43 protein-coding genes and 3 tRNA genes (2 of these 46 only partly in view) are annotated in these 57671 nt (G+C 71.6%); 26 read left to right on the top strand and 20 right to left on the bottom strand.

The window, feature by feature from the left end; translation table 11 throughout:
• Positions 1-511, top strand: the 3' portion of a protein-coding gene (locus tag OG788_RS16370; protein ID WP_351557408.1) for a dihydrofolate reductase family protein. 89 nt of this gene lie to the left of the window's left edge; 511 of the gene's 600 nt are visible here — the last part of the coding sequence; its start codon lies beyond the left edge, outside the window; the stop codon is at positions 509-511.
• A 125-nt stretch (positions 512-636) separates the two neighbouring features.
• Here OG788_RS16370 and OG788_RS16365 read toward each other — a convergent pair whose 3' ends face one another.
• Positions 637-2280 (bottom strand): M4 family metallopeptidase, encoded by a 1644-nt coding sequence (locus OG788_RS16365; protein WP_406371620.1) that lies wholly within the window; start codon positions 2278-2280, stop codon positions 637-639.
• Between the two features lie 173 nt (positions 2281-2453).
• Between OG788_RS16365 and cutA the strand changes: the two genes are divergently transcribed.
• The 3 genes from cutA to OG788_RS16350 all read left to right on the top strand — a co-directional run bounded on the left by cutA (position 2454) and on the right by OG788_RS16350 (position 3884).
• Positions 2454-2780, top strand: a complete 327-nt coding sequence (gene cutA, locus OG788_RS16360; RefSeq protein ID WP_351539073.1) for a divalent-cation tolerance protein CutA — start codon at positions 2454-2456, stop codon at positions 2778-2780.
• A gap of 110 nt (positions 2781-2890) precedes the next feature.
• Positions 2891-3322 carry a gamma-glutamylcyclotransferase family protein gene (locus tag OG788_RS16355; RefSeq protein WP_406376768.1) on the top strand — a complete coding sequence of 144 codons (432 nt, stop codon included), beginning with the start codon at positions 2891-2893 and terminating at the stop codon, positions 3320-3322.
• A gap of 355 nt (positions 3323-3677) precedes the next feature.
• Positions 3678-3884, top strand: coding sequence for a twin-arginine translocation signal domain-containing protein (locus tag OG788_RS16350; RefSeq protein ID WP_406371618.1), 207 nt, complete (start codon positions 3678-3680; stop codon positions 3882-3884).
• 105 nt (positions 3885-3989) lie between these two features.
• Here OG788_RS16350 and OG788_RS16345 read toward each other — a convergent pair whose 3' ends face one another.
• Both OG788_RS16345 and OG788_RS16340 read right to left on the bottom strand, forming a co-directional pair.
• Positions 3990-6170: a molybdopterin oxidoreductase family protein gene (locus OG788_RS16345; RefSeq protein WP_406371617.1), complete on the bottom strand. Its 2181-nt coding sequence runs from the start codon at positions 6168-6170 to the stop codon at positions 3990-3992.
• Positions 6171-6375: 205 nt separating this feature from the next.
• The gene (locus OG788_RS16340) at positions 6376-7089 is read right to left on the bottom strand and encodes a vancomycin high temperature exclusion protein (protein ID WP_406371615.1); all 714 of its coding nucleotides are present in this window, start codon (positions 7087-7089) and stop codon (positions 6376-6378) included.
• 330 nt (positions 7090-7419) lie between these two features.
• On the opposite strand from OG788_RS16340, the gene OG788_RS16335 reads away from it, so the two are divergent.
• The 5 genes from OG788_RS16335 to OG788_RS16315 all read left to right on the top strand — a co-directional run bounded on the left by OG788_RS16335 (position 7420) and on the right by OG788_RS16315 (position 14804).
• A complete protein-coding gene (locus tag OG788_RS16335) occupies positions 7420-8340 on the top strand; it encodes a sirohydrochlorin chelatase (protein ID WP_406371613.1) in 921 nt (306 codons plus the stop codon).
• An 82-nt stretch (positions 8341-8422) separates the two neighbouring features.
• On the top strand, positions 8423-9841 hold the full coding sequence (locus OG788_RS16330; protein ID WP_406371611.1) for a deoxyguanosinetriphosphate triphosphohydrolase: 1419 nt from the start codon (positions 8423-8425) through the stop codon (positions 9839-9841).
• A gap of 93 nt (positions 9842-9934) precedes the next feature.
• Positions 9935-11200, top strand: coding sequence for an FAD-dependent oxidoreductase (locus OG788_RS16325; protein WP_351539056.1), 1266 nt, complete (start codon positions 9935-9937; stop codon positions 11198-11200).
• A gap of 124 nt (positions 11201-11324) precedes the next feature.
• The gene (gene dnaG / locus OG788_RS16320; RefSeq protein ID WP_406371609.1) at positions 11325-13229 is read left to right on the top strand and encodes a DNA primase; all 1905 of its coding nucleotides are present in this window, start codon (positions 11325-11327) and stop codon (positions 13227-13229) included.
• Positions 13230-13511: 282 nt separating this feature from the next.
• Complete coding sequence (locus OG788_RS16315) at positions 13512-14804, top strand: RNA polymerase sigma factor (RefSeq protein ID WP_406371607.1); 1293 nt, start codon at positions 13512-13514, stop codon at positions 14802-14804.
• Positions 14805-14960: 156 nt separating this feature from the next.
• Here the strand turns inward: OG788_RS16315 and OG788_RS16310 are convergent, their stop codons facing one another.
• From OG788_RS16310 to OG788_RS16295, 4 genes are all read right to left on the bottom strand, one after another.
• Positions 14961-16889, bottom strand: coding sequence for an ABC transporter ATP-binding protein (locus tag OG788_RS16310; protein ID WP_406371605.1), 1929 nt, complete (start codon positions 16887-16889; stop codon positions 14961-14963).
• A complete protein-coding gene (locus tag OG788_RS16305) occupies positions 16889-18622 on the bottom strand; it encodes an ABC transporter ATP-binding protein (RefSeq protein ID WP_406371603.1) in 1734 nt (577 codons plus the stop codon). The genes OG788_RS16310 and OG788_RS16305 overlap by 1 nt, the downstream gene beginning before the upstream one ends.
• A gap of 165 nt (positions 18623-18787) precedes the next feature.
• On the bottom strand, positions 18788-20242 hold the full coding sequence (locus tag OG788_RS16300; RefSeq protein ID WP_356758716.1) for an FGGY family carbohydrate kinase: 1455 nt from the start codon (positions 20240-20242) through the stop codon (positions 18788-18790).
• A 74-nt stretch (positions 20243-20316) separates the two neighbouring features.
• On the bottom strand, positions 20317-20622 hold the full coding sequence (locus tag OG788_RS16295) for a YtxH domain-containing protein (protein ID WP_351539040.1): 306 nt from the start codon (positions 20620-20622) through the stop codon (positions 20317-20319).
• A 144-nt stretch (positions 20623-20766) separates the two neighbouring features.
• Between OG788_RS16295 and OG788_RS16290 the strand changes: the two genes are divergently transcribed.
• The 3 genes from OG788_RS16290 (at position 20767) to OG788_RS16280 (ending at position 21157) form a co-directional block, all read left to right on the top strand.
• Positions 20767-20839: transfer RNA gene (locus tag OG788_RS16290), tRNA-Asn, on the top strand.
• A 5-nt stretch (positions 20840-20844) separates the two neighbouring features.
• A tRNA-Asn gene (locus OG788_RS16285) sits at positions 20845-20917 on the top strand.
• Between the two features lie 166 nt (positions 20918-21083).
• Positions 21084-21157 (top strand) — tRNA-Ile (locus OG788_RS16280).
• Positions 21158-21993: 836 nt separating this feature from the next.
• Here the strand turns inward: OG788_RS16280 and OG788_RS16275 are convergent.
• Positions 21994-23007, bottom strand: coding sequence for a carbohydrate kinase (locus OG788_RS16275; RefSeq protein WP_406371601.1), 1014 nt, complete (start codon positions 23005-23007; stop codon positions 21994-21996).
• A 227-nt stretch (positions 23008-23234) separates the two neighbouring features.
• On the opposite strand from OG788_RS16275, the gene OG788_RS16270 reads away from it, so the two are divergent.
• The 11 genes from OG788_RS16270 (at position 23235) to OG788_RS16220 (ending at position 37807) form a co-directional block, all read left to right on the top strand.
• Positions 23235-24227 (top strand): LacI family DNA-binding transcriptional regulator, encoded by a 993-nt coding sequence (locus OG788_RS16270; protein ID WP_406376767.1) that lies wholly within the window; start codon positions 23235-23237, stop codon positions 24225-24227.
• Between the two features lie 74 nt (positions 24228-24301).
• Complete coding sequence (locus tag OG788_RS16265; RefSeq protein ID WP_406371599.1) at positions 24302-25984, top strand: ABC transporter substrate-binding protein; 1683 nt, start codon at positions 24302-24304, stop codon at positions 25982-25984.
• A 95-nt stretch (positions 25985-26079) separates the two neighbouring features.
• Positions 26080-27057 (top strand): ABC transporter permease, encoded by a 978-nt coding sequence (locus tag OG788_RS16260; RefSeq protein ID WP_406371597.1) that lies wholly within the window; start codon positions 26080-26082, stop codon positions 27055-27057.
• A gap of 13 nt (positions 27058-27070) precedes the next feature.
• Positions 27071-27991, top strand: a complete 921-nt coding sequence (locus OG788_RS16255; protein WP_406371595.1) for an ABC transporter permease — start codon at positions 27071-27073, stop codon at positions 27989-27991.
• 3 nt (positions 27992-27994) lie between these two features.
• On the top strand, positions 27995-28948 hold the full coding sequence (locus OG788_RS16250; RefSeq protein WP_406371593.1) for an ABC transporter ATP-binding protein: 954 nt from the start codon (positions 27995-27997) through the stop codon (positions 28946-28948).
• Positions 28945-29988 carry an ATP-binding cassette domain-containing protein gene (locus OG788_RS16245; protein ID WP_406371591.1) on the top strand — a complete coding sequence of 348 codons (1044 nt, stop codon included), beginning with the start codon at positions 28945-28947 and terminating at the stop codon, positions 29986-29988. Before OG788_RS16250 ends, OG788_RS16245 begins: the two co-directional genes overlap by 4 nt.
• On the top strand, positions 29985-31517 hold the full coding sequence (locus tag OG788_RS16240) for a glycoside hydrolase family 32 protein (RefSeq protein WP_406371590.1): 1533 nt from the start codon (positions 29985-29987) through the stop codon (positions 31515-31517). The genes OG788_RS16245 and OG788_RS16240 overlap by 4 nt, the downstream gene beginning before the upstream one ends.
• An 84-nt stretch (positions 31518-31601) precedes the next feature.
• Positions 31602-35174 (top strand): GH32 C-terminal domain-containing protein, encoded by a 3573-nt coding sequence (locus OG788_RS16235; protein WP_406371588.1) that lies wholly within the window; start codon positions 31602-31604, stop codon positions 35172-35174.
• A 531-nt stretch (positions 35175-35705) separates the two neighbouring features.
• On the top strand, positions 35706-35858 hold the full coding sequence (locus tag OG788_RS16230; protein ID WP_406371587.1) for a hypothetical protein: 153 nt from the start codon (positions 35706-35708) through the stop codon (positions 35856-35858).
• A gap of 396 nt (positions 35859-36254) precedes the next feature.
• Positions 36255-36575 carry a hypothetical protein gene (locus tag OG788_RS16225; RefSeq protein ID WP_406371586.1) on the top strand — a complete coding sequence of 107 codons (321 nt, stop codon included), beginning with the start codon at positions 36255-36257 and terminating at the stop codon, positions 36573-36575.
• A 230-nt stretch (positions 36576-36805) separates the two neighbouring features.
• Positions 36806-37807, top strand: a complete 1002-nt coding sequence (locus OG788_RS16220) for an SPFH domain-containing protein (RefSeq protein WP_406371584.1) — start codon at positions 36806-36808, stop codon at positions 37805-37807.
• A gap of 144 nt (positions 37808-37951) precedes the next feature.
• Here OG788_RS16220 and OG788_RS16215 read toward each other — a convergent pair whose 3' ends face one another.
• Positions 37952-38389: a hypothetical protein gene (locus OG788_RS16215; protein ID WP_406371582.1), complete on the bottom strand. Its 438-nt coding sequence runs from the start codon at positions 38387-38389 to the stop codon at positions 37952-37954.
• 499 nt (positions 38390-38888) lie between these two features.
• Entirely contained in the window at positions 38889-39101 is a 213-nt protein-coding gene (locus tag OG788_RS16210) for a hypothetical protein (RefSeq protein WP_406371580.1), read from the bottom strand.
• Between the two features lie 390 nt (positions 39102-39491).
• Here OG788_RS16210 and OG788_RS16205 point away from each other — a divergent pair, with 390 nt between their 5' ends.
• A complete protein-coding gene (locus tag OG788_RS16205) occupies positions 39492-39770 on the top strand; it encodes a hypothetical protein (RefSeq protein ID WP_351539026.1) in 279 nt (92 codons plus the stop codon).
• A 108-nt stretch (positions 39771-39878) separates the two neighbouring features.
• Positions 39879-40697 (top strand): SigB/SigF/SigG family RNA polymerase sigma factor, encoded by an 819-nt coding sequence (locus OG788_RS16200; protein WP_406371578.1) that lies wholly within the window; start codon positions 39879-39881, stop codon positions 40695-40697.
• 47 nt (positions 40698-40744) lie between these two features.
• Here the strand turns inward: OG788_RS16200 and OG788_RS16195 are convergent, their stop codons facing one another.
• From OG788_RS16195 to OG788_RS16155, 9 genes are all read right to left on the bottom strand, one after another.
• Positions 40745-42334, bottom strand: a complete 1590-nt coding sequence (locus OG788_RS16195; protein WP_406371576.1) for a GMC family oxidoreductase — start codon at positions 42332-42334, stop codon at positions 40745-40747.
• Positions 42331-42489: a hypothetical protein gene (locus OG788_RS16190; protein ID WP_406371575.1), complete on the bottom strand. Its 159-nt coding sequence runs from the start codon at positions 42487-42489 to the stop codon at positions 42331-42333. Before OG788_RS16190 ends, OG788_RS16195 begins: the two co-directional genes overlap by 4 nt.
• Before the next feature lie 182 nt (positions 42490-42671).
• Positions 42672-44234, bottom strand: a complete 1563-nt coding sequence (locus tag OG788_RS16185; protein ID WP_406371573.1) for a long-chain-fatty-acid--CoA ligase — start codon at positions 44232-44234, stop codon at positions 42672-42674.
• A gap of 40 nt (positions 44235-44274) precedes the next feature.
• Positions 44275-45987 (bottom strand): aldehyde dehydrogenase family protein, encoded by a 1713-nt coding sequence (locus tag OG788_RS16180; protein WP_406371571.1) that lies wholly within the window; start codon positions 45985-45987, stop codon positions 44275-44277.
• 66 nt (positions 45988-46053) lie between these two features.
• Complete coding sequence (locus tag OG788_RS16175; protein WP_406371569.1) at positions 46054-47568, bottom strand: MFS transporter; 1515 nt, start codon at positions 47566-47568, stop codon at positions 46054-46056.
• 333 nt (positions 47569-47901) lie between these two features.
• Positions 47902-48825, bottom strand: a complete 924-nt coding sequence (locus OG788_RS16170; protein WP_406371567.1) for a TauD/TfdA dioxygenase family protein — start codon at positions 48823-48825, stop codon at positions 47902-47904.
• 169 nt (positions 48826-48994) lie between these two features.
• Positions 48995-49597, bottom strand: a complete 603-nt coding sequence (locus tag OG788_RS16165) for a TetR/AcrR family transcriptional regulator (RefSeq protein WP_406371565.1) — start codon at positions 49595-49597, stop codon at positions 48995-48997.
• A 372-nt stretch (positions 49598-49969) separates the two neighbouring features.
• On the bottom strand, positions 49970-51529 hold the full coding sequence (locus tag OG788_RS16160; RefSeq protein ID WP_406371563.1) for a serine/threonine-protein kinase: 1560 nt from the start codon (positions 51527-51529) through the stop codon (positions 49970-49972).
• 48 nt (positions 51530-51577) lie between these two features.
• Positions 51578-52327 carry an SDR family NAD(P)-dependent oxidoreductase gene (locus OG788_RS16155; RefSeq protein ID WP_406371561.1) on the bottom strand — a complete coding sequence of 250 codons (750 nt, stop codon included), beginning with the start codon at positions 52325-52327 and terminating at the stop codon, positions 51578-51580.
• Between the two features lie 211 nt (positions 52328-52538).
• Between OG788_RS16155 and OG788_RS16150 the strand changes: the two genes are divergently transcribed.
• Positions 52539-53510, top strand: coding sequence for an alpha/beta fold hydrolase (locus tag OG788_RS16150; protein WP_406371559.1), 972 nt, complete (start codon positions 52539-52541; stop codon positions 53508-53510).
• A 308-nt stretch (positions 53511-53818) separates the two neighbouring features.
• Here OG788_RS16150 and fxsT read toward each other — a convergent pair whose 3' ends face one another.
• Positions 53819-57671, bottom strand: the 3' portion of a protein-coding gene (gene fxsT, locus OG788_RS16145) for an FxSxx-COOH system tetratricopeptide repeat protein (protein ID WP_406371557.1). Its footprint extends 89 nt past the window's final position; only the last 3853 of its 3942 coding nucleotides appear in the window; its start codon lies off the right edge, out of view; the stop codon is at positions 53819-53821.

Raw genomic sequence — 57671 nt, 5'->3', positions numbered from 1 at the left:
CCACGGCGGCTGGTCCCACCCCTACTTCGACCCGGAGGTCGTGGGCGGCGCGTTCGCGGCGGGGCTCTCCCGGGCCGAGGCACTGCTGTTCGGGCGCCGCACCTGGCAGACGATGGCCGGGGCGTGGCCCGAGCGGGCGGGCGATCCGTTCGCGGACCGGATGAACTCCCTTCCCAAGTACGTGGTCTCCAGCACCCTCGGCGAGGCGGAGCTGTCGGCCTGGGACAACACCACGCTCATCCCCGGGGACGAGAGTGTCGCCCGCATCCGCGAGCTGCGCGCGACCGGTGACGGCGACCTCGCGATGATGGGCAGTCCCACCCTCGTGCGCACGCTGCTGGCCGAGGGCCTGGTCGACGAGCTCCAGCTGATCCGTATGCCGGTGATGCTCGGAGGCGGCAAGACGATCTTCCCCGAGGACGGCATGAAGCGCCCGCTCGTACACGTCTCCACGGTCACCGCGAAGACCGGAGTGGACGTGAGCGTGTACCGGCCGGCGGACGAGGGCTAGGCGGGGCCCGTGCGGAGGGGCCAGGACCGAGTCGTGGGCAGGCGTCCTCGCGACGCCTGCCCACGGGACCCCCGAGAGCGTCCGGTTGCCGGTCGGCCCGGGGGCCGGAGGGTGTCCGGTGCCGGTCAGGCCACGGAGACCGCCGACCAGGCCGCCGCCACGGCGTTGTACTCGGTGCTGCCCGCGCCGTACAGGTCCTTGGCCGCGTTCAGCGTGGCGGTGCGCGCGCCCGCGTACTTCGTCGACGAGGTCATGTAGACCGTCAGCGCGCGGTACCAGATCCTGCCCACCTTGTCGTGCCCGATGCCGGACACCGTGGAGCCGTTGCAGGTGGGGGAGTCGTAGCTGACGCCGTTGACGGTCTTCGCCCCGCTGCCCTCCGAGAGGAGGTAGGCGAAGTGGTTGGCGACGCCGGAGGAGTAGTGGACGTCCAGGTTGCCGACCGAACTGCTCCAGCAGTCGGCCGAGTTGCCGTCCTTGGAGGGCTTGTCCATGAAGCGGAGGGCGGGCTTGCCGAAGCCGGAGCGGACGATCTTCTCGCCGATCAGGTAGTCACCGGCGTCCGAGGAGTTGTTCGCGTACCACTCCACCATGGTGCCGAAGATGTCGGACGTCGCCTCGTTCAGGCCGCCGGACTCGCCCGAGTACGTCAGCGCGGCCGTCTTCGAGGTGACGCCGTGCGACATCTCGTGCCCGGCGACGTCCAGCGCGACGAGCGGCCCGAACGTCGAGCCGTCCCCGTCCCCGTACGTCATGCAGAAGCAACTGTCGTCCCAGAAGGCGTTGTTGTAGTTGTTGCCGTAGTGCACGCGGTTGTACGAGCCCTTGCCGTCACCCGCGATGCCGTTCCGCCCGTGGACGTTCTTGTAGTAGTCCCAGGTCTCGTTCGTGCCGTACTGCGCGTCCACCGCCGCGGACGAGCGGTCCGAAGTGGCGCCCGTGCCCCAGTGGTTGTCCGTGTCGGTGAACAGCGTCGCGGGCGCCCGGCTGATGCAGATCCCGAAGATGCACAGGTCCGTCTTGTTCGCCGCGTCGCCCGTGTACGTGTTCCCGCGCGTCGGGTCCTTCAGCTGGTACGTCGATCCGGACAGCGTCGTCTCCAGCGGAACCGTGCCGCTGTACAGCGAGGTTCCGTCGCCCGTCGCCGTCTCGATGTTGTCCCACGCGTCGATCCGCGCGCCGCTGAGGGCGTCGGTCAGGAGCGTGCGGGCGACCGGGTTGCCGAGCGAGTCCTGGGCCACCGCGTCCGTGCGCCAGGCGAGCCTCGGCGTTCCGTGCAGGGCGTCCACGACCAGTCGCGGCTTGGCCGTCAGCTTCTTCAGTGCCTCGCCCGGATGGGCGGCCCGCAGCGCGGTCACGGCCAGTCCGGCCGCCTTCGGGGCTGACAGCGCGGGGGTGACGCCGGGCAGCGAGATGGCCTTGGCCGTCGCGCGGTTCGCGCTGCGGTACGTGCCGTTCGGGGCCAGGTGGACCACGAAGTCACCGCCGAGCACCGGGAGTTGCCGGTACGTCCGGTCGTAGCGCACATGCTGGGTGCCGTCCTTGTCGACGACGACGTCGCGGACGGAGGTGTTCTGCGCGGAGGTGAGGCCCAGGTTCGTGGCGTGGGCCACCAGGGCCGAGGCCGCGTTCTCGAGCGCGGTGGCCCGGGTCGGCCTGCTGTCGGCGTTCGCGGCGGGGGCGAGCGCGGCGGCCAGCAGGGTGGCCGTGGTCACGGCCGCGCCGGCGGCGACGAGAGAGGAACCTCGGATGTGCCGTATTCGACTCATCGGTCTCCTTGGAAGGGCGCCTTGGGGAGGGCGCGTGGGGGAGAGCGCATGGAGGGGGCGCTGAAAGCTGACTTAGATTTAAAGGTCCATGACATGTCATGTCCATAGCGCCTACAGGGTGCGCGCGGGATGCGGCGAGAATCGTTTCCGTACCCTCACGAATGGAGACGATCATGGAATCGCCGGCCTGCCTGGCCGTCCTGACCACGACGGATGCCGTCGAGAAGGCCACAGCGCTGGCCCGTGGCGCGGTGGCGGCGCGGGTCGCGGCCTGTGCGCAGATCTCGGGCCCCGTCACCTCCGTCTACCGCTGGGAGGGCGCCGTACGGACCGCCTCCGAGTGGCAGATCCAGTTCAAGACGACCGCGGCGCGCTACCCGGCGCTGGAGGCGTATCTCCTGGACGCCCACGACTACGACACACCCGAGATCATCGCGACCCCGGTCGTCGCGGGAAGCCCCGACTACCTGCGCTGGCTGGAAGAGGAAACGGCCCCTTGAACACGCCGCACCCCTCGGAACCGCTGGACACCCCGGACCCGTCGACCCCCTCGGCTCCCGCGGACCCTCCGGCCTCGTCGGCTCCGCCGAGCGCCTCGGACGAAGCGGGACTGCCCTTCTTCGTCTACGGCACCCTGCGCCCCGGCGAGCACAACCACGACCTCTTCCTGCGCGCCCGGACCCGGTCCGAGGAACCGGGGCGGATGCGGGGGCTGGTGCTGTACGAGGGGCCCGGATACCCGTACGCGGTCGAAGAACCCGGTGGCGCGGTGAGCGGCGACATCGTGACCGCGTTGCCCGAGACGTACCGGGAACTCCTCGCGGCGCTCGACGAGTTGGAGGAGTACGCGCCGGGTGATCCGCGCAACCTGTACGAGCGGGTCGCGCGTGACGCCGTGCGGGCGGACGGCGCCACGGTCGTACGGGCCTGGGTGTACGTCGCCGCACCCGCGGTGGCGGCCCGCCTGCGGGCCGAGGGCAGACCGATCGAGGACGGGGACTGGCGCGGCCCCGGGGACAGCCGGACTCATCGACGCGGCTGAATCGCCCGGCGTATCTCGGGTGCCCGCGTGCGCGGGTCTGGACTCGGCCGGGACGGCGGACATACGCCCGCGGCCGGGCGCCGGGCGCAAGGCGCGCCCGGTGCCGGGGCAGAGGTCGCGTCCGCGTGCCCGGGGTTGCCTGCGGGCCTGCGTGGCCTGGCGGGGAGCCGCCCGGGACGGCGGGTCGACGCACGACCGGGGCCGGGCGGGGGCGCGGCCCGACTCGGGGTAGGGGCCGGGCGCGTGCCGATGGGGCCGGCGGATGCGAAGGCGGTCCGCCGTGTCCGTCACCCGTGCGGGTGGCCGTCCCGTGCGCCCCCGGTGGCGCGGGCCTCCTCGCCCCTAGGGTCCGGCCATGACCGACCGCACCCTGACCAGACGACGAGTTCTCGCGCTCAGCGGGGCGGCCGTCGGCGCCGCCCTGGGGATCGGGCTCAGCTCGTGCTCCGCCGACCCGGAGCCGGGCGGACCCTCCCGCTCCGGATCCGGCTCACGACCCGGCTCGGGGGAGACTCCCAAGTCCGTAGAGGGGTCCGGGGTCGACGTCCCGAGCGGGGCCTGACCTCTTTCCTCGCGGCATGCGCGTCCTCGCACCCGGGCACGGCGTCCGGCAGCGCGCCGGCCCGAGGGCGGACGACAGCGCGCCGGCCCGAGGGCGGCGCCGCCGTCACCCCTCGCGCACCGCCTCCACCCGCACCGCGCAGGCCTTGAACTCCGGCATCCGGGAGATCGGGTCGAGGGCGGGGTTGGTGAGTGTGTTGGCGCGGCCCTCGCCCGGCCAGTGGAAGGGCATGAACACGGTGTCCGGGCGGATGGCGGTGGTGATCCGGGCCGGTGCGACGGCCCGGCCGCGCCGCGACACCACCGTCACGGCGTCCCCGTCCGCCGCGCCGAGCCGTTCGGCCAGCCGCGGGTGCATCTCCACGAACGGGCCGGGCGCCGCGGCGTTCAGCTCGTCGACGCGCCGCGTCTGCGCCCCCGACTGGTACTGAGCGACCACACGACCGGTGGTCAGCAGCACCGGGTACTCGTCGTCCGGCTCCTCGGCGACGGGCCGGTGCGACACGGGCACGAACCGGGCCCGGCCGTCCTCGGTGGCGAACCGGTCGAGGAAGAGACGGGGCGTGCCCGGGTGGTGTGCCTCGTCGGTCCCGGCCGGCACCGGCGTGTCCGGGACCACGGCGGGGAGGACGTCCTCGGTACCGGTGTCCGGCGCCGGGGCGCTGCCCGCCCCCGGGGCCCGGGGTGCCGGGCAGGGCCAGAACACCCCGTTCTCCTCCGCCAGCCGGCGATAGGTGATCCCCGAGTAGTCCGCGGGCCCGCCCGCGCTCGCCCGGCGCAGTTCCTCGAAGACCTCCTCCGGGTCGCTGGGAAACCCCTTCTCCACGCCGAGGCGGGCGGCGAGTTCGTGCAGGACCTCGAGGTCGCTGCGGATCCCCTCGGGAGCGCTGAGGGCCCGCCGGCGCAGCAGCACGCGGCCTTCCAGGTTCGTCGTCGTGCCCGTCTCCTCGGCCCACTGGGTGACCGGCAGCACGACGTCCGCGAGGGCGGCGGTCTCGGAGAGGACGACATCGGCGACCGCGAGGAAGTCCAGCGACTTCAGGCGCTCCTCGATGTGCGCGGCGCGGGGCGCGGACACCACCGGGTTCGACCCCATCAGCAGCAGCGAGCGGATGTCCGTCCCCATCGCGTCGAGGAGTTCGTACGCGCTGCGCCCCGGACCGGGCAGCGTGTCGGGGTCGACGCCCCACACCTCGGCCACATGCCGTCGCGCCGCCGGGTCGGTGAGCTTGCGATAGCCGGGCAACTGGTCGGCCTTCTGGCCGTGTTCGCGCCCGCCCTGCCCGTTGCCCTGCCCGGTGAGACAGCCGTAGCCGGACCGGGGCCGGCCCGAACGCCCGGTGGCCAGGCACAGGTTGATCCAAGCGCCCACGGTGTCGGTGCCCTTGGCCTGCTGCTCGGGTCCGCGCGCGGTGAGGACCATCGCGTCCTCGGGCTCGCAGAACATCCGCACGGCTTGGCGGAGTTCGGGAACGGACACCCCCGTGATCCGTTCCACGTACTCCGGCCAGTGCGCCATCGCCGCGGCCCGGGCCTCTTCCCAGCCGCTCGTACGGGCCCGGATGAACTCCTCGTCCGTACGCCCCTCGGCGACCACCAGATGGAGCATCCCCAGCGCGAGCGCCAGATCGGTCCCCGGGCGCGGCGCGAGATGCAGGTCCGCCTGTTCGGCCGTGCGGGTGCGGCGCGGGTCGATGACGACGAGCGTGCCGCCGTTCTCCTTCAGCTCGGTGACGAAGCGCAGCGCGGGCGGCATCGTCTCGGCGAGGTTGGAGCCGACGAGGATCACACAGCCGGTCCGCGGGATGTCCTCCAGAGGAAAGGGCAGCCCCCGGTCGAGACCGAAGGCCCTGACGCCGGCCGCCGCCGCGGACGACATGCAGAAGCGGCCGTTGTAGTCGATCTGCGAGGTGCGCAGGACGACGCGGGCGAACTTCCCCAGGGCGTACGCCTTCTCGTTCGTCAGTCCGCCGCCGCCGAACACCCCGCACGCGTCCGGGCCGTGCTCCGTACGGGTGCTGGCCAGCCCCCCGGCGATCCTGGCCAGCGCCTCGTCCCAGCTCGCGGGCTCCAGGACGCCCGCGTTGCGGACGAGCGGCGAGGTGAGCCGTACCCGGGACGACAGCAGCGCCGGCGCCGTGCGCCCCTTGCCGCACAGAGCGCCCCGGTTCACCGGGAAGTCCGCGCGCTCGGTCACCTCGACGCCTCCGCCGGGCGAGGGCGTCAGGTTCATCCCGCACTGCAGGGCGCAGTACGGGCAGTGGGTGGGCGTCACGGAGGCGTTCATGGCGCCCAGCGTGCGGTGGGCGTGTTACGCGCCGGGGAGGCACGCGTTACGCGGCAGAGGCGGAGACCTCCCGGCCGGGCCGGACCCGCGGTGAGGTCGCCCCGCGCCGCGCGGACGCCCCTGACGTGGTGGATCACCTCGTGGGCGCGGCCGGGGCCCGGATTCCGGACGGTGGTGCCCCGGCCGCGCGTCTCTCGCCTCGTCCCTAGCGGGTCGCCGCCAGAGCGCGGGTCACGCCCGGCTCCTTCGGCCCGAGGAAACGCGGATCCGGCTCGAACAGCGCGTCCAGCGCGGCCTTGCCCGCCGCGAAGATCTCCCGCGTGCCGCCGTAGTACCAGGTGGCGTCGTGCTTGGCGTCGACGCCGATGCCGTACGAGCGGACACCGGCGGCCTGGCACAGGGCCAGGGCACGGCGGATGTGAAAGCCCTGGCTGATCAGAACGGCCTCGTGGACACCGAAGATCTTGCGGGCGCGGACACAGGAGTCCCAGGTGTCGAAGCCGGCGTAGTCGCTGACGATCCGCCGGCCGGGCACCCCGCGCGCGGTGAGATAGGCACGCATCGCGTCGGGTTCGTCGTAGTCCTCGCGGCTGTTGTCACCGGTGACGAGGACGACCTCGATCCGGCCGGCACGGTACAGCTTCGCGGCCGCGTCCAGGCGGTGGGCGAGATACGGGGACGGCTCGCCGTCCCACAGACCCGCGCCGAAGACGATCGCGACCTCGGTGCGGGGGGCGTCCGCCGTCGTCCGCAGCCGGTCGCCCGTCACCGCGTACATCCACGTCGCCGGGAGCAGCGCCAGCACGCACAGGAGCATCAGCGCCTGCACGGCCCGTCGTTGCCCCTTGCGCGTACGCGGCAGGCGGAGCAGACGCGGTCTGCGAAAGCTCGGGCGCTTCGGGCGCGGCAGGCGCGGCATGATCGATGTCCCCCAGGTGTGGTCACTCGCGGCGGTGCGCGACCGGTGCGGGCGTCGGCGATCCCGCCGTTCCCGTGCGGGCCCCGGCAGCGTATTCCGCTGCGGCTCCCGCTTCCGTTCTCGGGCCGGACTTCGCGTTCCCCTTCGACAGATGAGGACGCGTCGTCAGGCCGTTCGGTTCACCCGGGGGCGCCGATCCGGATCGCCCGGCGGGAGAGAGCCGCAGGTGGGAGACGCTCACAGGGCGCGGCTGCCGTGCGGTGAACCGCCGGAAAACACCCGTCATACCGGCGCAACGGCCCGGCAACCTCCTGCCGTCAGGATCGCCCCATGACGGCGTCGAACCCCGCTCGCGACGAGTCCTCCCACCGCCCCGGCGGCCCGCCGCCGCGCGGCGCCCGCCTCGAAGACCCCCTCGACAGTACGGCGCAACTCATGAACCGGATCACCAGCCAGCTCGGCAGCCAGCTCAGCCTCGTCTCGCTCAACGGCACCCGCCGTCCGGCGCCACCCGCGCTGGTCCTGGTCGCCCACGGCAGCCGTGACCCGCGCGCGCTCGCCACCGTGCGCACCCTGATCGAACGCGTCCGCGAACTGCGTCCCCAGCTGCCCGTGCGCCTCGGCCACATCGAGCTGAACGAGCCCCTGCTCCGCGACACGCTCACCTCCCTGGAGGGCCGGCAGGACGCCGTCCTCGTACCGCTGCTGCTCGGCCGCGGCTACCACGTCCGGCGCGACATCCCCGAGACCGCGGCCGCCGTCCCCGGCGTGCGCACCCGCGTCGCCGCCCCGCTCGGCCCGCACCCGCTGCTCGTGGAAACCCTCTACGCGCGCCTCGTCGAGGCCGGCTGGCGGACCAGGATGAGCGACTCGGCCCGCCGCGCGAGCGCGGTCGTGCTCGCGTCAGCCGGTTCCCGGTCCCCGGACTCGGCCGCCGACACCCGCCGCACGGCCCAGCTGCTCGCCGAGCGCCTCGGCGTGCCGGTCGTCCCCGCGTACGCCTCCGCCGATACGCCCACCGTTCCCGCCGCCGTGCGTGCCCTCGCCGCCCGCGGCCGCCACCGGGTCGCCGTCGCCTCGTACTTCACCGCTCCCGGCCGCTTCGCCACGCAGTGCGCCGAGGAAGCTCCCTGGATCTGTGCCGAACCGCTGGGCGACCACCCGGCGATGGCCCGCCTGCTCCTGCACCGCTACGACCAGGCCGTCGCGGCCCCCGAGCCCGCCCCGGAGCGCACCCTGATCCCGGCCTGAGCCCGGCGGTCGCCCCCTCGCCCGGCACCGCACCGTCGGCGACCGTGTCCCGATTGTCACTGCCTGCGTCTACTGTCGGTGCATGGAAGGCATGGCACCGAAGACCGAAGACACCGCACCGCAGACCCACGAGAACCACACGGCTCACGACGAGTACGACGTGTCGGCCGTCGAGCGCTGGGCCGTCGAGCCCGACAAACGCCCCGGCCGCACCGCCTTCCAGCGCGACCGCGCGCGCGTGCTGCACTCCGCCGCCCTGCGCCGCCTCGCGGGCAAGACCCAGGTCGTCACGCCCGGCACCCTTCCCCAGGTGCTCGGCGCCGCCGGATCGGGCGGGGCACCCATCCAGGTGTGGGACGCCAGTCCGCGGACGCGGCTGACCCACTCCCTGGAGTGCGCCCAGGTGGGCCGAGAGCTCGGCGCCGCCCTCGGCTGCGACCCGGACCTGGTCGAGGCGGCCTGTCTCTCGCACGACCTGGGCCACCCGCCCTTCGGGCACAACGGCGAACAGGCGCTCAACGAATTCGCCGAGGACTGCGGCGGATTCGAGGGCAACGCCCAGTCGCTGCGCCTGCTCACCCGGATCGAGCCCAAGCGCTTCGTGCGCAGCCACGTGGTGACACCGGCCTCCGCCGCGGCGGGCGACGACCTCGTCAGCGTCGGCCTCAACCTCACCCGCGCCGCCCTCGACGCCGCCACCAAGTACCCCTGGCCGAGAGGCGCCCGTCCCAACGATCCGAAGTCGCCGAAGTTCGGGGTCTACGAAGACGACCGGCCGGTCTTCGACTGGGTCCGCAAGGGCGCCCCCGGCACCCGGACGTGCTTCGAGGCCCAGGTCATGGACTGGTCCGACGACGTCGCCTACTCGGTGCACGACGTCGAGGACGGCCTGCACGCCGGCCACCTCGACCCCGGCCTGCTGCACGCCGAACCGGAACGCCGGGAGATCTTCGCCGTCGCCATCGGGCGGTACGTGCCCGACGACACCGATCCGGCCGAGCTCTCCGAGGCCCTCGACCGGCTCCTCGACCAGGAATGGTGGCCGCACGGGTACGACGGAACGGCCGTCGCGCAGGCCCGCCTGAAGGACGCCACCAGCCAGCTCATCGGCCGCTTCTGTCTGGCCGCGGAGGGCGCCACCCGCGCGAGGTACGGCACCGGGCGCCTCACCCGGTACGCGGCGGAGCTGGTCGTCCCGCGAGCCGCCCGGCACGAGTGCGCCGTCCTCAAGGCGGTCGCCGACCGGTACGTCATGCAGCGCGCCGAGCAGGAGCGGCTCCGTGCCGACCAGCGGATCATCGTCGCCGAGCTCGCCCAAGCGCTCACCGCCCGCGCCCCCGAGGTACTCGATCCGCAGTTCCGGGCGCTGTTCGACCACGCGGCCGACGACCGCGCCCGCAAACGCGTGATCGTCGACCAGATCGCATCCCTCACGGATGCCTCGGCGCGTTCCCTGCACCTCAGGCTCACCACGCGTTCCCATGGGAGCGGAGAAGTGTGACCCTGCGTGGCCTGATCGGGCCACTCCCCCTTCCCGCATCACGCTCCGTGCGGGACGCTCGCATATGGCGACATCCTTACGAGGAGGCATCAAGTGGTCGACGCGGATCAGACATTCGTCATCGTCGGAGGAGGCCTGGCAGGCGCCAAGGCGGCCGAGACGCTCCGAGCGGAGGGCTTCACCGGCCGCGTGATACTGATCTGCGACGAGCGCGACCACCCCTATGAACGCCCTCCGCTGTCCAAGGGCTACCTCCTCGGCAAGGAGGAGCGCGACAGCGTCTTCGTGCACGAACCCGCGTGGTACGCGCAGAACGACATCGAGCTGCACCTCGGCCAGACCGTCGACGCGATCGACCGCACGGCCAAGACGGTCCGCTTCGGCGACGACGGCACCCTCGTCCACTACGACAAGCTGCTCATCGTGACCGGAGCCGAGCCGCGCCGCCTCGACATCCCGGGCACCGGCCTCGCCGGAGTCCACCACCTGCGCCGCCTCGCCCACGCCGAGCGCCTCAAAGGCGTCCTCGCCGCGCTCGGCCGGGACAACGGCCACATCGTGATCGCCGGCGCCGGCTGGATCGGCCTCGAGGTCGCCGCCGCGGCCCGCGAGTACGGCGCCGAGGTCACCGTCGTCGAACCGGAGCCGACCCCGCTGCACAGCGTGCTCGGCCCCGAGCTGGGCGAGCTCTTCGCCGAGCTGCACCGCGAGCACGGCGTCCGCTTCCACTTCGGCGCCCGGCTCACCGAGATCGTCGGCCAGGACGGCATGGTGCTGGCCGCCCGCACCGACGACGGCGAGGAGCACCCCGCCCACGACGTGCTCGCGGCCATCGGAGCCGCCCCACGCACCGGCCTCGCCGAGGCCGCCGGCCTGACGCTGGCCGACCGCGCGCACGGCGGCGGCATCGCGGTCGACGACCGGCTGCGCACCTCCGACCCGGACGTGTACGCCGCCGGTGACGTCGCTTCCTTCCACCACAGCCTCTTCGACACGCGGCTGCGCGTCGAGCACTGGGCCAACGCCCTGAACGGCGGACCGGCCGCCGCCCGCTCGATGCTGGACCGCGGGACGACGTACGACCGCGTGCCCTACTTCTTCTCCGACCAGTACGACGTGGGTCTCGAGTACTCGGGCTGGGCGCCCCCGGGGACGTACGACCAGGTGGTGATCCGCGGCGACGCGGGCAAGCGGGAGTTCATCGCCTTCTGGGTGAAGGAGGGCAGGCTGCTGGCCGGGATGAACGTGAATGTGTGGGACGTCACGGAGCCGATCCAGCAGCTGATCCGGTCCCGGGCCCGGGTGGACACCGACGCGCTCGCCGACCCGCACGTTCCGCTGGAGAGCCTGGTCCCGTGACCGACGGCGGCACCCTCTCCCGCACCGTCCCCCGTGCCGGGATTCCCGGGGTCCGCCCCCGGACCCCGGCCGGGGGTCGTTCACCTGCCCCAGGAGTGTCGGTGCGGCCCCGTAGACTCACCTCGTGGCAGGCAGGATCAATGACGAGGACGTGAAGGCTGTTCGGGACGCGGTCCCGATCGACGCCGTGGTGTCCGAGTACCTCCAGCTGCGCAACGCGGGCGGCGGAAACCTCAAGGGTCTCTGCCCCTTCCACGACGAGAAGTCACCGTCCTTCCAGGTCAGTCCCAGCAAGGGGCTCTTCCACTGCTTCGGTTGCCAGGAAGGCGGCGACACCATCACGTTCGTGATGAAGGTCGACCACCTCACGTTCTCCGAGTCGGTCGAGCGCCTCGCCGCCCAGGCCGGCATCACCCTGCGCTACGAGGAGGGCGGGTACAACCCCGCCCACCAGCGTGGCGAGCGCATCCGCCTGGTCGAGGCGCACAAGGCCGCCGCCCAGTTCTACATCGATCAGCTCGGCACCAGTCCCGAGGCCGACGCCGGCCGCGGGTTCCTCGCCGAGCGCGGCTTCGACCAGGCCGCCGCCGCCCACTTCGGTGTCGGCTACAGCCCCCAGGGCTGGGACCACCTCACCCGCCATCTGCGCGGCAAGGGCTTCACGGACAAGGAACTCGTCCTCTCCGGCCTCTCCCAGGAGGGCCGCCGCGGTCCCATCGACCGCTTCCGCGGCCGCCTCATGTGGCCGATCCGCGACATCGGCGGCGAGGTCGTCGGCTTCGGCGCCCGCAAGCTGTACGAGTCCGACAACGGACCGAAGTACCTGAACACGCCCGACACCGCGATCTACAAGAAGTCCCAGGTCCTGTACGGCATCGACCTCGCCAAGAAGGACATCGCCAAGAGCAGCCGGGCGGTCGTCGTCGAGGGCTACACCGACGTCATGGCCTGCCATCTGGCCGGCATCACCACCGCCATCGCGACCTGCGGCACGGCGTTCGGCGGCGACCACATCAAGATCCTCCGTCGGCTGCTCATGGACAACGGCTCGGCACGGGTGATCTTCACCTTCGACGGCGACGCGGCAGGCCAGAAGGCCGCCCTGCGTGCCTTCGAGGACGACCAGAAGTTCGCGGCCGAGACGTACATCGCCATCGCGCCCGACGGCATGGACCCCTGCGAGCTGCGTCTCGCCAAGGGCGACGACGCGGTCGCCGACCTGGTCGAACCCCGCACCCCCCTCTTCGAGTTCGCCCTGCGCCAGATCGTCCTGCGCTACGACCTGGAGACCCCGGCGGGGCGTGCGGCCGCCCTCGACGAGGCCGCCCCGGTCGTCGCCCGCATCAAGAACAGCGGCGCGCAGCACGAGGTCGCCGTACAGCTCGCCGGCATGCTCGGCATCCTCGACACCCAGTTCGTCGTCAAGAGGGTGGCCCAGCTGGCCCGTTGGGCCCGCGACCGAGGCGGCATGGGGCCCGCCCCGGCCGGCGGCCGCCCCCAGCAGGCCTACTCCGCGGTCCAGGCGCCCACCGGCGGCGGCCCGGCCCTCACCCTGCGCAACCCCGTCTTCGCCACCGAGCGCGAGCTGCTCAAACTCGCCCTCCAGCGGCCGGAGTTGGTCGCCCCGGCGTTCGACGCCTACGGCATGGACGAGTTCACCGCCCCGCCCTATGCCGCCGTGCGCCAAGCGGTCCTGGACGCCGGCGGCACCGAGTACGGCGTCCAGGACCCCCAGGAGTTTCTGATCCGGGTCCGTGACGCCGCCCCGGACGACACGGTGCGCGCGATGGTCACCGAGCTGGCCGTCGAGGCGATCCTGCGCAAGACCGTCGACGAGACCTACGCGGGCGACCAGCTCGTCATGGTCCGCCGCCGCGCCGTCGATCGCCGCATCCGGGACGTCCAGGGCTCCCTGTCCCGCCTCAGCGCGGGGGGCGACCCGGCCCAGCTGGCCGCCGTACAGAACGAGTTGTGGGTACTCCAGCAGTACGGTCAGGCACTCCGCGAGCGGGGCGCCGAAGCCCTCTGAAGCCGGACCGGCGGGGGCCGCACCGGTGTACCGGGGGCGGCCGGTCGGGCGCCGCGGGGGTGTTCCCGGGGTGGACCGGCGGGACGGCCGGTGCGCGACGGGCGTCGGGAGCGGCCGGCACGGCCCGGTGCACATGCCAATCCCGTACGCGCTTCTCCAGGTTTCGTCTTCGCTGAGCTGCGCACTCGTCCACGACGGTAACCACGCGGTCACGGACCGGACGCAAAAAGTCACCGCACGCCCCTCGTGGCGGCGATGTGTCGTACTCCACACTGGGTTCCGGTGCCTGAGTCCTCGGAGCGCGGTCGACCCGCACGCGACGGGTTCCCGATCCCCGCGGTTCCGCAAAACGACTACGGGATGGACAGCGGCGAGGCCGTCGACCCCATCCCCGACGTACCGCTGCCGCACGCCTCAGCAGCGACATTCCTGGAGGTCGCCCCCGTGCAGACCCAGACCCTCGCCCAGACCGACAACACCATCGACACGGACGCGGATACCGACGTCGTCGCGGGGGTCCCCCCGCAGCGCCGCGCCGCGCACCACCCCGAGGCCGAGCAGACGGGCCCGCCCGAGGCTCCCGGGGCAGAGGTGGAAGTGGAGACCGAGGCCGAGGCCCCCGAACCCGTCGAACCGCCCCGAGGCCGCGCGGCCGACACCGGTGGCCCCTCGTCCGACCTGTTCCGCCAGTACCTGCGGGAGATCGGGCGGATTCCGCTGCTCACGGCGGCGGAGGAGGTCGATCTCGCCCGCCGTGTCGAGGCCGGGCTGTTCGCCGAGGAGAAGCTCCGGCTCGCCCCCGACCTGGACTGCCAGCTCGCCCTGGACCTGGACAAGATCGTCGTCATGGGACGGATGGCCAAGCGCCGGCTCATCGAGGCGAACCTGCGGCTCGTCGTCTCCGTGGCCAAGCGCTACGTGGGCCGCGGGCTGACCATGCTCGACCTGGTCCAGGAGGGCAACCTCGGCCTGATCAGGGCCGTCGAGAAGTTCGACTACGCCCGCGGCTACAAGTTCTCCACGTACGCCACCTGGTGGATCCGGCAGGCCATGTCGCGCGCCCTCGCCGACCAGGCGCGCACCATTCGCGTCCCCGTGCACGTGGTCGAGCTGATCAACCGGGTGGTCCGCGTGCAGCGGCGGATGCTCCAGGAGCGCGGCTACGAACCCAGTCCCGAAGAGGTCGCCGCCCATCTCGACCTGACCGGCGAGCGGGTGAGCGAGGTCCTGCGGCTGGCCCAGGAGCCGGTCTCCCTCCACGCCCCCGTGGGGGAGGAGGACGACGTGGCCCTCGGGGACCTCATCGAGGACGGCGACGCCACGTCTCCCGTGGAGTCCGCGGCGTTCCTGCTGCTCAGGCAGCATCTGGAGGCGGTGCTGTCCACGCTCGGCGAGCGGGAGCGCAAGGTCGTCCAGCTGCGGTACGGGCTGGCGGACGGGCGTCCGCGCACCCTGGAGGAGATCGGCCGCATCTTCGGCGTCACGCGTGAGCGCATCCGCCAGATCGAGTCCAAGACCCTGAACAAGCTCAGGGATCACGCTTTTGCCGACCAGCTCCGGGGTTATCTGGACTGAGGGGGCTCGCCCGGGCAACGGCTTTCCTCGCCCCCTCCGGTCCCGTATCCGGGGGCGCTGCCCCCGGACCCCCGCTCCTCAAGCGCCGGAGGGGCTGGATCTCCGGCGATCTCGGTGGGGGTCCAGGAGGCGGCTGCCTCAGCGGGATGCGGTGGTTCAGTCGACCTCGGCCACCGCCTGGGCGAACTGGGCCTGGTACAGGCGGGCGTAGGCCCCGCCGGACGCCAGCAGCTCCGCGTGCGCGCCCTGCTCCACGATGGACCCGTCCTCCATCACGAGGATGGTGTCCGCGTCCCGGATCGTCGACAGACGGTGGGCGATCACGAACGAGGTCCGGCCGTGCGCCAGCTTCGCCATCGCCTTCTGGATCAGCACCTCGGTCCGGGTGTCCACGGAGCTGGTCGCCTCGTCGAGCACCAGGATCACCGGATCCGACAGGAACGCCCGGGCGATCGTGATCAGCTGCTTCTCGCCCGCGCTGACCCCCGATCCCTCGTCGTCGATCACCGTGTCGTAGCCGTCGGGCAGCGTACGGATGAAGCGGTCGGCGTGCGCCGCGCGCGCCGCCTCCTCGATCTCCCCGCGGGTGACGTCCCGCGAGGCCCCGTACGCGATGTTGTCGGCGATCGTGCCCCCGAACAGCCAGGTGTCCTGCAGCACCATCCCTATCCCGGCCCTCAGCTCGTCCCGGGACATGGACGCCACATCGACCCCGTCGAGGGTGATCCGGCCGCCCGTGACGTCGTAGAACCGCATGAGCAGGTTCACCAGGGTCGTCTTGCCGGCGCCGGTCGGGCCGACGATGGCCACCGTGTGGCCCGGCTCCACCTTCAGCGAGAGATCCTCGATGAGCGGCTTCTCAGGGTCGTACCGGAAGGACACGTGCTCCAGCGCCACGCGCCCGCGCAGCTCGCCGGGATGGGCCGACACCTTCGGGTCCGCCTCCTGCTCGTCCGCGTCGAGGACCTCGAAGACCCGCTCCGCCGACGCGACACCCGACTGCACCAGGTTCGCCATCGACGCGACCTGCGTCAGCGGCATCGAGAACTGGCGGGAGTACTGGATGAACGCCTGAACATCACCGATCGACAGCGAGCCGGAGGCCACGCGCAGACCGCCGACCACCGCCACGAGCACGTAGTTCAGGTTCGACACGAACATCATCAGCGGCTGCATGACACCGCTGTTGAACTGCGCCTTGAACCCGGCCTCGTACAGCTTCTCGTTCTGCTCGGCGAACTGCGCCGCCGATTCGTCCGCCCGCCCGAACACCTTCACCAGGTTGTGGCCGGTGTACATCTCCTCGATGTGGGCGTTGAGCTTGCCGGTGGTGCGCCACTGCTGCACGAAGTGCGGCTGCGAGCGCTTGCCGATCCGGGTGGCCACGACGAACGACAGCGGCACCGTGACCAGCGCGACGAGCGCGAGCAGCGGCGACACCCAGAACATCATCGCGAGCACACCCACGATGGTCAGCAGCGAGTTGACGAGCTGGCCCATCGACTGCTGGAGGGTCTGCTGGATGTTGTCCATGTCGTTCGTGGCGCGGCTGAGGACCTCACCGCGCTGCCGCTTGTCGAAGTACGACAGCGGCAGCCGTGACAGCTTCGCCTGAAGGTCCTCGCGCATGCGGTACACGGTCTTGTTGACGGCCCGGTTCACCAGGCGTGTCGCCACCGCCATCAGAAGTCCGGCCAGCAGGAACGTGCCGAGCGCGAGCAGCAGGACGTTCCCGACGGCGTTGAAGTCGATGCCCTCGCCGGGGGTGAAGTCCGTCCCCGAGAGCATGTCGGCGACGCCGCCCTGGCCGTGCTCGCGCAGCGAGTCCAGGGCCTCGGCCTTGGTGTCGCCGGCCGGCATCTGGCGTCCGACGATCCCCGCGAAGACCAGGTCCGTGGCCCTGCCCAGGATCTTCGGGCCGACCACCGAGAGCCCCACGCTCAGGACGACGGCGACCAGCATCACGTACAGCGTGGCGCGCTCGGGCTTGAACTGGGTGAGCAGTCGTCTGCCCGACCCCTTGAAATCCATCGAGCGCTGATCGGGGCCGCCCCCGGCCATCATCCGCCCCATCGGCCCGGCCATCAGGCGGCCTCCGCTTCCGTCAGCTGGGAGAGCACGATCTCCCGGTAGGTCTCGTTGTCCGCCATCAGTTCGTGGTGCCGTCCGCTGCCCACGACCCGGCCCTCGTCGAGGACCACGATCCGGTCGGCCTCCCGGATGGTCGACACGCGCTGGGCCACGATCACCACGGTCGCCTCGGAGGTCTCCGTGGACAGCGCAGCGCGCAGCGCCGCGTCCGTCGCGTAGTCGAGGGCCGAGAAGGAGTCGTCGAAGAGATAGATCTCGGGGCGCTGCACGAGGGTGCGGGCGATGGCCAGACGCTGCCGCTGGCCGCCGGACACATTCGTCCCGCCCTGCGCGATCGGCGAGTCCAGACCGTTCTCCAGCTGCTCCACGAACCCCTTGGCCTGCGCCACCTCCAGCGCGTGCCACAGCTCCTCGTCGGTCGCCTCCGGGTTGCCGTACCGCAGGTTCGTGGCGACCGTCCCCGCGAACAGATACGGCTTCTGCGGGACCAGCCCGACCGTCCTGGCCAGCAGCTTCGGCTCGATGGTCGCCACATCCACGCCGTCGACCAGCACCTGGCCGTCGGTGGCGTCGAACAGGCGGGGGATCATGCCGAGCAGCGTCGACTTGCCGCTGCCCGTCGACCCGATGACCGCGGTCACCTCGCCGGGACTCGCCACGAGGTCGACGGACTTCAGGACCGGCTCCTCGGCGCCCGGGTAGCGGAAGCCGGCCGCGCGGATCTCCAGGTGGCCGTGACGGCGCAGCTCCAGGACGGGCGCGACCGGCGGGACCACACTGCTCTCGGTGGCCAGGACCTCCTGGATGCGCTCGGCGCAGACCTCCGCGCGCGGCACCATCATGAACATGAAGGTGGCCATCATGACGGACATGACGATCTGCATCAGGTAGGCGAGGAACGCGGTCAGATCGCCGATCTGCATCTGGCCGCTGTCGATGCGATGGGCGCCGAACCAGACGACCGCGATGGACGACAGGTTCACCACCGTCATGACGATCGGGAACATCAGGGCCAGCATCCGGCCCGTGGCCAGCGACGTCTCGGTGAGGTCGGTGTTGGCGCCCTTGAAGCGCTCCTTCTCGTAGCCGTCGCGCACGAAAGCGCGGATCACGCGGTTGCCGGTGATCTGCTCGCGCAGCACCCGGTTCACGGTGTCCAGGCGCACCTGCATGGTGCGGAACAGCGGGCGCAGCCTGCGCACGATGAGGGTCACGCAGATGCCGAGGGTCGGCACCACGGCGACGAGCACCGCGGACAGCGGCACGTCCAGGCCGAGGGCCAGGACGATGCCGCCCACGCACATGATCGGCGCCGACACCAGCAGGGTGAACGTCATCAGGGCGAGCATCTGCACCTGCTGGACGTCATTGGTGGTGCGGGTGATCAGCGACGGAGCGCCGAAGTGGCCCATCTCACGTGCCGAGAAGGACTGGACGCGGTCGAAGACGGCCGCCCGGATGTCCCGGCCGACCGCGGAGGCCGTGCGGGCGCCGTAGAAGACGGCGCCGATGTTGCAGACGACCTGGGCCAGCGAGATGCCGATCATCACAGCGCCGAAGGACAGGATGTAACCCGTGTCCCCCTTTACGACACCGTTGTCGATGATGTGCGCGTTCAGCGTGGGCAGGTAGAGCGTGGCGCAGGTCTGCAGGAACTGCAGCAGCACCAGCAGGGCGATGGGTTTCTTGTACGGACTGAGGTGGGTCCGCAGGAGTCGTATGAGCACGCGGGGTCTCTCGGAGTTGTCGGCGGTGGGGTGATCGGCGGGCGATGCATGGGTGCACCACCCCCTATCGTCGGACACTCCACCTGCGTTACCTCAACCGATTAACCCAAGTGCGGTCCAAAAACGGACCATGCCTCCGTCTTCGGACGTACGCCGGTGGAGGGACTACGCCCGGAACGCCCCGGGATGCGTCTGTTCCCGTACCGACACGTACTGCTGTCGTACGGCCTGCCCCACGGCGAGCTCCTCACCGGGCTCCAGCACCTGGGCGACCGGCCCCTGCCAGGCGGGCGGTGTCCGCGGGTCGAGGGTGCCCTGCGACACGCCGAGGGCCCAGGCGGCCTGACGGGCCGCGCCGAGCGCCGCGTAGTCCGCGGGCTGCGGCACGACGACCTGCGCGCCGAACAGCGCGGGCGCCACGGCCTGGACGGCGGGCAGCTCGGCGGCCTGGCCGAGCAGGAAGATCCGGCGTACGTCGACACCCCGGCCGCGCAGCACGTCCAGCGCGTCCGCGAGTCCGCACAGCATGCCCTCGAAGGCCGCCCGTGCCAGATGCTCGGGCCGCATCGACTCCCGGCGCAGTCCGGCCAGCGTTCCCGCCGTGTGCGGCAGGTTCGGGGTGCGCTCGCCCTCCAGATACGGCAGCAGGACGAGGCCGTGGGAGCCCGGCGTCGACTTCATCGCCAGGTCGGACAGCCCCTCCAGGTCGGACACGCCGACGAGTTCGGCGGCCCCGCGCAGGGCCCGTACGGCATTGAGCGTGGTGACGACCGGAAGATGCATGCCGGTCGCGTCCGCCAGGGAGGTGATCATGCCGGTGGAGTCCACCAGCGCCTCGGGATGGACGGCCATCACGGAACCGGAGGCGCCCAGCGACACCACCGCGTCGCCGAGCCCGATGCCGAGCCCGAACGCCGCCGCCATGGTCTCGCCGGTCCCGGCGGATATCAGCAGCCCCTCGGGCGTGGTCCCCGCGGCGTCGGACGGACCGAGCACCTCCGGCAGCCCGGCCTGGTGGCCGAGCGCGAGCTCGATGAGATCCGGCCGGTAGCCGCCGGTCGCCGCCGACCAGTACCCGGTCCCCGAGGCGCCGCCCCGGTCCGTGGTCCGGCGCACGGGCCGCCCGAGAAGCTGCCACACCAGCCAGTCGTGGGCCTGCAGCAGCATGCTGGTGCGTCTCGCGGCCTCCGGCTCGGTCTTGCTCAGCCAGCGCAGCTTGGTGACGGGCTGGGCGGCCTGCGGGACACTGCCCACCGCCTGCGCCCATGCCTCGCGCCCGCCGAGCGCGTCGATCAGATCGGCCGCCGCGACCTGCGCCCGCTTGTCACCGCCGACCATCGCCGGGCGCACGGTGTTGCCCTGCGCGTCCAGCGGCACGAGCCCGTTCTGCTGCGCGGACACGCCGATGGCCTGTACGCCTTCGAGCAGCCCGCCACCGGCGGCCTCGCCCAGGGACAGCAGCCAGGCCTGCGGATCCACGTCGGAAGGACGGCCGCCACCCTCGGCGCTGTCGACCGGATGTGGCGCATACCCCTGCCTCAGCACGGCACCCGTGTCCGAGTCACAGACAACGATTCGAGTGAAATCGGGCGAACTGTCCAACCCGGCGACTATCCCCATGGCGGAAATTCTGCCGTACGACGAGGGGTCGCGGCGCCGGGCGGGCACACAGGACCCGGCGCCGCCATGCATCCCTAGGTATTACTGGTGCCCCAGTCGTCCTCGCCGGTGCCGCTCGCGTTCCGCTCCCGCAGCGAGCGCACCCGGTCGGTGACCGAGTCGGGGACGCGGTCACCCACCTTCTCGCTCACGGTGTGCAGCGCCTTGCCGGCGATCTCGCGGCCCTGCTGGGCGGCGGTCTCCGCGGTGTTGCGCACCGCGGGGTTCTGCGTGACCTGACGAGCGGACTTCTTCAGCTGTTCGTAGCGCTCGCGCCCGGCCCGCGTGCCGAGCACGTAACCCAGGGCCAGTCCGGCGACGAACGTGAGCCGGTAGCGCATGACGGCCACCCTTCCCTTGCGTCGGCATCGGTGCGGAGGGAACCGATTGGCGGAGCACCCCCCTGCTTGCGCTAATGTATGTGTCGCAGCGGGCGCACGCTTCCTGGCGAATACCCAGGTAGGTACGTTCGATGCAAAGATCAATCCTCCGTAGCTCAATTGGCAGAGCAGCCGGCTGTTAACCGGCAGGTTACTGGTTCGAGTCCAGTCGGGGGAGCTCGATCTCCTGTAGCTCAATTGGCAGAGCAGCCGGCTGTTAACCGGCAGGTTACTGGTTCGAGTCCAGTCGGGAGAGCAACGGAAGAGGACCCCTCAGGGGTCCTTTTTCATGTCCGCAGGAACCGCCCGGGGCATGCCGAAGTCCCCGTGGTCGGGTGATGCCGACCATCCGAAGCAGGAGATCGTATGAGCGGCTATGCTGCGGCAGACGGCGCGCACAAATGTGCGCGGCGCGCCGTAACGGGGCGGTAGCTCAGCCGGTTAGAGCAGCGGACTCATAATCCGTCGGCCGTGGGTTCGAGTCCCACCCGCCCCACCTGAGCAGGTCTCTGACCTGTGGAAACGTTCATTCCTAGGTGTCGGATCGTCAACTTTGCCTGAACGGACTGAATCCGCTGCTCGTGGGTTTGGGGTCCGGCGGCCGGGCGAGGCCGAGCCCCTCTGACCTGCGGCGGAGTGGTGTTCGAAGTTGTCGCTCGTGGTCCGGGTGGCTGCTCTGAGGGCCGATGCCAAGACCCAGGGGCCGTGCAGGGGCCGGGGCGGCACGGTCGTGTTCAGGCGACGGTGTCTACGGGGTGAATCGGTGTCCCATTTGCCGGTTGCGCGGCATGGGCTGCCATCGCGATGTGGAGACACTGTCGCCCTCGCGTCGCTCGATCTGTGATGACGTCCAGAGGGTGGGGAAACTGCCCCAAGAGGAAACCGCCCGGATGGGTTACTCGCCCCTCTTACGCAGAGCCCTGCGGTTCGACTGGTCAGGCCGGTGGGACGGTCACCAACAGGCCCTGTCCAGCTGTGGATTGTTGCGAACGGGTGTGCGCCGGCTGCGCGGTAGCGCCCGCGCCTTCGAGCGCCCCGGGCCAGAGCATGGCCTCCTTCAGTGTGGGTGGTAGACCGTGCTGGCACGATCGGCGCCGGCGTCGGCGAGCACGTCCAAGGGGGGAGCACGTGGGTTCCCGCGATCCTGGAGGTTCCGGCGGGTGAACCCGTATACGGACGGCTCCTGGCTGTCCGTCCAGGCGGGGGTTCGGGTGGTTTGGCGATGGGTCTTGACCTTCGAGTTGTGTCGAGGCTTTACCGTCGGTGGTGCGACGACCTACCGCATATCGCAGCTGGCCGAGCGCCTCGGCATCCGGCCGCAACGCTGCGCTTCTACGAGACCACTGGACTACTGCTGCCGAGCGGACGGCGTCCGGAGATCGCGGGAACGGAGATCGCGGAGGTTTCTGCCCAGGGCGGGTTCGCGCCGGGGACTGAGCAGGTCAGGGCAGCGACGCGGGCGGCGAAGGAACAGGCGTCGGTGAAGTCTTCGAGGTTCAGCCGGTCGAGTCGGCCGCCGAGGTGTCCCAGGGCGGCGAGGCGGTGGAGCAGACCCGCGGTGAAGGAGTCCCCGGCGCCGACGGTGTCGACGACGTCCACGGCCGGGGCCGGGACGGTGACGCGGAGGCCGTCGAGGGAGGCGAGGGCGCCCCGTCCGCCCAAGGTGATGATGACGAGGCGCGCGCCGGCGGCGTGCCAGGTGTCGCACGCCTCTTCGGGGCTGACGCCGGGCAGGAGCAGCGCGAGGTCGTCCTCGCTGAGGCGGAGGATGTCGGCGAGGGTGCACCAGTGGGGGAGCCGTTCGCGGTAGGCGGTGGGCGGTACGAGCAGGGGGCGGACGTTGGGGTCGATGGACACGGTGAGGTGCTCGCGGGCCTTGGCGAGGTGGTCCTCGATGCGGGTGCCGCCGGGTTGGCGTATGAGTGCGAGGGAGCCGGTGTGCAGGCAGGCCGCGCTCTCCCACCCGGTGGCGGCGAGTTCTTCGTCGGTCCACTGCCAGTCGGCCGCGCTGTCGGCGTAGAAGGTGTAGGTGGCCTGGCCGGTCTCGTCGAGGTCGGCGACGGCGAGGGCGCTGGGCTCGGGGGCGGTCAGGCTGCCGGTCAGGTCGACGCCGGAGGCGCTGAGGCGGGCACGGAAGAGGGTGCCGAAGACATCCGTGGAGAAGCGCCCGAGGAAGCGGGTGGGGGTGCCGAGCCGGGCGAGAGCGACGGCGGTGTTGGCGGGGCCGCCGCCGGGCAGGGCGCGCAGCGCGAGCTCGTCGGAGCTGGACCGGGTGGGGTCGGTGAAGGCGTCGGCGACGCACTCGCCGAGGACGGTGACGCTGACGGGGGCCTGGGGTCGGGCCATGGTGACTGTCTGCCTCTCTCAGAAGAGTGCGGGTCGCGAAGGGCACCGGGACCGGTGGCCTGATGCAGCCCTTGCACAGGTATTGACATGCCGCTCAAGACGGACGTAACTTCCCTGCCACAAGGAAGTAACGCGCGTTATTAAAGCGCGAAACTGGAGGCGTTGTCTCGTCTCTGACTCGCCGAAAGGGACTGGAAGTGGCCACGAACAGGACGCAGCGCGTGACCATGAGCGACGTGGCGCGCCATGCGGGTGTCTCGCGGACCACCGTCTCCTTCGTCCTCAACGACAAGCCCGGCGCCGCCATCCCCGAGGAGACCCGTCGGCGGATCCTGGCGGCGATCGCCGAGCTCGGCTACCGGCCCAACGCCGGGGCGCGGGCGCTGGCCGCGAACCGCAGCGGGTGGTTCGGGCTGATCACCGAGATCGTGACTGGCCCGTTCGCGGGGGAGATGATCACGGGCGCGCAGAGCCGCGCCTGGGGTGACCGGAGGTTCCTGCTGATCGCCGCGAGCGAGGGCGACCCCGCCCAGGAGGCCGCCGCGCTCGACCAGATGCTGGAGCACCGGGTGGAAGGGCTGCTGTACGCCACCACCTGGCACCGCGCCGTCACGCTCCCCAAGGCCGTCCGGGAGGTGCCGACGGTGCTCGTCAACTGCTACGACGCGGCCGGTGAGCTGCCGTGCATCCTGCCCGACGAGGTGTCGGGCGGATACAAGGCGACCCGCCGGCTCCTGGACGCCGGTCACACCCGCATCGGGTTCATCAACCTCGACCCGGCGATCCCGGCCGCCATCGGCAGGCGTGAAGGGTACGAACGTGCCCTGCGCGAGGCCGGGATCACCCTCGACCCCTCCCTCGTCGTCCCCGGCTGGGCAACCGCCGACAGCGCCTACACCGCCGCCGGCGAACTGCTGGACCGCCCGGCCGGCGCCCGGCCGACCGCACTGTTCTGCGGAAACGACCGGATGGCGATGGGCGCGTACGACGCGATCAAGGAACGTGGGCTGCGCATCCCGCACGACGTGGCCGTGGTGGGGTTCGACAACCAGGAACTCATCGCCGCCTATCTGCGGCCGAAGCTGACGACGCTCGCCCTGCCCTTCGAGGCCATGGGCACCAAGGGCATCGACATGCTCGCCGCCCTCGCAGCAGGGCAGCCGCTCGACACCCACCGGGTGACGATCGACTGCCCGCTGCTCGAACGCTCGTCGGTCTGACCACTAATCAGCCCGCCGAGGAATCCCATCCCGTCTTCGCCCTGTGTGTTGAAGAGAGGAAAAGAGTCTCCATTATGGCACCCTCCCGCATACCTTCACGGCGGCCACGAGCCGTCCTGAGAGCGGTCACCGCGACCGCCGCCGCGGCCCTGGTCCTGTCCGCCTGTACGGGTGGCTCGGGCGCCGCCGGCGCCGGTGATACTTCTGGCAACCAGCTGCTCACCATCCCGCGCGAGGATCTGGCGACGTTCACGCGCAACTTCAACCCACTCTCCCCGCAGGCCGCCCCCATGACCCTCCAGTCGGTCTACGAGCCTCTGGCGGTGCACAGCATGGCCGACGCCAAGGACACGCCGTGGCTGGCCACCAAGTGGGAGCAGGCCAAGGACGGCAAGTCCCTCACCTTCACGCTGCGCGACGGCGTCAAGTGGTCGGACGGCAAGCCGCTCACCGCCGACGACGTCGTCTACACCTTCGAGCTCCAGAAGAAGGTGCTCGGCGGCTTCGACTACCTCGACAAGGTCACCGCGGTCGACGCCCACACGGTGAAGTTCTCCTTCGACAAGGCGTTCTCGACCGCCTTCTACGAGATCAGCGGCCACTACATCCTGCCGAAGCACATCTGGTCGAAGGTGAAGGACCCGGCGAAGTTCACCAACCCGGACCCGGTCGGCACCGGCCCGTACACCAAGATCGAGAAGTTCCAGAGCCAGTCGTACGAGCTGCGCAAGAACCCCGACTACTGGCAGCCCGCGAAGCAGCAGATCGCCGGCATCCAGATGCTCGCCTTCTCCGGCAACGACAGCGCCAACATCGCCTTCACCAACGGCGAGGTGGACTGGACGCAGTCGTTCATCCCGGACATCGAGAAGTCCTTCGTCGCCAAGGACAAGAAGCACAACCACTACTGGTTCCCGGCCACCGGCGCCATGATCAACTGGCAGCTGAACACCACCAAGGCGCCGTTCAACGATCCGGCCGTGCGCAAGGCGCTCAGCATGGCCGTCGACCGTGACCAGATCACCAAGGTCGCGATGAACGGCTACGCCGAACCCACCGACTGCACGGGCCTGGCCCGCACCTACGACAAGTGGCGTGACACGTCGCTGGCCGCCTCCTGCACCTGGACGAAGTACGACAGCACCGAGGCGGCCAAGGCCCTCGACGCGGCCGGTTACAAGGAGAGCGGCGGCAAGCGGAAGCTGAAGAACGGCAAGAACTTCACCCTCGACATCTCCGTCGGCTCCGCCTCCTCCGACTGGATCTCGGTCGCCAACATCATCAAGCAGGACCTGGCGAAGGTCGGCATCACCGCCACCGTGAAGACGCCCGACTGGTCGGCGGTCTCGTCCTCGTACAACACCGGCATCTTCGACACCGGCATCGTGTGGAGCAACAACGGCGCCACCCCCTACGAGTACTTCCGCGGCGTGATGTCGACCAAGATGGTGCAGCCGGTCGGCAAGCAGGCCACGGAGAACTACCACCGCTTCGGCGACAAGAAGGCCGACAAGCTCATCGACGCCTTCGCCGCCGCCACGGACGAGAAGACGCAAGCCGAGCAGATGAACGGCCTGCAGGAGCTGTACAACAAGGACGCGCCCGTCGTCCCGCTGTTCACCGGCCCCGAGTGGGGCGCGTACACGGACGCCCGCTTCACCGGCTGGCCCACCGAGAAGAACCCGTACGCCACCCTCGGCAACCGCAACGGCAGCACGGTCCTCGTGCTCACCTCGTTGAAGCCCGTCAAGGGCTGACGCCGCCCGCGGACCGGCGGCCGCCCTCCTCCCCGGACGGCCGCCCCCGCGCACCGAGCCACACGTTCACCCCCCACCGACAGGGAGCACGACCCGTGCGTCTGATCCTGCGCAACCTGGGGTTCTATCTGCTCGCCTTCTGGGCCTCCATCACCCTGAACTTCGTTCTCCCGCGCTTCATGCCGGGCGACCCGGTCTCCCGGATGTTCGCGCAGGCCCAGGGCACCATGCAGCCCGACCAGATAGCCCAGCTGCGGAAACTCTTCGGCCTCGACAACCGCCCCCTCTGGGAGCAGTACGTCTCCTACGTCAAGAGCGTCTTCACCGGCGACCTCGGCATCTCCATCTCCCGCTTCCCGACCCCGGTCTCCGACGTGATCGGCTCGCAGATCGGCTGGACCCTGCTCCTCGGTGGCGTCGCGCTCGTCATCGCCGCCGTGCTCGGCAACCTGCTCGGCATCGTCGCCGCCTGGCGGCGCGGCGGCGTCCTCGACTCCGCCTTCCCGCCTCTGCTGATCTTCGTCGGCTCGTTCCCGTACTTCTGGCTGGCGATGGGCGCGCTGTACCTGTTCGGGGTGAGCCTGGGCTGGTTCCCCATGCGGCACGCCTACGACGTCGGACTGACCCCCGGCTTCAGCGCCGAGTTCGTCTCCAACGTCGCCACCCACCTGGTGCTGCCCGCGCTGACCATCGTGCTGGTCTCCATCGGCGGCTGGATGCTCGGCATGCGCAACACCATGATCGCCACAACGGCCGAGGACTACATCACCATGGCCGAGGCCAAGGGGCTCAGCCCCTCACGGATCATGTTCCGCTACGCCGCTCGCAACGCGATGCTGCCCTCCGTCACCAACTTCGGCATGGCCCTCGGCTTCGTCGTCGGCGGCGCCCTGCTCACCGAGGTCGTCTTCGCCTACCCCGGCATCGGCTACCAGCTGCTGATGGCCGTCCAGGGCCTGGACTACCCACTGATGCAGGGCATCTTCCTGACGATCACGGCGGCGGTACTGATCGCGAACTTCCTCGTCGACCTCGTCTACGTCCGCCTCGACCCGCGCGTCCGCGTCCGCTGAGGAGGCTGCCGACATGACCGCCATCGAAATCGCCACGGCCACCACGCCGACGGCCCCCGCGCGTGCTTCCCGTCGGCGCGGGCTGCTGCGCCAGCTCATCGACAGCAAGAAGGCACTGACCGGGCTGATCCTGCTCGCTCTCTTCGCCCTGCTCGCCCTGCTCGCACCCGTCCTGGCACCCGGCGACCCGTCGCTCATCAACTCCACGGGCAGCCAGGCCCCCTCGGCCGCGCACTGGTTCGGTACGACCGCCAAGGGACAGGACGTGCTCGCCCTCACCCTCTGGGGTGCGCGCAGTTCCCTCTTCGTCGGGTTCACCGTGGGGCTCGTGGCGACCGCGGTCGCCATCGTCGTCGGCCTCGCATCCGCGTACTTCGACCGCGTCGTCGACGACGCGCTGACCCTGGTCACCAACATCTTCCTGCTGCTGCCCGGCCTCCCGCTGCTCATCATCCTGGCCGCGTTCCTGCCGCCCGGGACCTCCACCGTGATCCTGGTCCTCGTCGTCACCGGCTGGGCGGGCTCGGCCCGGGTCCTGCGCGCGCAGGCCAAGTCGATCCGCGGCAAGGACTTCGTGGCCGCCGCCGTCGTCACCGGAGAACGCCCCCTGCGGATCATGTTCCGCGAGATCCTGCCCAACATGGCGTCCGTGGTGATGACCACGCTGCTCGGCTGCGTGATCTTCGGCATCGGCGCCCAGGCCGGCCTGGAGTTCCTCGGCCTCGGCGACAGCAGCGTCGTCAGCTGGGGCACCAACCTGTACTGGGCCAGCAACGACGGCGCGCTGATGACCGGCGCATGGTGGGCCTTCGTCCCCTCCGGGCTGTGCATCGCCCTCGTCGCCTTCGCCATCGCGCTGGTCAACTACGCGGTCGACGAGATCACCAACCCCAGGCTGCGCAACCGCCGTGCCCGCCGTGAGAGGAGGGGCTGAGCCATGGAACCCGTACTTGAGGTGAACGGGCTGCGCGTCGAATACCGCGGTGACGGACGCACCGTCGTGGGCGCCGACGACGTCTCCTTCTCCATCGGCGCCGGAGAGATCTTCGGCCTCGCCGGAGAATCCGGCTGCGGCAAGTCGACCATCGCCAACGCGGTGATGCGACTGCTCAAGCCTCCGGCGGAGATCACCGCGGGCAGCATCCGCTTCCAGGGTCGCGACGTCCTCGCCCTGGACGCACGGGAGCTGCGCGCCTTCCGGTGGCGGGAGATCGCCATGGTCTTCCAGTCGGCGATGAACTCGCTCAACCCCGTCCTGACCATCGGCGAGCAGATCGTCGACATCTTCACCACCCATGAGCGGATGAAGAAGCGGGCCGCGCGGGAGCGGGCCGGCGAGCTGCTGGAGCTGGTCGGCATCGACCCGGGAAGGCTGAAGGCGTACCCGCACCAGCTGTCCGGCGGCATGCGCCAGCGCGTGGTCATCGCCATGGCCGTCGCCCTGAAGCCAAGGCTGTTGATCATGGACGAGCCGACCACCGCGCTCGACGTAGTCGTGCAGCAGGAGATCATGGCGCAGATCCGCGACCTCCAGCGGGAGCTGGGCTTCTCCATCCTCTTCATCACTCACGACATGTCCCTGATGATCGAGCTGTCGGATCGCATGGGCGTGATGTACGGCGGACGGATCGTCGAACTCGCCGACGCCAAGGACCTGTTCGCGGGACCGCTCCACCCCTACACCGAGGCGCTGATGAACGCCTTCCCGCCGCTGACCGGCCCGCGCCAAGAGCTCACCGGCCTCTTCGACGCCCCGCGCACCGCCGACAGCTGCGGCTTCCACGTCCGCTGTCCCGAGGACCGCTCGGACTGCTCCATGAACATCCCCGACCTGCGCGAGATCGCGCCCGGCCGCTGGGTGGCCCGCAGCCTCGAAGGAGCCCCCCGATGACCGAACCCCTGCTGTCCGTACGCGGTCTGACCAAGGACTTCCAGGTCGGCACCGTCTTCTCCCGGCGCCGTGTCCGAGCCGTCAACGACGTCTCCTTCGATCTCCCGGCCGGCCGGATCACCGCCCTGGTCGGCGAGTCCGGCAGCGGCAAGTCCACCATCGCCCGCTGTCTCGCCCGCCTCGAACAGCCCTCCGCCGGACAGGTGCTGCTCGACGGCGAGGATGTCCTGCGCACCGAACGGCGCCGGGCGTCACGGGCGTACCGCCGCCAGGTCCAGATGGTCTTCCAGGACCCCTTCGGCTCACTCAACCCCGTCCACCGCATCGAGCACTTCCTCACCCGGGCCCTCGTCCTGCACGGCCACTCCGCCACACCGGAGGCGCTGCGCGAGCTGATCAAAACGGTCGGCCTGACCAAGGACATGCTCCAGTCCTACCCGCACGAACTCTCCGGCGGCCAGCGTCAGCGCGTCTCCATCGCTCGCGCGTTGGCGGTGGAACCGCGCCTCATCCTGGCCGACGAACCGACGTCGATGCTGGACGTCTCCGTACGCGTCGGCGTGCTGAACCTGATGCGGCGCCTGCGCGACGAGCGGAACATCGCGATGCTCTACATCACGCACGACCTGGGCTCCGCCCGTTACCTCGCGGACACCACGATGGTCATGTTCGCCGGCGAACTCGTCGAGGGCGGCGACGCGTTGGCGGTGATGGACGCCCCCGCCCACCCGTACACCCGCCTGCTGCTGTCCGCCGTACCCGACCCCGAACGGGCCGGCAGCTACGACCCCGTCGAGCGCGCCAGGCTCCGCGAGGCGATCCTCAACCCCACGTCCTGCCCCTACGGCGACGACGGCGCGTGCAGCCGCACCGACCCCGTCCGCCACATCGTCGGCGAAGACGACGGCCAGCCTCACTGGGTGCGCTGCCATCTGCGCGCACCCGCCTCCGACATCGCCCGCCGTGTCCTGAAGGCCACGGACCGGCCGGACGGCGAGGCCACCGACGACACCGAGAAAGCGGAGATACCCGCCGCATGACCCACGACCTCACCCTCCCCTCCGGCACTCCCACCGCCGAGGGGCTGGCCGAACGCGCCCTGCGCGACCCCCACCGCCCCCGCTTCCACTTCACCTCGCCCGGCGGCTGGCTCAACGACCCCAACGGGCTGAGTCACTGGAACGGCGTCTACCACCTCTTCTACCAGTACAACCCGCTCGCCGCCGCCCACCACCGCATCCACTGGGGCCACGCCACCAGCACCGACCTCGTGCACTGGACCGACGAACCGGTCGCCCTCGTCCCCGGCACCACCGGCCCCGACCGCGACGGCTGCTGGTCCGGCGTCCTCGTCGACGACGGCGGAGTGCCCACGCTCGTCTACTCGGGCAGGCACGGTGAGCACGAACTCCCGTGCGTGGCCAGGGGATCGGCGGATCTGAGGTACTGGACCAAGGACCCTGCCAACCCGGTCATCACCGCCCCGCCCGAGGGCACCGACATCACGGCCTTCCGCGACCACTGCGTGTGGCGGGAGGGCGAGGTGTGGCGGCAGCTGGTGGGCTCGGGAATCCGGGGCGTCGGCGGAACGGCTTTCCTGTACGAATCCGACGACCTGCGCAGCTGGCGCTACGTCGGCCCCCTGCTGACGGGTGACGCCTCGCAGAACCGGGGCGAGCTCGACTGGACGGGCACGATGTGGGAGTGCGTCGACCTCTACCGGCTCGGCGAGGACGAGGAGGCCGGCAGCACTGACGCGCTGGTCTTCTCCGCCTGGGACGAGGGCAACACCCACCACCCCCTGTACTGGACCGGCCGCTACCAGGGCGACACCTTCACCCCGACGGCCCTCCACCGGCTCGACTACGGCGGCCGCTACTTCTACGCCCCCCAGTCCACCCGCGACGAGCACGGCCGCCGCATCATGTTCGGCTGGCTCCAGGAGGGCCGGACGGACGAGGCGAACGCGCAGGCCGGCTGGTGCGGTGTGATGTCCCTGCCGAGGGCCGTCACGCTCGCCACCGACGGCGGCCTGCACCAGACCCCGGTGCCGGAGCTGACCGAGCTGCGGCGGGAGCGCGTAGAGGTGTCTCCGGGCCGGCTGGCCGACCCGTACACCCGGCTGCACGCCGTGCGCGGGGACCAGCTGGACATCGAGACAACCCTGCGTCTCGCTCCCGGAGCGACCGCCCGGCTCGTGCTCCGCGAGACACAGGACGGCGCGGAACGTACGGTCGTGGAGGTGAGCCGGTCGCACGACGGAGCGAGCGGTACCCTCCGCCTGCACCGCGAGACCAGCAGCCTCGACCCGACGGTCGACACCGAACCCCGGTACGGCGAGCTGCCGTTGGACCCCGACGGGCGGGTCGACCTGCGCGTCCTCGTCGACCACTCCGCACTGGAGATCTTCGCCAACGGGCGTGCCCTGACCGCCCGCATCTACCCCACCCGCCCGGACGAGGCCGTCGGCGTCGGTATCGGTGCCGACGGCGACGTGATCCTGGAGCGGTTCGACGCCTGGCAGATGGCGTCGGCCTTCACCGACGGACCCCGGCCGCTGTGGCCGTGACGGTCTTACCCACGACCACGGCCCGCGGAGTGGACGTCCCCCCGGGCCGTGGCCCACCCTCCCCTGCTCTCCTCAGGAGCTGCCATGAGCGTGTCCCGCCGTACCCTCCTGCTCGCCGGAGGAACCGCCGCCACCCTGCTGCCTCTCGGAGGCATCCTCCCCGCAGCACAGGCCGCCACCCCGAGCGCCGCCCGAGCGACCCCCGCCGGCACCCCGATTCCCGACCCCATCCCCGTCACCGGCACCTGGACCCGCACATCCGACGGCGGCCAGAAGGCGGCCGCCGGCCGTCGCGGGCCCGCCCTCGCCCTGTCCGAGCAGCAACTCGCGGCCAAGGGCACGTACGCGGCCCGCGTCACGCCCCAATCCTCTTCATCCGTAGGCGCGTTGGTATTCCGGGCAGCCCTGGACGGCTCGACCGGATACGCGGTCGCCCTCGACCCCGGCCGCTCCCGCATACGGCTCTACGACCTGGCCAGCGGCGACACATTCGCCACCGCTCCGCTTCCAGGCACGCGGACCGCAAGACCCTATGACCTCGAAGTGGCAGTCGACGGACCCGAGCTGACGGTGCATGTCGACGGCAAGCGGCTCCTCCACACCGAGGACCACCGCCACGACACCGGCTCGGTGGGCCTGCTCGCCCAGGACGGCACGGTCACCTTTGGCCCGCCCTCCCTCTCCTCGGTCACCACCAACCTCACCGGCTGGACCACCAGCGGCGGCACTTGGACGTCGAGTCCGCTGGGCTGGCGCTCCGCCCCAACCCAGGGAGCCACCGCCCGCGCCATCACCACGACCAAGGCGTACGACACCGCGCTCCAGGCCGACCTGCTCCTGCACGACGCTTCCGCCATCGCCTCACTGCTGGTGCGCACCGACGCCACGGCCACCCACGGCTACGGTGTCCAAGTAGACGCGGACCAGGGCAGGCTGAGGCTCTACCGCATCGACGGCGACGTCACCCTCGGCACGTACGCGACCACGATCAAGACCGACACGGTCTACCGCCTGCGCGTCGAAGCCGAACACGACGAACTGCGCGTGCACTGGCAGACCAACTTCCTCTCTCCCGATGGCTACAGCCCCGTCATCACCGCCCAGGACTCCACCCACGCCAAAGGCCGACTCGCCGTCACGGCATCGGCTGGAGCGGTGTCCTTCGAGAACATCGCCGGGGCCGATCTCGCCACCGGCCTCCAGGGCTGGACGGTCCGCTCCGGCACCTGGACCCCCGACCTGCGCGGCATCCGCGGCGAGAACGGCCTGCGCACGGCCCCCTTCACCGACGGCGACCTGGTGGCGAGAGCCGACATCACACCCGGCGGCCCCTCCTCCTCGGCCGGCCTCGTCCTGCGCGCGTCCGCGAACGGCTCCGGCGGCTACGAAGCCCGCCTGGAAGCCGGCCGCAACGCCGTCGTCCTGCTGGACCGCTCCTCCGGCGCCCGCCTTGCCTCCGCTGCCGGCCCGGTCCGGCGCATCGCGTCCGGCGGCACCTATCGCGTCGAGGCCCGCGCGACGGGCAGGTCGATCGAGGTGTACGTGGACGGCGTACGGGCGCTCAAGACCCGCGTGTCCCTCACGAGGGGAGCCGCCTCCGGCACCGCGGCCGCGCACGGGGCGTCGTACTTCCAGAATGTCGAAGTCCACAGCACCGCCGACTACTTCACCCAGCCGTATCGCCCGACGTACCACTACTCCCAGCTCCGCGGCTCCACCAGCGACCCCAACGGGCTCGTGTACTACGACGGCGAATACCACCTCTTCCACCAGGACCAGGGCCGCTGGGCGCACGCGGTCAGCACCGACCTCGTTCACTGGCAGGCCCTGCCGATTGCCCTGCCCTGGAATGAGTACGGCAACTGCTGGTCGGGCTCGGCGATCGTCGACGCGGACGACACCTCCGGCCTCTTCGACGGCGGATCGGGCCTGATCGCGTACTACACGAGCTACCACCCGGACAAGCCGGGCGGAAACGCCAGCGTGCGCATCGCCTACAGCAAGGACAAGGGCCGCTCCTGGCAGTGGCACGGCGGCTCGACCCCGGCCGTGCAGAACCCGGGAGGCCCCGACGCCGGCTGGACCTTCCGCGACCCCAAGGTCATCCGCGACGAGGCCCACGACCAGTGGCTGATGGCCGTCTCCGGCGGCGACCACATCCGCTTCTTCACCTCCACCGACCTCCTCACCTGGACCCAGGTCAGCTCCTTCGGCTACGGCGACTGGGCCACGCCCGGCGTCTGGGAGTGCCCCGACTTCTTCCCGCTGCCGGTCGACGGCGACAAGGACACGGTGAAGTGGGTCCTCACCCTGAGCACCGGTGCCGTACGTGCCACGAACGGCTCGGCCGCCCAGTACTTCACGGGTGAGTGGAACGGCACCGGTTTCACTCCCGACCAGAAGGCCGGCACGGTCCTGCGCGCCGACTCCGGCCGCGACTACTACGCCGCCATGTCCTTCTACGGCCTGCCCGACGACCGCCGCGTCTGGCTCGGCTGGATGAGCAACTGGGACTACCCCTTCAGCGCCCCGACCGGCGCCTGGAACGGCCAGCTGAGCACTCCCCGAGAACTGACCCTCACGGACACCGCCGACGGCGTACGCCTGACGCAGCGCCCGGTCCCGGAGCTGGTCACACTGCGCACGTCCACCACAACCTGCAAGAACCTCGCCGTCGGCCCCGACTCCGCGAACCCGCTCGCGGGAGCCCGGGGCACCGCCTACGAGATCGAGGCCGAGATCACCCTCGGCACCGCCACGGAGATCGGCTTCCGGCTCCGGACCGACGACGACCAGCACACGACAGTCGGATATGACGCCGAGGCGCACGAACTGTTCGTGGACCGCTCGGCATCGGGCCTGAGCGACTTCACGCAGTACTTCGCGGGCCGCACGACCGCGCCGATGAAGACGACCGACGGCCGCGTGACCCTGCGCGTGTACGTCGACTCGTCCTCGGTCGAGGCGTTCGGCGCGGACGGACAGGCCGCCGTGACCAGCCTGATCTTCCCCGGCCCGGACGCCGACGGCATGGCCTTCTACGCCAAGGGCGGCACCGCACACATCGAGTCGCTCAAGGTGCACAGGCTGGACAGCACCTTCCGCCTGGTGGATCGGGTGAAGCCGCTGGTGGCCGCCCCGGCCGGCGGTGAATTCCGCTCGAACCTCGGCAAGTTGACGATCACCCCCGCCGGCAGCTGGTCGACGGACAGCGCGGGCCGCGCCGCAAGCTTCGACAAGGACTCCAACGCGATCTCGGCCCGCACGGCGACGGACCTGGACCTCACCACCCTGGTCCGACTCGGCGGCCCCGACCCGGACACGGGCGGCGCCCTCTCCCTCCTCTGGCACGCCTCCTCCGACGGTGCCGACGCCTACTGCCTCAACATCGACCCCGACCTGCGCGTGATCCGCCTGGTCGCCAAGGCCAACGGCTTCTTCGACGACGGCGCCGCCCTCGCCCGCGTCCCGGCCCTGGTCCGCCGTGGCACGACCTACCCCGTCCGCATCCTCACCGAGGGCGACCGCATCCAGGTGTTCCTCAACGGCACCCGGATCATCGACGTGACGGACACGACGTACGCCGATGGCCACATCGCCCTGAATGTGTTCGGAGGGAGGGCGGCGTACCAGGACACCTACGCGAAGGAGCTGTGACCGCCGGTCAAGCCGACAAGCAACCGTGACCGCGGAGACTCCGCCCTCCCCGCACTGGGGCGGAGCCTCCACACGTGGGAAGGAGGATCCGCTGTACGAAGGTTCTCTCTCCTCGGCTGACCTGGGCGGACGCGGCTGCTTCTGTGATACGTGTCCAACTCGAAGGCGCTCAGGGGTCATTGAGGGGCCACAAGGACAGGAACAGACCGACAAGCACTGCACAGGGCTGACACTGATCAGCACGTCTGACCTGCAAGAACAGCGTGAATCGGCAATGATCGACAAGGGCCGCCAAGATCCCCAAGGACTCATAATCCGTCGGCCGTGGGTTCGAGTCCCACCCGCCCCACTACGCGCTACGCGGGAAGAAGCGATCTGACCAGCAACTTCGCTGGAGGGTCGGGCGAGTTGAGGGGTCCGGGTGGCCCTGTGCGGTCAGGTTTTCCTGATCCTGAGGCCGAGATCGAGGCCGCGGACCTCCCTCCAATCGGACATGTCGTGTTGTCGCCGGATCGGGCGTGGCCGTCACGCGTGTCGCGCACGCGGCCCGACGAAGGTCATCCCTTCGTCCTGGTCGAGGAATCCCTCTGCGGTCAGGTGGCACAGGACGCTCTCGTGCGGCGTTCGCGGAGTGTCCCGACGCTCCTGACCCTGGCCATGCTCCAGCAGCACACCGAAGACTGACGACCCGGAGAATCCGAGGCCGGGGCCGAACGGTCGCCGGAGTGCCCCTCTCGGCGAGGAGCTCCGTCAACTCCCGGGCCGGATCTCTCCTGCGGCCCGGGAGCCGCCGCGCGATACGAGGATGCCCACGGACGCGGAGCTCGTTCGGACCGTCGGCGGAGTAGGCTCGCTGTTACCGAGGGTATTTCGTGCACCGGCTCCCATGTCCGTGTCACTTTCGGCGATTTCACCACATCGGGCCGGCTCCGGTCGGTCCGGAGCCGGGTTCGTGTCATGAGTGCCTTCGCCTTCCCCACGCCGATCCCCGAAAACACGCCCTCCCCTCCATCCCGTCGGACGCCTTCCCCTCCGTCCTGTCGGACGTCTTCCGCCGCCCTCGGCTCCTCGCCGACGGCCGTGCCCGATCCGCCGCGGGACCGCATCCCCGGGGACCCGGCGAACCATCCGTACCGGTGGGGCGTCCCCGGAGCGGGGCCCGTCGGCGCGCGGGTGCAGCCGACTCCCGTCTCGGCCCGCCTGCTGATGGCCGCCGGGAGAGACTGCCTGCGCACCGCGCACGTGGGCCGGCTGATGGTGGAGGCGGCGAGCCTGCGCACGGTGTCGGAGACCGACCGGGCCGTTCAGGCGGCCTGGGACTCCGAAGGGGACCACGAAGTCAGGGATCCGGCGGCCCGCCCACAGATCCCGGCCGTTTCCGCTCCGCCGACGGCGAGGTGAGGTCCGTGGGAACGCCGGTCCTGCGGCTGCGGACGACAGCCCCTGACCGCACGGGGACGCCCGGCGACGCGTGGCGGCCGCGGACACACGGCCTCAAGAGCTAGCAGAGCCTCGACCGCAGCCCGGGACCCCGGCCGCGTCGCAGACGACGGGCCGGGGTCCTCCCGTGCCGTGTGCTTCCCGGACCGCTCGGGTCCGGGAGCTTCATCGAGGTAAGGAACGTGAGAACCATGGGTGTTCTGATCACCGTGCTGGCGGTGCTCGCCGTGGCCGGGCTCGTCCTGCTCGCCCTCAGCGTGCGCAGTGTCCAGCAGTACGAGAAAGGTGTGGTGTTCCGCTTCGGGCGGCTGCTGCCGGACATCCGCGGGCCTGGCCTGCGGGTCATCCGGCCGATCGGGGACAGGATGCGGAAGGTGTCCGTACAGACCGAGGTCCTCGGTATTCCGCCGCAAGGGTCCATCACGGCCGACAACGTGACACTCACCGTCGACGCGGTCGTCTACTTCAAGGTCATCGACCCCGTCAAAGCCCTGGTGAACGTGCGCGACTACCCCGCCGCCGTCTCCCAGATCGCCCAGACCTCCCTCCGCTCGGTCATCGGCCGGGCAGACCTGGACACACTGCTCTCCGACCGCGACCACATCAACGCGGAACTCAAGAAGGTGATGGACGCCCCCACCGAGGAGCCCTGGGGGCTGCGCATCGAACGCGTCGAGATCAAGGACATCGCCCTTCCGGAGTCGATGATGCGCTCGATGTCGAAGCAGGCCGAGGCCGAGCGGGAACGCCGTGCCCGGGTCATCGCCGCCGACGGAGAGTTCCAGGCTTCCCAGCGGCTGACCGACGCCGCCGCGACCATGGCCGACACCCCCGGAGCACTCCAACTGCGCCTGCTGCAGACCGTGGTGGACGTCTCCGCCGAGAAGAACAGCACCCTCGTGATGCCGTTCCCCGTGGAGATGCTCCGCTTCTTCGAGCACCAGAGCAGGGAAACCGACGGCGAGTCCGGCGGACGGCTCGCGCACCCGGGCACAGCGCGCCCCGCGGTGCCCGCGGGCGTCGTGATCCCCGAGCCCGCCATCCCTGCACCGGCCATCGCGCCCGCCTCCTCACTGAGCGGAGAACGGGTCGGCTCCGGCGGCCGGCGGATCGGCGGTCGTGCCGAGGTGGCCCGGGAGCGACGGGACAACTGGCCGACACCGACGGACGCCGAGGAGGCGCTGAGCGGCTGACCGTACCCGGCCGCCGGGGTGACCCGGATCGTCCTGCCGCTGTGCGGTGGCTCCGCCACCCGGACACGGCCGCCGCAGTCCGGCCGGTGCGATGTGCGCACCGGTTTTGCTGCGGCGGCCGTGCTTCCCGCGGGGAGGACGGTGTCACCGACGGGCGGGCGCCGCCATGTGCAGCAGCCGTTCGGTGATCTCCCGGTACTGCCTGAGCGCGAGCCGCAGTTCCTCGGTCCGCGCATCGGTGGCCGGGTCCCGCCAGCCTGTGCGCAGGAAGCGTCGTCGTTCCGAGAGGGCGACGGTGAACAGGGTGGTGACCTCGTCAAGGACGGCGTCGGCCTCTTCCACCGCCGCGCGCGGGCCGTCGACGAAGGTGCCCAGGGCCTGCTGGAGGCGCAGGGCGAGCTTGTCCCGGTCGCCCTGCGGGACCAGTGCGGGGCCGCGTTCGCGATCGGGGCCGCCCGCGCCGGTGCCGGGCTCGCGTGGTGCGTGGGCGGGTTCGGCGCGGGGCGTCTGCTGAGCGCGCCGCATCGGGGGATCGGCAACCCCGGGCCGGGGCTGCCGTGCGTGTTCGGCGTTGTGTGACATCAGGTGCTGCTTCCCTTCGTGTGGCGTTGGTTCCGTGCCCCCGGCGCGTGACTCCGGTCGTCGCGGGACGACGCGCCGGTCCGGGCCGGCGGCCGCTCGCCGGCCAACGCCTCGAAGAGGCTTCGGGCTTCGACGTGGCCTCCCGTATTTCCTCGGTGCCGCTCCGGTCGCGGGCTGCCGCGTGCAGGCCGCGGTAGTCCTGGACGTGGTGCGCGTGGCTGACGGAGAGTGCGGCGATCCGGTCCCCGTCGGCGAAGCCACGGTCCCCCGCCGGGCGCGCCGGCGGCGCGTCCGCCTCGACGAGGCCCGCCGAAGGGCCCGCACGGTGAAGCCGAACCCGAACACCACAGGGATCAGCGGCAGGAGAGGCATCCGCGGATCATGGCCGGGTCGTCCGGATCGCGGGAACTGCCTGACATCCGCGGGTCCGGGCGAAGCGGGAAGGCGGCGTGCGTCGCCCGGTGAACCGGAGGGGCACGGCCCTTCGCCGCGCTGCCAGTCAACGCCGGACGACTTCCCTTGTCAACGCGGAGTCGGCATGGGGGAGTTCAGCGAGCAGGGAAGGGGCCGTCGGGGCGAACGGGGCCTCGGCGGGAGCGTCCACCGGATCGGCCGGCGGTGCCGGCAGGATGCGGTCCTCCCACCAGGAGAGGCTCATCACGGCGGCGAGCAGGACGAAGGGGGCCGAAGCCGGAACGATCAGCGCGTACATGTGTACCGCCTGTCGTGAAACGCGTGCGACGCGGCGGGCAGCGGAGAGGTGCCCGCACGGGGCGCATCGGTGTCGCGCCGGGACCGGGCGGCGACGGCGGGTGCGGGAACGGCCCCGTCGGTGACCGGACAGGTTCCTTCACCGATGCGCGAGGTGCGCCCCCGAAGGAGCGCGCGAGGTGATCGACGCTGCCGGGGGCTCGGGCCGTACCGCGCACGCTAGCCCTCGCCGCGCTCCCCGGACAGACGCCAACTGGCCATCCGTTGCGGCCGACTGCGCCGGAGGCCGCGGACATGGCGCGCTGTCCGCGGCCTCCTGGGAGGAGTACGTTGTTCTGACAGGCCCCGGCCCCCGGCAGTGACGCGTTGTTCTGCCCCGGGGAGGCCCGCCGTGTTCGTTCTGCTTCTCATCCTGATCGTGGTCCTGTTCGGCCTCGGCTTTCTCCATCCTCTGTGGTGGGTGGCCGCGGCCGTGTTGCTCTTCGGCGCCACCCGTCACGGCAGCGATCGCGGGGGAGGCTGGATCCGTCGCGACGGTTCCGATCTCAAGGGCTACCGGGACTACGAGCAGCGCCGGGACCGTCAGGACCGCTGGGACCGCCGCTACAGCCGTCAGAACCGGGCACGCTGGAAGCGCCAGGACCGCCGGGACCATGAACGCCGCGGGTGACCGTCGAACCGGTCTGTCATCCGGAGGTCCGGTGCGGCCGCAGCCACTGTGCTGCGGTCCGCCGGCTCCCACGGTGAGTGACACCACCGAAGAGGGAGACACGTGCCCATGCCGGCCGAACGCACCCAGAGCCCACGAAACGCACGCCGCTACGACGACGCGCCGGACACCGACGCGGCGTTCCGCCGCATCGCCGCGCTGCCGGAAGGCCCGGAGAGGTCCGCGCTGCGCCAGGAGGTGGTGTGCGCCTGGATGCCGATGGCCGTACGGCTGGCCCGGCGCTTCCGCCATCGAGGCGAGACCTTCGAAGATCTCCGGCAGGTCGCCCAACTGGGTCTGGTCAAGGCGGTGTCCCGCTTCGACCCGGCTCTCGGCACGGCCTTTCCGAGCTTTGCCGTACCGACGATCCTCGGCGAGGTGAAGCGGCACTTCCGTGACGAACTCTGGGTCGTGCATGTGCCGCGGCGCGTACAGGAGCTGAGAGGCCGGGTCCGCGCCGCCGACCGTGAGCTGAGTTCGTCACTGGGCGGAGGGATACCCGGGGTCCACGACATCGCCATACACACCGGGCTGACCGAGGCCGAGGTACGGCTGGGCCAAGGCGCGCTGGAGAGCTTCACCGCCTGGTCCTTGGACGCCGTGCCCGGCAGCTCCGCGGACGGCCACCCGCTGACCGAGACCATCGGTGGCACGGAGCCCGGCTTCGACCGGATCGTCGATCGTGAAGCGCTCCGGCCTCTGCTGCGGGCCCTGCCCGAACGCGAGCGGCAGATTCTGTACCTGAGGTTCTTCTGCGAGATGACGCAGGCCCGCATCGGTCTGCAGCTCGGTGTCTCCCAGATGCACGTCTCCCGCCTGATCACCCGCACCTGTGCGCAGCTGCACGACCAGGTGATGGGCGCCGGGGTTCGGGGAAGCGCGTCTTGACGGCGTCCTGAGCACAGGCCGTGGTGCTCAGGACGTTCCGTTCGGCCTCAGTCGGCCGCGAGCAGATCCGCGGCCCGTTCCCCGATCACGACGGACGGGGCGTTGGTGTGACCCCGGATGATCGTCGGCATGACCGAGGCGTCCGCCACCCGCAGGCCCCGCACCCCCCGTACCCGCAGCCGCGGGTCCACGACGGAGGCGTCGTCCCGGCCCATCCGGGCCGTTCCGACGGGGTGGTAGAGCGTGTGGGAGTGATCGGCCAGGGCGAGCGCGTCGCGCCGGTCCCGTGGCAGGTCCTCGGCCCCGGGCGGCATGAGGAAGCGGCCCGTGGACAGCCCGCGGTCGGAGAGGCGGCCGATGATCTCCTCGCAGACGCCGAGTCCGGCCAGCAGGGCCGCGCGGTCGGCGCCGTCCGGGTCCGTCAGATAGCGCGGGTCGATGACCGGCTTGGCGAAGGGGTCCGCCGAGGCCAGGGTGACCGAACCCGTGCTCTCGGGGCGCAGCAGGATCGCGCCCACGGTCAGCCCGTGCTCCGGCGCCTTGACGAGACCCTCGCCGAGGAACGGCACCGGCGCGAAGATGATCTCAAGGTCGGGCAGCTCGAGGTCGGGCCGGCTGCGGACGAATCCGTACGCCTCGCCGATGTTCGACGTGAGCATCCCCCGGCGGCGGGTCAGGTACTTCACCAGCTCGGAAGGCCGCTCGGCGGCGTACAGGGTCCGGTCGGCGGCGTCGACGGCGAGGCCGCTGATGAGATGGTCGGTGAGGTTCGCGCCGACCTGCGGGGCGTCCACCAGCACCTCGATGCCCCGCTCGCGCAGATGCCCGGCGTCGCCGATGCCGGACAGCATGAGCAGCTGGGGCGTGTTGACCGCGCCCGCGCTCAGGACCACCTCGCGGCGGGCCAGCACCGTGCGCGTGACACCCCCGGCGACGTACTCGACGCCGATCGCGCGGCGGTCCTCGAAGAGCACGCGGGTGGCATGCGCGTCCGTGACGACCCGCAGGTTCGAGCGGCGGCGGCCCGGCTTGAGATAGCCGTCCGCGGTGCTGCACCGCGCGCCGCGCCGCTGGCTCACCATGGTCTGCGAGAACCCGTCGGGCGTCGCGGTGTTGGCGGGCTCGACGGTGTGGCCCAGCGCCCGGACGGCGTCGAGGAAGGCCGCCGTGTGCGGGTTCGGGTCGCGCTGCGGCTCGACGCTCATCGGGCCGCTGCGGCCGTGGTCCGGGTCGGTGGCGCCGAGGACCCGCTCCGTGCGGCGGAAGTACGGCAGCAGGCCCTTCCACGACCAGTCGGCGCCGCAGAGGTCGCCCCACTCGTCGTAGTCGGCGGCGAACCCGCGCACCCACATCATGGCGTTCATCGAGGAGGAGCCGCCGAGCATCCGGCCCCGGGGCCAGTAGACGGGGCGCCCGGAGAGCTCGGGCTGCGGGGCGGTCGAGTAGTCCCAGTCGAGCTCGGTCCTGAACAACTGGGAGAAGGCGGCGGGAATGTGCACGGCCGCCTTCCTGTCCCGGCCGCCGGCTTCGAGGAGGACGACCGAGGCCGGCCCGCCCTCGGTCAGCCGGCCGGCGAGCGCCGCTCCGGCCGATCCCGCTCCGACGACGACGTAGTCGGCACTTTCCGGGGCGCTCACCGGGTCACCCCGGTCGTGCTCCGGTCCGTACGGCCGGGCGCGCCCGCCGTCGGCCGGGCGGTGAGGCCGGGGGAGGTGATGCCGGGTGAGGCGGCCCCCCTCGCCCTCCTGCGGGGCCCGAACGGTGGTGCGGCCTGTGGTGCGGTGTCCGTCATGACGTCCTCCTTGTCGAGGTCCGCTCCAGAGCTTCCGGCCGGGCCGGTGCCACGGGGTAGCCCCTGGAGGTGATGAGTTCACGGAATCGGCCGGCGAACGGACCCCCGACGGCGGCCGGGCGGGGAACCGCGCCGTCCGCCGCGTGGTGGGCGCCGTCAGGGAGCGAGGTACGGCGGGGCTGTCAGGGGGCCGTGGGCGCGTCCCGCAGTTCGCGCTTGAGGATCTTGCCCGTGGCGTTGGTGGGCAGCTGGTCGCGGAACTCCACCAGGCGCGGGTACTTGTAGCCCGCCATCCGATCCCGGCACCACGCGATCAGCTCCTCCCCGGTGAGTTCGGCGCCCGGGGAGAGGACCACGCAGGCCTTGACCTCCTCGCCGTGCGTGGCGTGCGGCACGCCGACGACGGCCACGGTGCTTACGGCGGGGTGGGTGAGCAGGACCTCCTCGATCTCCCGCGGGTAGACGTTGAAGCCTCCGCGGATGATCAGGTCCTTGGTGCGGTCGACGACGTAGAGCCATCCGTCGGCGTCCCGGCGGGCCAGGTCCCCGGTGCGGAACCAGCCGTCGCGCAGCACCTCGGAGGTCGCCTCGGGCCGGTTGTAGTAGCCCTTCATGATGTTGTGCCCGCGCACGACGATCTCGCCGATGGCGTCCGGCCCCTTGACCGGAGTCCCGTCCTCGGCGATCAGGTCCACCTCCACGCCCCAGACCGGACGGCCGACGGAGCCCGCGCGCGCCGGCTCGCCGCGCGGCGTGAACGTCACCGCGGGGCTGGTCTCCGACAGGCCGTACCCCTCCAGGACGGTGACCCCGAAGCGCTCCTCGAACCGGCGGTGCATCTCGACCGGCAGCGCCGAACCCCCGGAGCCGGCGATCCGCAGATTCCCGGCGATCTCCGCCCGTTCCGCCTCGGGCACGTCCTCGGCGAGCAGCGCCCCGTACATGGTGGGGACGCCCGCGAAGAAGGTGACGGCGTGACGCCGCATCAGGGCGAGGGCCGAGCCTGCGTCGAAGCGCGGCAGCAGGACCAGTGTCGCGCGGGCGGCGAGGCCGGCGTTCATCTGCACGGTCTGGCCGAAGGAGTGGAACAGCGGCAGGGCGATCAGATGGACGTCGTGCCCGACCTCGCCGAACATCTTGTGGCAGGTCAGCGCGTTCAGCGCCAGGTTGGCGTGGGTGAGTTCGGCGCCCTTGGGCCGGCCCGTGGTGCCGGAGGTGTAGAGGATGACCGCCGTGTCGTCCGCCTCGGTGGCGACCGTCTCGAAGTCGGCGCTCCGGCCGGCCAGCGCCGACGTCAGGGTCCGCGTGCCCGGGATCGGGGAGGTCTCGGTCGGGGCCGCGGTCAGCAGGAAGAAGTGGTCGCAGCTCTCCGTCTCGTTGAACCCGTCCCACCCTTCCTGGCCCATCGGGAGCTCGGGGCCGCCCTCGAAGCAGAAGTACGCCTTGGCCTCGGAATCGGCCAGGTGATACGCGATCTCACGGCCCTTCAGGAGCACGTTGAGCGGCACGACCACCGCGCCGGCCTTCAGGATGCCGTAGTAGACGACCGGGAACCACGGAAGGTTCGGACAGGACAGCGCCACCTTGTCCCCGGGCTCGATGCCGCGCGAGCGCAGCAGCCCGGCCACCCGGCGGGCGGCGGTGTCCAGCTCCGCGTAGGTCATCCGCCGGTCGCCCAGGACGACCGCCGTACGGTCGGGCACGGCGTGGGCGCTGTTCTCCAGCATGACGGCGAGGTTGAGCATGGGCTGTTCTCCGTAGGGGTGTCGGCGCGGGCCGGCGGGCTCAGCCGCGCAGCGCGGAGGCGAAGAGGGCGGGCAGCCGCAGGGCACTGGGCGCCGTGGTGAAGCGGGTGAGGCGCTCCACGGTGGTCAGGGCCGTGCGGTTGGTGACGAAGTACGGGGGGCGCGGGGACAGCGAAGGGTCGCCCGTGACGAGACCGCGCGGTGCGGGCGTGAACGGGGCGCGCAGCACGGTCTTCTCGATGTCCTCGTCCCGGAGCATGAACGCGTTGTGCACGAAGCCGATGCCGCTGCCGATGTCCTGCCGGGTGTGGCCGGGGAAGGCGCCCCAGGGGGTGAACCCGAGCAGGAAGCCCACCGCGGACCAGCAGTTGACGCCCAGGGTGCCGTAGCGCAGGTCCGCGACGGCGGCCTCCACCGCCGCCCGGTCCGACCGCTCGGTCCTCGGGTGCACGATGAGGGTGGCGCCGAGGGTGCCGGGGAGGCGGTCGTTGGCGAAGTCGACGGCGTTGCGGAGGAACGCGGCCGCGGTCGCGCCCGGCAGCCGTACGACGCCCAGCGCGCTGGCGAACACCTCGTCGGTGACGAGGACGTCGTCGGGGCCGGTGACGTCGGGGACGAGCAGGCGGCAGCCGTCGCCGTACCGCTCCGCCCGCGGATGTGCGGCGAGAACGGCGGCGAGGCGTTCGCGGGCCCCGGGGTAGTAGTCGGCCCGGGACGGCAGCGCGCGCAGCACCCGGCGGATCTCGTTCAGCAGTTTCTCGGTGCCGTCCCAGTCACGCGGTACGACGAGGACCTGGCCGGCGATGCAGTTGTGGCCGGAGTTGTTCAGCTTGCTGGTGACGATGTGTTCGGCCTGGAAGCGGAAGTCGGCGTCGCTCCACGGGCCGGGAGCGACGACGCACGGGCTGACGCCGCCGAGTTCACTGCTGAAGGGCTTGTCGATCAGGGGCCGGTCCTCGCCCCGGCGCCGCCCGGCGTCCTCGTCCGTCCCCCAGACGATCGCGTCGTGCGTACGGTCGCTGCCGGTGACGTGGATCGTGTCGACGTCCTCGTGGTGGGCGAGGTATCCGCCCTCGGCCGCGCCGCCGTCGACGAAACGGACCCAGCCGCGGGTCACGAACTCCGCGAAGACCTGCTCGAAGTGGGGGCGCAGATAGGCGTTGACGGGGTTCATCTTGGCGACGACGACCTGGCCCTCGGCGTAGAGCTTGTGCAGGATGTCGAGCGCGGTGATGGCGGCGACGTTCCCTGCGCCGAGCACCAGGGCCACGGCCGAGGGCTCCGGCCGGCCCCGGTAAGGGCCTGCCGCGCGGTCGCGTGTCTCGTCGGCGGTGACGCCCGGACGCATCCACACCTGGGCGCTGAAGCGGTTGAGCAGCAGCCGGTCCCAGCCGGTCGCGGGGAACACGTCGACGCGGGTGCGGCCGGCCGTCTCCCGCACGGCCTTCGCCGCGAGCGGTTCACGGCCCGCGGCGATGCGCCGCAGTACGTGCAGATACGCCGCGGCGTTCTGCGCGAGCGCCCACGGACCGCCTGTCCAGTCCTCGGCGGCCCACGGGGAGTCGGGAGCGTAGCCCTTGGCGCGGGCGCCGGCCGCGGCCAGTTCGGCCGCGCCGGAGTCCACCCGGCGCAGCAGCCGTTCGAGCAGTGCGACGCGTTCGGTGAGCGGGGCGGCGGACCAGGACGCGGCATTGCCGCGCAACTCGGCGACGGCCCGGTCCAGGCAGGAGGTGTCGAGGGCGCTGGGGTTCACGTCATTCCTCGCGGTAGGGAGGGAGCGGGGGAGGCGGTGGGGAATCGGTGGGCGGGGGAGCGGCCGTCAGGCGGGTTGCCGCGGGGTGTTGGGGTCCGGGGTGAGAGGGCCGGCGCGGCGTGCCGACAGCAGCCGGGCGTCGCGGGCCGGGTCGATCAGCGTGACGGCGGCGATTCCGCCCAACGCGAGCAGCACTCCGGTGATCAGGAGCGCTTGCCGGTAGCCCGCGGTCCCCTGGGTGTCCACGAGATGCCCGACCAGGGTCGGGGCGATCAGACCCGCGGTGGTCACCACGGCGTTCATGATGCCCAGCGCGCCGCCGCGGCGGTCGGCCGGTGCCAGTTCGGCGACGGTGGTGGCGGCGACGCTGCCCATCGCCCCGGCGCAGCCGAATCCGGCGACCAGCAGGACGACGGTCGCGGCACCGGCCGGTGCCGCCGGCAGGGCGAGGCACGCCGCCGCGCCGACGAGCAGCAGGACGCCGCCGACCCCGCCGCGCGCCCGTCGGCTCGAGGTCCCGCGGCGCAGCAGCCATCCGGTCAGGCCGGCCTGGCCGAGGACCACGACACCGCTCAGCCCCCAGACCAGCATGAGCAGCCGGGCGGACGCGGCCGAGGAGTATCCGAGGCCGTCGTGGAGATAGGAGGGGAGCCAGACCAGGCAGAAGGCGATCACCCAGTAGGTGCCGAAGTAGGCGGCCGTGGCCCCGATCCAGGTGCGGGTCGCGAGGATCCGGCGGTACGGCGTCCCGCGCGCGGCGCCGCCCGCCCCGGCCACGGCCTCCGCCGCCCCGGCCGACTCGGCCGCGCGGTCGGCTCCGCGGCCCTCGGCCGTCGGGTCGGCACCGGAGCCATGGGCCACCCGGTCGGCACCGGCACCGGTATCGGCATCGGCACCGGAGCCGGAGCCGGTGCCGTCGCCCGGGACCGGCTCCGGGGTCCCGTTGTTCCGCGTCCCCGCGTAGGGGCCCTCTCCGCCGAAGGGGATCCACAGCAGTGCCCACACCGCACCGGCGACCGCGACCACGGCGACCGCGGTGCGCCAGCCGTGTTCGTGGATGACCCAGGTCAGCACCGGGGCGGCGACCAGGACCCCGAGGGTGATCCCCAGCACGATCAGGGCCCCGGGCAGGTTGCGCCGGTGGTTGGGGAACCAGGACAGCGTGGTCTGCTGGGCCACCGGGAACGCCGGCCCCTCGGCGGCGCCCAGGAGAACGCGCGAGGTGACGAGCACCGCGAGCCCTCCGCCCAGGACCAGCGGTGCCTGGGACAGGGACCACAGGACGGCCATCGTGAGCAGCAGCCACTTGGGCCGTACGCGGTCCGCGAGCAGTCCCACCGCCGCGCCGCAGATCGAGAACAGCAGGAAGAACGCGCTGTTGGCGAGCCCGAAGGCGGAAGCTGACAGGCCGAGGTCCTCACGGACGGGGTCGGCCGCCAGGCCCAGCACGGACTTGTCGGCGAAGTTGACCATCATGAAGACGACCAGCAGCGCGGTGACGGTCCACGCGCGGCGGCGCTGGTCGGGCGGTGTCTTCACCGGGGCGGCGGGCACAGCGGGTACGACGTCGGTGTCGGTCACAGGAGCTCCGCGGGGGACGGGTCGGGACGGGGAGACGGAGGGAGGGGCGCGGGGAGAAGGAGGCGGGGCGCCCCTGGGACGCCGGCCGGGGAATCCGGGCCGGCACCCGACCGGACGACGGCCCCGGGCGCGGTCGGCGAGGGGATGCCGGGCCCGGCCGAGGCGGACGTCCGCCGGGCTGCGGGGACGCCTGTCCGGCCGCGGGGACGTCCGCCCGGCCGACGAGGCGCGGGCCGGCCGGGCGGAAGCCTGCCCGGACGGGCGGGTGCCCGTCCGGACAGGGGGACGTACGGGCGCGGGAACGTCCGGGCGGGAGCCCTCGGCCGACGGGGCTCAGGACAGGGGCTCGCCGGCGATCGCGATGCGCTCCATGACGCGGCGCTGCGGGTAGTAGTCGTTGATCGCGTAGTGCTGCGTGGCGATGTTGTCCCAGATCGCGACCGAGCCGGGCTGCCAGCGGAAGCGGACCTGGTACTCGGGGATACGGGCCTGCAGGACCAGTTCTCCGAGCAGCTCACGGCTCTCGGTCTCCGACAGACCGGTGATCCGGGTGGTGAAGGGCTCGTTGACGTAGAGCAGCTTGCGGCCGGTGCGCGGGTGCCGCACGACCACGGGGTGCTCGACGGGCGGCAGGGCCTCCCGGTGCGCCGCGATCTGGCCCTCCGTCATCGTCAGGCCCCAGCTGGCGACCCAGTCGTGCACCGCGGTGAGCCCCTCGATCCGGGCCTTCGTCCGCTCGGACAGGTTGTCGTACGCGGCGCCCATGTCCGCCCAGAGGGTGTCGCCTCCCGCGGCGGGGACCTCGACGGCCCGCAGGACCGAGCCGAGGGCCGGTGCGGCCATGAAGGAGTGGTCGCTGTGCCAGATGTTCTCGGTGCCGATGGCCATGGCGTCCTTGGCCAGGCGCGAGACACCGGCGGTGTCGGCGGCGGGGAAGAACGGGTTGGGCTCCGGCGCGCCCCACAGGGCGGAGAGCGCGAGCTGGGCGCTCGGGTCGAAGGCGTGCTGGTCACGGAAGAAGATCACCTTCCACTCCAGCAGGGCCTGCTTCAGCTCCGCGGCGAGGTCCTCGCCGATCGGGAGCGAGAGGTCGACGCCGGCGATCTCGGCACCGATGTGCGGGGTGAGCGGGCGGATGTCCATCAGCCGGTACTCGGCCGGGGCGGCACCGGGGGCGGTGCGCTCCAGCACCCGCTTCCCGTAGTGCATCAGGGGCTTGTCAAAGGCGGGCGCGGGAGGGGTGACGACGCTGTCCATGGGCTCTCCAGAACGACAACCGGGATTTCGTTACCAGGAGTATCGTTATTGGGGTGCGGGGTGGCAAGGGTCTGGGGCGAACGTTTGTGAACGGGGCCTTCGGGCGGCCGTGGCCGTCAGCCGGGGCCGTGGCGGTCGTGAACGGGGCGGTCCTGCGGGGCCGCGACGGTCAGGAGGCCGAGCCGACCGCGCGGGCCACGAGGTCCACGAGGGTCTCCACGAGCCGGGCGTCGGGCAGTTCCTGTTCGCCGATCAGCCGGAAGAGCAGCGGCGCGGCGACCAGGGTGGCCGCAGCCCGGACGTCGGTGTCGGGGCGTACGTCGCCTCGCGCGATGCCCCGCTCGAGGATGTGCCGCGTCTCGCTCGTGATCCGCTCGGTGTACTGCGCGTACTGCGCCCGGCCCGGACCCGCCTCGGCCGCCGCTCCGATCAGCCCCGCGATCAGCCGGGCCGACCCCGGCAGCCGGTACGCCTCCAGCCGGGTGGTGAGGACGACGCGCAGCTCGGCGCGGAAGTCGCCCAGGTCGGGCACCGACAGTTCGCCGACGCGGCTCTCGGCGGCGGCGATGACGAGGTCCTGCTTGGTGGGCCAGCGCCGGTAGATGGCCGGCTTGCTCACCCCGGCCCGGGCGGCGACGGCGTCCATCGTGAGCGCGCCCATGCCCTGCTCGACGACCAGGTCGACGACCGCGTTCAGGACCGCTCCGGTGACCCGCTCCTCGCGTGGCCGTCCCGGTCCCCGCTCCGTCCCCCGCGTCCGCTCACCCGTCATGCCCCGAGCCTACGGGGCCGGTGTACTGCCCAGGGAGGAGGGCCCGCGCCGGAACATCCTGCTCGGAGGGTAGGAGGGGTGCCTCCGTGGGCACGATGCGTCTATGCGTGTCGGCGAGGGACGCTGGGCTCATCAGTCATGAGGAGGGGTCATGAACCGTCAGATCCGGATTCGCGTCAACCGTCGGCCCGCCGCTCCGCGCGAGATGCCGATCGACCGCAGGACGCCGTCGGGGCGTGTGCTGCCGTACTGACCGATGTCTTTGACGCCGTACGGGTCCTGCGGTCCGCCGGTCCGCAACGGTGTTCCGCCCCGTCCGGGACCGGTCACGAACCCTTGGTGGGGCACCTGGGCGGCGGCCCGGGCTCCGGCTCACGGGCGGGTGCAGCGGCCCGTGGGCGCGGTCGCCGGAGGGCGGCACTGGAGGACTGAGTCGGCCGTGCGGTCGCTCAGATAGCGGCCGATGCAGGTGGTCGCGGTGGTTCTGCCGCGCTCGGCGCAGAAGGCGAGTGCGGCCCGGCCGTCCGCGAAGGGGCCCGGGGCGTAGACCACCCAGTAACCCGGGCGCAGCGAGGCGTACTTGTCACTGCGCAGGATCCGCGCCTCGGGAACGGTCTTCCTGATCTTCGCCAGGCGGAGATCCCGGGCGGCGGTGCCCGTTCCGACGGGTTCGGAGAAGAGCTGGGCGATCCAGCGGTCGCCCGACGGCGCGCTCGTGGCCGACGCCGCGCCCGTCGGCGCCGGGCCGGGTGCGGAAGCCGAAGATGTCGGTGAAGGCGAAGGAGTCGGGGCCGGGGTCGCGTGTTCGGTCCGCGTGGACGCCGAGGCCGACGCCGGGGCCGACGGCCCGGCCTCGCCCTCCGTCTCCCGGCCGGTCCCCCGGTCGCGCAGGGTCAGGAAGAGCGTGGTCACGGCGACGGCCAGCACCGCGGCCACGGCGACGGCGATCGTCGTCCTTCGGTGCCGACCCGGGCTGTCCGGCCGGGTGGGTACGGGCGGCAGGGGTCCGTCCCACCGCTCGGGCCCGGCGGGCGGCGGCGGCACAGGGTCCGTGTACGGCCGCGGAAGCGGCTCCCGGTGGGTCGCCGACACCGTCGCGGTCGCCGTCGGCGGGCCCCATTGCGCAGGCGTCCTCGCCTCCGCCCGCGCCAGCATCGCGTCCAGGCGCTCCGCGTCGGGGCGCGCCCCCGGGTCCCGGACGAGCAGCGCGTTCAGGACGGGGGCGAGAGGGCCGGAGCGGACGGGAGGCGGCAGCGGATCGTCGAGGACGGCGGCCAGCGTGGCGAGCGTCGTCGCGCGGCGCAGCGGACTGACGCCCTCCACACAGACGTACAGGACGAGGCCGAGGGACCACAGATCGCCGGCCGGGTCGTCGGCGTGGCCGCGGATGCGTTCGGGCGCCATGTACTCGGGGGAGCCCACGAGTTCACCGGTGACGGTCAGGGAGGCCGAGTCCTGGAGAGCCGCGATGCCGAAGTCGGTGAGAACGGCCGTTCCGTCCGGGCGGAGCAGCACATTGGCGGGTTTGACGTCGCGGTGCCGGATGCCGGCGGCGTGGGCGGCCCGCAGCGCGGAGAGGACCTGTCGGCCGACGCGCGCCGCCTCCGCCGGGGACAGGGGGCCCGCGACGAGCCGGTCCTGGAGCGTCATGCCCGGCACCAGCTCCATCACGATCCACGGATGCGGCTCCGCCTCCACGATGTGATGAACGGTCACCACGTGCGGGTGACTGATCCGGGCGAGCGCCCGTGCCTCGCGCAGCACCCGTTCCCGTACGGTGGCCGAGGCGCCCGCGTCGGCCCGCACCGCCTTGAGGGCGACCTCGCGGTGCAGGGCGCCGTCCCGGGCCCGCCACACCGTGCCCATCCCGCCACTGCCCAGCCGCTCGATCAGCTGGAACCGACCGTCGACGAAGTCCCCCGGTGCGTCCATGCGCGACAGGCTAGAGGAGATCGCCCGTACCGCGCGGCGCCCCGAGGACTAACGCCCCAGTGCCGCACCGCCGTTGATGTGGAGGAGCTGGCCCGTCACGTAGGCCGCCTCCGGTGACGCCACGTACCGGATGGCGGCCGCGATCTGTTCGGGCCGGCCGGGCTGTCCGGTGAGGGACTGGGCCACGCGGGCGGCGACGAAATCCGGGGTGGCGCGGTCGCCGAAGAACTCGGTGTCGCCGACGAAGCCGGGGGCGACCGCGTTCACGGTGATGCCTTCGGAGCCGACGCGCTGGGCGAGATCGTAGGTGTAGGTGTTGATCCAGCCCTTGGAGCCGCCGTACGAGCCGGGGCCGCGGAGCGAGGCGATCGAGGAGAGCTGCACGATACGGCCCCCGGGGCGGCGCACGTGGGGGAGCAGCGCCTCGGTGAGCAGGACGGCGGTCAGGACGTTGGCGTCGAAGTTGCGCCGGTAGCTGTCGGCGACGGAGGCCAGGCCGCCGTCGTGCGACACGGCGGCGTTTCCGCCCGCGTTGGCGACCAGCACATCCACCGGGGTGTCGTCCTCGACGATGAAGTCCCGCACCGCGCCGACCTGTTCGGGGTCGGCCAGATCCGCCGCGTGCCAGGACGCGGCCGCCCGGCCGTGCCGCTCGTTCAGTCCGTCGGCCGCCTTGCGCAGGACGTCCTCGCGGCGCCCGAGGAGAACGACCCGGTCCCCGTCCGCGGCGAACGCCTCCGCCGTCGCCAGGCCGATCCCCGTCCCGCCGCCGGACACCACCACACGCCGTCCGCTCATGTCCATCCCGTCCGTCGCCGTTCGCATTCTCGGATGTGAACGTGGGTCACGTCCACGTACGAGTGGTGACGCTACGGAGACCGTACGGCGGCGTCAAGTGGCCCGATATGGAGCCGACTTGACCTGCGCTGTCGTTTCGTCACCCGAACAGCCGGGCAGGGAACGTGCAGCGTTTGTCCCGGTCCGTCCGGACCGAGGGAGGGGGAGCGCTGTGCGTGACCATGTGCGGACCGCCGACGGGCGGCTGCTGCGTGTCGAAGTCTCGGGGGATCCACGAGGGCGCCCGGTGTTCCTGCTGCACGGCATGCCCGGCAGCCGGGTCGGCCCCCGGCCGCGTGCCATGTTCCTGTACCAGCGCGGCACCCGGCTGATCAGCTACGACCGCCCGGGGTACGGAGGTTCGGACCGGATGCAGGGGCGGCGCGTCGTCGACGTCGTGCACGACGTGGCCTGCATCGCGAACGCCCTGGGGATCGAGCGGTTCGCCGTCGCCGGACGGTCCGGGGGCGCCCCGCACGCGCTGGCCTGTGCCGCGCTGATGCCGCAGCGGGTGACCCGGGCCGCCGCGCTGGTGGGGCTCGCGCCGCGCGACGCCGAGGGACTGGACTGGTTCGCCGGGATGGCGCCGTCCAACGTCCATGAGTTCAGGACGGCGTTCGACGATCCGGACCGGTTCACCGCGCGGCTGATTCCACGGTCCGCCGTCATCCGGCGCGATCCGGTGCGCCTGTTGGAGGAGCTGCGGCCCGAACTCACCGATGACGACCGCCAGATCGTCTCCGACAACACGATTCGTTCGATGCTGTTGCGCAACTACCGCGAGGCGCTGCGGACATCGCCGTACGGCTGGATCGACGACGCGCTGGCGCTGACCGGGCACTGGGGCTTCGATCCGGCGGAGATCCAGGTGCCGGTGCTGCTGTGGCACGGGGTGAAGGACGTGTTCTCCCCGGCCTCGCACTCGTCCTGGATGGCCGCGCGGATTCCCCGGGCCACGGCGGTCCTCGAACCCACCGCCGCGCACTTCGCCGCCCTCCGGGCCCTGCCCAAGGTGCTGGCCTGGCTGCTGGCGGACGTGCCGGTCTGGCCCGGGCACCGGCGGGGACGGACCCCGGAGGCGGTCGCCCCCTGCGCCCCTGCCGCGTCCGCGGGCCGGCGCTCCCAGGCCCCCGCCTCGGCCTGAAGGCTCCCGCCTCCCGCCCCGGGCGCCCGAAGGTCTCGGCGGCAGGCGTCGCGGGGCGCCACCGGCCGGACCGCCCCCTCCGGGACCCAGGCGTCGGGCGCCGGAGGAGCCGACGGCCGGCCTTGCCGACGACCGGCCTTGCCGACGACCGGCCTTACCGGTGCCTGGCCGTACCGGTGCCTGGCCTCACCGTGCCCGGCCTTACCGGTGCCTGGCCCCACCGGTGTCCGGCCCCACCGGTGTCCGGCCCCACCGGTGTCCGGCCCCACCGGTGTCCGGCCCCACCGGTGTCCGGGAGGCGCGTGTCCTCACACCGCCAGTGGTTCCAGGTCCCGGTATATGCGGCGGTCGTCCGCGGCGACCCGGGTCATCCCGTTCTCGTCGCCGAGCAGGGAGCGCAGCTCCGCCAGGGCCTCGGCGCGCATGCGGCGGGCCTCGTCCTTGCGGCCCAGCGCGGCCAGGGTCAGTCCGGTGTTCGCCACTATGGCGAGGGTTTCCGGATGGTGGGGGCCGAGCACCACGCGGAGGGTCTGGACGGCGTTGTCCTCCAGTTCGCGGGCCTCGGCGAGACGGCCCTGGTCGGCGAGGACGTTGGCGTAGTTGATGCCGGTGAACAGGGTGTGGGGGTGCTTCTCCCCGAGGACGTCGCCCATCCGGCGCAGCACCTTGCGGAACACCTTCTCCGCCTCCTCGGTGTCGCCGCAGCCCCAGTGGAAGATCCCCAGGTTGTTGAGCGCGGCCTGGGTGTACGGATGGGCCTCGCCCGGCACCTTCATGTACTCCGCCAGGGCCTCACGGGCGACCTCGCGCGCCGCCTCCCGCTCGTCCGCCGCGAACAGGTCGGCGGCCATGTTGAGATCGCAGGCGAGCGAGTCGGGCGTCGGCGCCTCGTACTGCTTCCGGTACTGGCCGCGCGTCGCCGTCGTGAGCCGTCGGGCGTCCTCGAACTGGCCCGCCCGGCGCAGCGACACGGCGAGCGACTTGGCGCAGCTCAGCGTGCCCGGGAAGTTCTTGCCGAGGATGCGCTTGTAGGCGTCGTAGGCGCGGGAGAGGAGCGAGACGGACTCGGCGTACCGGCCGACCTCGCGCAGATCGCGGCCGAGGCGGGCCGCCGAGGCGAGCGTGTACGGGTGGTCGGGGCCGAGGACCTCGACCCGCCGGTCGAAGGTCTCCTGGTCGAGGACGCGGGCCTCGCCGTAGCGGCCGACCATGCGCAGCGCCAGCGCGAGGTTGTTGGCGGCGCTGAGGGTGCGCCGGTGCGACTCGTGGAAGATCTGGCTGAAGCCGTCGTGCGCCTCGCGGGCGAACTCCACCGCCGACTCGTACACCCCGAGCGCCGCGAGGTCGCTGGCCAGGCTGGACATGGTGACGTACGTGTGGGGGTGCGAGGGGCCGAGAACCCGCTTCTGGCGTTCCAGGAGCTCGGTGTTGATCTCGCGGGCCTCCACATAACGCCCCTGGGAGCGCAGGACGTTGCCGAGCTGGGCCCGCAGGTACAGGTACTGGACGTCGTCCTCGCCGAGGATCGGCTTCCAGTGGTCGAGGAGGTCCTTGGCGAGCGCCTGGGCGCCGGGGAAGTCACCGCGCTTCCACAGGTAGCGGACGCGGTCGATGAGCAGCCTGCGGGTCCCGGCCTCGGTGCAGTTGCGGGCGTCGGAGGCCGAGGCCGGCAGGTGCGGCCAGATCACCGCGAAGCGCGGCCAGGTCTCCGGGTCGTCGATCGGCTCGTCGCCGTCGGGCCGGCAGCCCGCGAGGACCGTGTGCACCACGTGCCGGGCCTGCCGCTGCTCGTCCTCGCTGAGCTGCGAGCGGATCACGGCCTGCACCAGACGGTGGACCTGGATGCTGTTGCTGACCTGGTCGACCTTGGCGAGCGCGAACCGGCCGATCTCGCGGATCACCCGGCCGAGCAGCAGACTCTCCTGGAGAGCGGGGTCGTAGGGCCGCAGAGCGTCGATCATCTCCTTGCTGTAGAGCAGGTGCGAGGAGATCGGCTCGGCCGCCATGAACGCGCACAGCTGCAGCAGCCGTACGGAGGCCGGGGAGCGTTCGCGCAGCCGGGCTATGGAGATGTTCCAGGTCGCGGCCACCGTCTTCGGGTAGTCGACGGCCTGGTTCAGGTCCAGCACCTCGGTGGTCTGTTCGGCGAGCTGACGCAGATACTCCTCGATCGGGGTGGCCGTCTCCGCGAGCCAGGCCGCCGCCTGTTCCACCGCGAGCGGCAGATCGCCGACCGCGGTCGCCACCCGCTCCGCCTCCTTGACGCTCAGCCCCGAGGCCCGCCGGGTGAGGTGCTCGACGCTCTCCTCGCGCAGGAACACGTCGATGGGCAGCGAGGCGCCCTGCTGGGCCCAGGCCTGGTTGCGGGAGGTGACCAGGATGTGCCCGCCGCCGCCCTCCGGGAAGAAGCGCTTGAGCTGCGCCGGGTCGTCGGCGTTGTCGAAGACCAGGATCCAGCGCTTGGTCGGCGCCCCGCGGGCCAGCATCCGCACGGCTTCCTGGCTGGCCAGGTTGATGTCCTCGGCGCTGGACGCGCCGATACGGGCGGCGAGCTCGGCGAGCGAGGAGACGACGTTGTCGGGGTCCTCGGCGGAGATCCACCACACCAGGTCGTAGTCGGCCATGAACCGGTGCACGTACTCCAGCGCCACCTGGGTCTTGCCGACGCCACCCAGTCCGTACAGGGCCTGCGGCTGCGGCAGGACGACCGAGATGCCGCTGCCGAGCTGGTCGCGGACATGGTCGAGGATGACATCGCGCCCGGTGAACATGCTGTTGCGCTGGGGCGCGCTCCAGATCGCCGGGGTGCTGCCGGGGAAGCGGGGCCCGGACGCGCTGCCCTCGAGGGGCCGGCCCGGCAGCTCCAGGGCGCCCAGCAGGGAGCTGACGCACTGCGTCTCGTCGAGCCGGTGCAGATCGACCGGGTTGCGGTCGAGGTAGTACTGCGGCAGATGGACCTCGTCGACCCGCACCGGGACGATCGTGCCCTGCCCGGCCTCGCCGTCCACCTCGGCCAGGGCGCGCCAGACGGGCTCGGCGTGCCGCGACTTGCGGAACGCCTTCGACAGCAGCACGAGGGTGCGGGTCGCCGGGTCGGGATGTTCGACGGGTCCGCTCGCGATGTCGTGCGGGGTGACGTTGCAGCCGGCCCGCTTGAGGAGCGACTCGATCCAGTCGGCCCAGACGCGGTTCTCCGCGGTGTACGCGATCACCACGTCGGCCGCGGTCGTCATCGGCCGCCGCCGCAGGAACGCGTCGCGGCAGCGCAGCCGCACCGGCTCCGGCACCGGAGGCAGGACGGTGATCTCGCCGTCCGAGATCACCGCGGTGAGCCGCTCGAAGGCGGACAGCAGGGAGTTGGCGATCCCGCTCTCGTCGCCCACGGTGGCGAGGGTCTCCTCGTAGGCGTAGTACGGGCGGTACGGGATCTCGACGGCGCCCCAGTAGGCGGTCAGCTCCTCGCCCGCCAGCTCCTCCCCGCCGAGCCCCTTGGGCAGCCCGTCGAACTTCAGCCGGGCCAGCGCGCGGCCGGCGTCCACCTTCTCCTTCTCGCCCTCGTCGATCCGCATCGGCACCGGCAGGACCCGGATCTTGCGCGTGCGATAGCCGTCCTCGACGCTGCGGGCCACGGCCGCCGCGCCGTCGAGGGACTGGTCGCTGAGCGTGAAGCAGTCCACCAGCACGTCGGGCATCTGCACGGTGCAGATGTCGGCGTTGTCGGACAGTCCGGTGCGGCTGTCGATCAGGACGTAGTCGTAGGACGCCTTCATGTCGTCGCGGAGCGCGTCGAGGAAGAGCCCGCCGCCGAGACGTTCGTAGAAGTTGTCCCATTCGAAGGACGACACGCTCGCCGAGTACGAGCGGTCCTGGCGCCCGGCGGAGAGGAAGTCGAGGGAACCACCCTCCTGGAACCGCAGTCCGAGCCGCTCGGGCGTCAGCGAGATGGCGTGCTGTTCGACGCGCGCGTAGTCCCGGTGCCACGGACCGGAGCGCTGGGTTCCGGTGGTCGCCGCCCAGGCGTACTCGTTGATGAGGTCGATGACACCGGTGGTGGCCGCGAGTGCGTTGGGATTGAGGAAGGGATGGAAGAAGCGGTGCAGGCCCGGGGCTTCCAGGTCCCAGTCCACGGCGAGGACGCGCTTGCCGTTGGCCGCGAGGATC

Source organism: Streptomyces sp. NBC_00647 (genome assembly GCF_045207245.1).
Taxonomy (GTDB): Bacteria; Actinomycetota; Actinomycetes; order Streptomycetales; family Streptomycetaceae; genus Streptomyces.
The sequence above is the reverse complement of the archived record's forward strand: the minus strand, read 5'-3'. Positions and strand labels throughout refer to the sequence as shown.

What these genes read in the sequence shown, in the direction of transcription:
- OG788_RS16275 (WP_406371601.1), bottom strand. Translation starts at nt 23,007, where the DNA reads ATGGCCCGACCCCAGGCCCCCGTCAGCGTCACCGTCCTCGGCGAGTGC.
- OG788_RS16200 (WP_406371578.1), top strand. Translation starts at nt 39,879, where the DNA reads ATGCCGGCCGAACGCACCCAGAGCCCACGAAACGCACGCCGCTACGAC.
- OG788_RS16210 (WP_406371580.1), bottom strand. Translation starts at nt 39,101, where the DNA reads ATGTACGCGCTGATCGTTCCGGCTTCGGCCCCCTTCGTCCTGCTCGCC.
- OG788_RS16215 (WP_406371582.1), bottom strand. Translation starts at nt 38,389, where the DNA reads ATGTCACACAACGCCGAACACGCACGGCAGCCCCGGCCCGGGGTTGCC.
- OG788_RS16250 (WP_406371593.1), top strand. Translation starts at nt 27,995, where the DNA reads ATGGAACCCGTACTTGAGGTGAACGGGCTGCGCGTCGAATACCGCGGT.
- OG788_RS16345 (WP_406371617.1), bottom strand. Translation starts at nt 6,170, where the DNA reads ATGAACGCCTCCGTGACGCCCACCCACTGCCCGTACTGCGCCCTGCAG.
- OG788_RS16270 (WP_406376767.1), top strand. Translation starts at nt 23,235, where the DNA reads ATGAGCGACGTGGCGCGCCATGCGGGTGTCTCGCGGACCACCGTCTCC.
- OG788_RS16335 (WP_406371613.1), top strand. Translation starts at nt 7,420, where the DNA reads ATGACGGCGTCGAACCCCGCTCGCGACGAGTCCTCCCACCGCCCCGGC.
- OG788_RS16235 (WP_406371588.1), top strand. Translation starts at nt 31,602, where the DNA reads ATGAGCGTGTCCCGCCGTACCCTCCTGCTCGCCGGAGGAACCGCCGCC.
- OG788_RS16160 (WP_406371563.1), bottom strand. Translation starts at nt 51,529, where the DNA reads ATGGACGCACCGGGGGACTTCGTCGACGGTCGGTTCCAGCTGATCGAG.
- OG788_RS16265 (WP_406371599.1), top strand. Translation starts at nt 24,302, where the DNA reads ATGGCACCCTCCCGCATACCTTCACGGCGGCCACGAGCCGTCCTGAGA.
- OG788_RS16155 (WP_406371561.1), bottom strand. Translation starts at nt 52,327, where the DNA reads ATGAGCGGACGGCGTGTGGTGGTGTCCGGCGGCGGGACGGGGATCGGC.
- OG788_RS16240 (WP_406371590.1), top strand. Translation starts at nt 29,985, where the DNA reads ATGACCCACGACCTCACCCTCCCCTCCGGCACTCCCACCGCCGAGGGG.
- OG788_RS16365 (WP_406371620.1), bottom strand. Translation starts at nt 2,280, where the DNA reads ATGAGTCGAATACGGCACATCCGAGGTTCCTCTCTCGTCGCCGCCGGC.
- OG788_RS16190 (WP_406371575.1), bottom strand. Translation starts at nt 42,489, where the DNA reads ATGACGGACACCGCACCACAGGCCGCACCACCGTTCGGGCCCCGCAGG.
- OG788_RS16255 (WP_406371595.1), top strand. Translation starts at nt 27,071, where the DNA reads ATGACCGCCATCGAAATCGCCACGGCCACCACGCCGACGGCCCCCGCG.
- OG788_RS16330 (WP_406371611.1), top strand. Translation starts at nt 8,423, where the DNA reads ATGGAAGGCATGGCACCGAAGACCGAAGACACCGCACCGCAGACCCAC.
- OG788_RS16340 (WP_406371615.1), bottom strand. Translation starts at nt 7,089, where the DNA reads ATGCCGCGCCTGCCGCGCCCGAAGCGCCCGAGCTTTCGCAGACCGCGT.
- OG788_RS16350 (WP_406371618.1), top strand. Translation starts at nt 3,678, where the DNA reads ATGACCGACCGCACCCTGACCAGACGACGAGTTCTCGCGCTCAGCGGG.
- OG788_RS16185 (WP_406371573.1), bottom strand. Translation starts at nt 44,234, where the DNA reads ATGCTCAACCTCGCCGTCATGCTGGAGAACAGCGCCCACGCCGTGCCC.
- OG788_RS16310 (WP_406371605.1), bottom strand. Translation starts at nt 16,889, where the DNA reads ATGGCCGGGCCGATGGGGCGGATGATGGCCGGGGGCGGCCCCGATCAG.
- OG788_RS16165 (WP_406371565.1), bottom strand. Translation starts at nt 49,597, where the DNA reads ATGACGGGTGAGCGGACGCGGGGGACGGAGCGGGGACCGGGACGGCCA.
- OG788_RS16300 (WP_356758716.1), bottom strand. Translation starts at nt 20,242, where the DNA reads ATGGGGATAGTCGCCGGGTTGGACAGTTCGCCCGATTTCACTCGAATC.
- OG788_RS16245 (WP_406371591.1), top strand. Translation starts at nt 28,945, where the DNA reads ATGACCGAACCCCTGCTGTCCGTACGCGGTCTGACCAAGGACTTCCAG.
- OG788_RS16170 (WP_406371567.1), bottom strand. Translation starts at nt 48,825, where the DNA reads ATGGACAGCGTCGTCACCCCTCCCGCGCCCGCCTTTGACAAGCCCCTG.
- cutA (WP_351539073.1), top strand. Translation starts at nt 2,454, where the DNA reads ATGGAATCGCCGGCCTGCCTGGCCGTCCTGACCACGACGGATGCCGTC.
- OG788_RS16295 (WP_351539040.1), bottom strand. Translation starts at nt 20,622, where the DNA reads ATGCGCTACCGGCTCACGTTCGTCGCCGGACTGGCCCTGGGTTACGTG.
- OG788_RS16220 (WP_406371584.1), top strand. Translation starts at nt 36,806, where the DNA reads ATGGGTGTTCTGATCACCGTGCTGGCGGTGCTCGCCGTGGCCGGGCTC.